Below are 57,671 nucleotides of genomic sequence, written 5' to 3'. Positions count from 1 at the left end.
GCGCCGTTAAAGAAGCCTGCGGCGGATAAATAAATAGCTCAGAGGTTTCCCCTCCCGACCACTTCGTCGTCTTTTGCCGGGCACGCGGAATCAACTGAATCAAAACGGCACCTCTTTTCTGAATGGATCAGATCGCGTTCATCAGGCGCAGGCTTTCTTCGCGGATCAGCTCGGAGGCACGCTCCTTATACTGCAAAAACTCCTGCGTCATGCGGGTGTGGTGATCGCGGGGGCGCTCAAGCCCCACGTCGATGATCTCTCTGACCCGGCCGGGCCTTGCGGACATGACCACCACGCGGTCTGCCAAAAGGATCGCCTCGTCGATATCGTGTGTGACCATAATGATCGTTTTAGGGGACTTCTGCCATACACTCAGCAGCAGCTCCTGCATCAGCTCGCGGGTCTGCATATCCAGCGCGCCGAACGGTTCGTCCAGCAGCAGAATGTCGGGGTCATTGGCCAGCGCTCTGGCAATGGCCACCCTCTGCTTCATACCGCCGGAAAGCGATTTGGGGTACAGCGATTCAAAGCCGCGCAGCGCGACCAGATCCACGTATTTTTCTGCGATTTCGCGGCGTTCCTTTGCGGGCACGTTTTTCTGCTTTAATCCGAACTCGATGTTTTCCAGAACGGTCAGCCAGGGAAAGAGGGTGTAGTTCTGGAACACCATGCCTCTGTCTGGGCCCGCGCCCCGAAGCTCCTGCTGTTTGTAGCTGATGGTGCCGCTGCTGGCGGTTTCCAGCCCGCCGATGATGCGCAGCAGTGTGGATTTTCCGCAGCCCGAGGTTCCCAGCAGGGTTAAAAATTCCTTGGAGCGCACGTGAAGGTGAATGCCGTCCAGGGCCTTTACCGGGCCGTTCACGCTCTGGAACAGCTTTGAGACGTTCTTGATTTCAAGCCCCTGATGCGGGCGTTTGGCGGTTACTTCCGTTACGGTTGCCGCTGTCTGCATAATAAATCCCTCTCTTTCTGTCATTCGTTCCACGGGTACAGCTTTTTGTTCAGGAACAGCAGCAGGTTATCGATGATCAGGCCGATCAGGCCCAGAATCAGAATCCCCACAAAGATTTTTCCCACGTCTACGGTGCGCTGCGCCTGCAGGATCTTAAAGCCGATGCCGGAGGACGCGCCCACCATTTCGGCCACGATCACATACGTCCAGGCCCAGCCGAGCACGATGCGCAGCGTATCGGTGATATCGGGCATCGCTTTGGGGAGGATGACCTTCCACAGCACGTTTTTGCGGTTGGTGCCGAGTGTGTACGAAACCTCGATCAGCGAGGAATGTACGTTGCGGATGTTGGTTGCGGTCATCAGAACCAGCTGCGGCAGACTGCCCAGAATGATGATGGCAACCTTCTCGCTTTCACCGATGCCGATCCAGAAGATGAACAGGGGGATGAAGGCCGAGGCCGGCATGTAGCGCACGAACGAGAATACCGGCTCAAAAAAGGCCGAGATCGGCGCGTAGGTTCCAATGAGCACCCCCAGCGGGATCGCCACAACTGCCGCGATGACAAATCCGGTCATCACGCGGAACACCGTCATGCCGATGTCCGTCCAGAAGCCGCTGCTGAACAGCTGCAAGCTTGCCTGAAGGGTGGCGGTAGGGGTGGGTAAGAAGAGCGGATCGACCATTTTTCCGTAGCTCAGGCCGCTCCATAAAATTAAAATGAGAAGAAAGGCCACGATGCCGAGAATCATGGCGGTATTTTGTTTGATTTTGCCTTTTGGCTGAAAGGCTGCGGTTATTTTATCTCCATACATCGATTTGTTCCCCGTTTCTCGTTTTGCGGATTTTGCGGCCAGGGCTGCGGAGGGAACCGCCGTCGTTTTTTCTGCCATAGCACGAGCTCCTTTCGTCAGGGCGCCGTCTGCCATTCTCTGCGGCACACGTCGCTCTAAATAACAAGATCTCTTGGAGAGAGCAAGAACGCTCTCCCCAGAGAAGAATGGGTTTTATTCAGATCGTCTTGCTGATTATTTGGCGGCGTTGACAAAAGTGGAATTCAGCACCTTGTCAATATCCGCTTTGTTGCTTACCATTTTGGTGTCGACCCAAAGCTGTGCGGCAAATTCAGAGATCTTGTAAATGTCGCCCTTGCTTTCCGCGGTTCCGAAATAGGTCTTGTTGCCGTCCTTGCCGTAGAACTGAACTTCGGTTTCACAGGCGGCTTTCAGAGCGTCCGGCTCCATGCCCGCGGGTACGCTCATGATTTTATACGCGTCGTCCGGGTTGCTCTTCATGTAATCGATGGCGTCGTTCCAGCCGTCGATAATGGCCTGCGTTGTCTCGGGGTATTTCTGGATAAAATCGGTACTCAGGCCGAGCGCATCCACAATAACGCCGGGGTATTCGCTGCTGGAGAGCAGTACCTGGCCGAAGGTGGTTTTCTTCGCGTTGTCGAGCCAGGGCTGCCAGGTCATGGCGGCGTCCACCTTGCCGGCGGCAAACGCGGCGCCCGCGTCGCCAGAGCCCATGGACTGCACGTCAAAGTCGCTCATGGACAGGTTCTTTTCCTTGAGCAGGTAGTTGAACCAGAAGAAGCTTGCGCCGCCGGTCGTGTCAAGCGCGATGGTTTTGCCCTTTAAATCCTCAAAGGATTTAAATTCGTTCTTCGCAACCAGACCATCGCCGCCGGAGGAGGTATCGAGCGCCAGAACCACCTGCAGGTCAATCCCGCTGGCGGCGCTCATGATGTTGGTGTCCAGCGAGGTGGCGATGCCCTGAATTTTCCCGGCGGCCAAGGCGCTTTTGCTGTCGGATTTGCTTTCGATGATTTCTACCTTCACGTCTGCGCCGTGATCCTTAAAGAAGCCCTTTTCCACAGCCAGATCAAGCGGGTAGAAGCCGATCCAGCTGGAATGCGCCAGCGTGACGGTACCGTCGTAAACGCCGCCGGATGTACTGCCGGATGCCGCGCTCTGCGAGGCGGCGCCGCTTTCCGCCGAGGCCTTGCTTTCGCTGCTGCCGGAACAGCCGGCCAGCAGCGAGGTGCTCATGGCGGCGGCCAGAGCCAGAGAAATGATTTTTGCAGATGTTTTTCTCATAGTAGATTCTCCTTCATCCTGTCTCAATTCATTTTCCGCATGTGTTGTGCATTCACTTGAAAGTGCCTGTTTGAAGGGCATCGGCTTCTTTTGCCGCAGACGGAGAGGAAGCCACAGGCCGTTTTCAGCGAAGCTGTATTTTATGAAAGAGCAAGCCCCTCATAAAGGCAAAGAATTCAGTTTACCAGGTCTGCCGGTTGTTCCCCGCGCAGCATTTTGATGGCGTTCCAGGCCGCGCGGCCGCGCAGTTCCTCAAAGGATTCCTGCGAAATGTACGAAACGTGTGGTGTGACAATGCAGTTCGGGGCGCTGAAAATTGGTTCGTGCTCCCGGGGCGGCTCGTGTGTGATAACGTCCAGCACTGCGCCGGCGATCACGCCGGTTTCCAGTGCGCGGATCAGCTCATCCTCTTTCAGAACAGCGCCGCGGGCTGTGTTGACGAAATACGCACCTTTTTTCATGAGGGAAAACTCCCGCTCTCCCAAAAGGCCGGTGGTGCTTTCGTCCAGCCGCACATTGACGCTGACGTAATCGGCCAAACGGAGCCCTTCTTCCAAAGAAACCTTTTCCACACCCTTCTCGTTCAAAAAGGCGGCGTCGCGGTCGGGGTCGTAGCCGATGATTTTCATTCCAAGGCTTTGACAGCGCTTTGCGACGGTGAGGCCGATCCGCCCGCACCCGACGATGAGCAGCGTAGATTGTGAAATCCGTTTCGGCAGGCGTTCCACCGCCTGCGCGCCCCATGCTCCGTTTTGCAGTCTGCTTTGGTATTTGGTCAGTCCCTTGTAAAAATGGAAGACAGCCGCCAGAACATAATCCGCCAGATCCTCCGCGCAGTAGCCCTGCACGTTGGCGACACCAATTCCTTTTTCACGGGCCGCTGCGGTATCGATACGGTCGTAGCCGCCGCCGAGTACGGCAATCCCTTTGCAGTTTTGCAGGCGCTGTATGGTGGAAGCGGGAATCTGCGCGTACACCTGCGCGATGATTGCGTCTGCGCGGTACCCGAATTCCTCCAGATCGCGTTCGTAATCGTAATTGGAAAATTTCAGCTCGCAGTCGGGGTACTGCTCCCGCAGAACGGCGGTTTCTATGTCGTAATCCTTCCATTCCTCATCGATAAACCAGAACAGAGGCTTCATTGATTTTCCTCCCTGGCGTGCAGCGTCAGTACCCCGTTTGTGGCGTCCAGCTCCGCCAGATCACCGTTTTGAACGGTTTGGTAAAACTCGGGCTCCAGCCGGTCCACCATTGGCATTTCCATTAAAATCGCACTTGCCACCAGGGTGGTGTCCGGATTCTGGATCACCAGTGCCTTGGGCTCGGTACCCTTCATCTTTAATTGGAACATGCCGTCCGTCTGTACCACGGAGCTGCCCTTTCCGTTGGGGAACAGCAGAATCTTCCCGGAAATGCTCTGCCCGTACAGGGAGTGATTCTTCTCGATCACCACGCCGGTTTGAGGGTCCACCAGATAAAAGCAAAAGTCGTCGGCAGAGATCAATACCTCGCCCTTGGCCTGACCCTCCGAAATCTTATGACAGTGAAATGTCTTGCTCATAGGGTAATCTCTCCTTCCAAAGCAGCCGTTACGGCATTTTCCAGTTCGGTCACCACGAACTGCATCTGGCGGCGGCGCGTGTAGTAAGCACATTTTGGGGAATCAGTAACCCCTTTTTTGCCATACAGGAACTTCCAGCAGGGCTGATCCATGCACGTGTCAGACACGATCCAGCCCCCGGCCTCCCGTATGATCCGCATGTAATCCATCTTTTCCGCCAGCACACAGGACAGGGAAGAGGTCATGATAAACAGCGGCACCGCCAGACGCTTCCCCTGTACCATCCCGGCGACTGTCGCGATCTGGTCGATCGTCAGGTGAGGACACCCGAAGAGCGCGAAATCAATTTTGCCGTAGGGATCCGTCAGCTCGCTGCGCATGATGTCCAGATCCTCCTGCGTGATTTTGACCACCGCTTCCGGCTCTCCGCCCTGAAAAGCCGCCTCCATGGTTTGGGCCTCCGGCGTAAAGCCGAGAATATGATACATCGCCACGTTCCCGCCGGTATTGAGCTGCGCCCCCAGGTTCATCAGCGCTTCTTTTCCGGGATTTTTCAGGCCGCTGAACACGGGAAGCTTGAAGCCGGTCTTTTTCGGGGTGCAGTACCCCAGCAGCTGGTAATCAAAATCGGATTTCATTTCCGCTTCCACTTCCACCAGAATCTGGCCCCTGCGGTTTTCGTCCAGCAGATAGCCGTAATACGGCACCACGCCGGTCACGGCGGCGCACAGGGCGCTGACGGCGGCCTCCCGGTTGCTTCGGGCGCCGTACACCGAATTCACAAACGGCGTGGCGCTGGATTCCGAAAACGCGGTGATCTCCCCGAAGCGGGGAACGTTCTTTTCCAGGTAGGGGGTACAGTTGTAGGTCATGATCGCGCCGATTTTTTTGTAGGCCTCGTGCGTGCGCCGGACGATTTCCTCATCCTCCGCCTCAAGCATGGTAAACTCTTTGAACTGCTCCCAGTTGAAGCTGGGGTTTACCGTGGGGCGCACCCGGCAGACGGCGCCGCCGTTGACGAGCTTTTCCACAAACCACAGGTCGGCCTCCTGATTGCTCAGTGCCACGTGGGCCCGGGTAATGGGTACCATGTAAGGTGCGTCGTAGCTTTCGCCCACCGCAACCTGCACCTTCATGGCCAGCTGAACTCCGGTTCCGTATTCTCCGTCGAGCATGGCTTGCTCTTGTGCTGTCAGTTTCATAGCTTCCTCCTTTGATACGGAGTGCCACCTGCTTTCTCTCCGCCGCGGGCGGGGGAGGAGCACTCCGTTTTGTATTTGTTAAAAATATGGATGATTGCTCCGGTCAGGCGCTTTGCAGGTGCTCCATCGTGTCCTTGATTTTCAGCAGAACCCGCGATTTTTTGATCGTGAGAAAATCGCCGCTGCTGTAAACCTGCCGCCCGTTAACCACGACATTTTGAATGGCGGAGGGCTGCATGGAATAAACGATATTCGGCAGAAGCTGCTCCATGGATGCGCTCAGGGGCTGCATGGACAGATCCCCCAGATCGACCCCGAAGAAATCCGCGTAACAGCCGGGCGCAATTTCTCCCACAGGCAAGCCCAGCGCGCGGCCGCCCGCCGATGTTCCCATTTCGAACGCCTGCTCGTAATTAACGCAGAGCGCATCGAGCGTATGGGCTTTTTGCAGCAGCGAGACCATGCGCATTTCCTCCAGCACGCTGATCCGGTTGTTGCCGCAGGCGCCGTCGCTGCCCAAAGCCACGGTTACTCCGCTTTTCACCATGCGGGGAATGTCGGTGATGCCGTCCGCCAAAAACATATTGCTCGAGGGGCAGTAGGCCAGCTTTGCGCCGCACGACCCGGCCAGATCGATTTCGCTGTCCTTGAGCCATACGCCGTGGATCATCATCATGCGTTCATCCAGAACGCCCAGCCGATCCAGATATTCGATCGGGTGCAGGCCGTTGTGCGCCGCTTTGACCTCTTCCACCTCGAAGCGTTCCTCCGCCACATGAATGTGGAATCCCGTTCCGAGCTCCTTTGCCAGCTCATAGCCGGCCTGAATCATTTCCGGCGAGGCGGCGTGCAGACTGTGGGGCGCGGGCAGCACGGTCACCATGGGATCGTCCCGGTGCATCCGCGCCAGTGCTTTCGTGCGCTCCACCGCCTGTGACACCGTTTCGCGGTAGCCCTCCGGCGCGCCGTCCCAGTCGTACATGGTTCTGGCCAGCACCAAACGAATCCCGACATCCTGCGCGGCGCGAATGATCGCCTCATCGCTTTCCGTGCCGTAGTTGTGCAGGTAAAAGAAATCCGATACGGTCGTCACGCCGCATTGCAGCATTTCGGAAAACGCGAACACCGCTCCGTTGTAAATGTCCTCCAGCCGCATTCTGGGGGAGTAGCGGTACAGGGATCTGTCGCGCCATTCCAGAAAAGGGCGGTCTGCCGCGATTCCCCGCAGCAGGCTTTGAAAGGAGTGGTTGTGCGCGTTGACCGTACCCGGCAGCAGCACCTGATTTTCCCACCGGTGTACATAGCTGTTTGGAAACTGCGCCCGCAGCTCGGCGAAAGGGCCCACCTTTTGAATGGCTCCCTTTTCCACCGCCAGAACATAGTCCTTTAAAAACTGTTTTTTGCTGTATAAGTAAGACGGATAATACAAATCCATTTAGTCCAGCTCCTCATCCAGGGTCAGCAACGCGGAAAGCATTGCATTTGCGGTATACTCTATGTCATCCATCGTGGCGGCTTCATCGGCGCAATGGCTTTTGCCGTTGACGCTCTGCGTGAAAATCATGCCGGAGCGTGTCACTCTGGCCATGTGTGCCGCATCGTGCCCCGCCATGCTCACCAATTGGACTACCGGTTGGTCGCCTTGCTCAATGCCCTGCTCCACGGCTTTGATCACGGTGGGATTCATCGGCATGGGCGGCTGATCCAGAATCGTTTTCCGCTGGATCGAAAGCTTTCTGCTTTCGGCAATCCGATTTACCCCCTGTGTGAACAGTTTCAAAAATTCTTCCTTTTTTGCGGGGTCAGATGTTCTCATTTCCAGTATCATTTCTGCCGACGCGGGGATGATGTTCGTCGAGTTGGGCCTGATTTGCAAAAAGCCCACGGTGGCAACGGCTTCGTCGCTGTGCAGTGCCGCCGCGGATGTTTCAGCCAGCAGAACCACCTCGGACGCGGCGCAGAGAGCATCCTGCCGGTCTCTCATCACCGTGGTGCCGGCGTGATTGGCAACACCAGTTACGGTGATGATTTCGCGGTAAATCCCGGTGATGCTGCAGACCGCAGCCGAGGGGAGCTTTTGGTCGGCCAGCCGCCGCCCTTGCTCGATGTGGCATTCCAGAAAGGCCGCAATCTGCCCCTGCCCAATTTGCAGAGAATCGATCTCCTCCAGATTTCCGCCGATCCGGCAGATGGCGTCCGCCAGGGTCTGGCCGGTCTGCATATGAGTGACGTCTTTCAGGTCCTTGTATTTCAGCACTCCGCCCAGTACCTTGCTGCCCAAAGTAGACACATTGAACGGATTGGGTTCTTCTGCGGTAAGGGATACGACCCAGAGGGGATGGCGCAGCTTTTTGCCGGATTCCTGAAGCGTCTGCAGAATTTCGGTAGCCATTAACACGCCCAGCGCTCCGTCGTACATTCCCCCGTTTGGAACGGTGTCGTGATGTGAACCGATTACCAGAGGGGCAAGGGGAAGCATCCCCGCACTTTTTGCCCACAGATTGGCGATCGCATCTGTATGAAATTCTGTGTCTGTGTGGTGTTCCCAGTAGTCCCGCAGCCACCTGCGGGCGGAAGAATCCGCCTCACTGCCCAGCCATCGGTCAATTCCGCCCTGCTGATTTTTCCCGATTGCAGAAAGCTCCAGCAGATTAGCTTGCAGCCGGCTCCTGTTAATCGTCAGGGCATCTGTTTTAGATTTCATGAGCTCCTCCTGTAAATGATTATTTCATTCTTTAATTTATAAAGATGATGAAATTATTTATGATCTGATAAAGAAAAGTGCGCCGGGAATGCTCTGCTTGCCTCCGAAGCATGAATTCCAAAAGGAAAACAAAAAAGGCGCTTTGAAAAGTAATTTTCAAAACGCCATTGTTTATGGAATATTCTCTTTATGCCGCTATCATATAGCTTTCCGTATTGACTTGTCAATAGCTTTTTCAAGATTTTAGATTACCCTCCAATTATCAAAAAGTCATTCCGGATGAAATGTGCAATTTTTATAAATAAATGATTGCGGTCTTCCTCTCTCATTTTTCAAAAGGGGATTTAGTCGCCGATCAGAGAAAAATTCCGGTTTTTAAAGAGATCGGCAATGAGACCCGGTTGTGGGATTACCCGGGCAGAGGAAGCCTTTAACGTTGTCCACGACGGCTTCTCATGCTATAATAACCTCACAGCATAAGCGAAAGTAAAGCCTTCGAAACCTGAAAGAGTATGGAATCATCGGTCTTTAGACAGGCTGCTATGAACGAGATAAAGAGTTCATAGATTGCCGCCGTTTTCGGCCGGAAAAGAATACTATTACCAATATCCAGGGACGGTATGTCAATCAAAACGAAGAAATCATTATTCTGACCAGAGCAGAGAGCTGTATGAAAGGAAACGGAATTGTTTCTTTTACAGCTGAGGACAGAAATACTTGGGGAAAGATGTTCAATGAAATTCATCAATATTTTTACACTGGATATTAGACGCAATGTAACTTCAGTGACGAAACAAAATATGAAAAGATATCATGACAGTTTGCTTGCAGCATACCTGCTTGCCGCGTTTTGGGCGATCGCAATCGTTTCTGTTGAATATAAACTTCATGATATGATTTTATCCATTTGGCATGATTCAGCCCTTGCGGTACCGGCGTCAAAAGTGATTCCGGTTGCAATGTGTGTTGCGATGGTATTTTCCAATATCAGGATGGTTCTGAGACCGGATGGAAAAGGAGCCGAATCGGCAAAGTCTTCTGCAAGATTTACAGTGTTCGTTCTGTTGCTGAATTTGATCGTCTTGATCGGTGGAAACTACTACATTGTTTTTCAAAGAGAGCTTCCAGATATGGCGGTGCTCGTATTGGGTACCGTGGCTTTGCTGTGTGCGATACTGTTTTTGATAGAGCTCATTGAGTATGTGGTATACCATCTTTATGATAAAATATTTTGAAGGCAGATAACGAAGCGGGGCTGGAATCCGGTATGTTCAAAAGCAAACCGCCCGGACTGGAGCGCATGTCAATTGGGCCAGAAGATAGCCGGCGGCTACACCTGTTGTGAAAGCGTGAACATTTCGTCTATCCGCCATGTTACGCAGGTTCTCAGGCGTTCCCGATAAAGGGAACATCACAGGCGGGCAGGCCATGCCGGCAATCGTGAAGGTTTATTTTCTGTCGTTTTAGAAATGGATTGTAATCAATGTTCTGACGATAAAAACCCATGGGCCAAAGTCAATTGGAACATGGGTTTTCTGTATATTTTCATGTGTATTATACATGTGGTATATTAAATCCGAATTTCGATGGTACATACGCGAAGAAAAAAACGTTATACAGGAAAATTTTTACTGTTTTCAGCAAATATTCTTCCCAAAATCCTGTCTATAAAATAGAGGATACTTCAGAACGAGAGGAAAGGAGGGTATGGATGGACGATCTTCAAATCATCGAGCTGTACTGGCTTCGGGACGAGGCCGCTATCAGTGAGAGCGGTACGAAATACGGCCATATGCTGAAACGGATCTCACTCAACATTTTATCCAATCATGAGGACAGCGAGGAATGTGTGAACGATACGTATGAAAAAGCCTGGAACACAATGCCGCCGCATCATCCGAACTGTCTTTCCGCTTTTTTGGGGCGGATCACACGCAATCTTTCCATCAACCGCTGGCATGAAAATCACACGAAAAAACGCGGCGGCGCGGCGGGTGCGGATGTACTGCTTTCAGAGCTTTCTGATTGTATTCCCGCATCACAGACAACAGAAGCGGAGATCGATCTGAGCATCGTAACGGACGTGATTACAAAATGGCTGTCATCCCTGTCTCAGGATGATCGTGTTTTGTTCTTACGGCGCTATTGGTTCGGCGACACCTTGAAGGCTCTTGCGGAAGAAAGTCTGACAACGCCGGTCAAACTGGCCGGGCGGATTTATCGCCTGCGCAAAAAACTCAAAGAAACCCTTGAAAAGGAGGAAATTTTGCTGTGAAAGAAAAGCAGATATTTGATGCGATCACGAATGTACCGGATGAGCTGGTGGAAGAGGCGAGAGAAATCAGTCTGAAACCAATCATAAAGCCCTGGAAAAAATGGACCGCGCTTGCGGCTTGTGCCATTTTGGTGTTTACGTTTGTTTTCACCCTTCCTCATGGCTCGAGCGGCCCCGGCGGCGAGCTGCTGAGCGTTGGGTTCCCGAAGGCTTATTCCTATAACGATTGGGACGCAAAACAAGCTGTGCTGAAGAACAATCCGGTGGAGGATACCTTTCTGAAAGCCGTGAACGGATTTTCCTATGAAACCGGATCGAAACTACTGGCAAGCAGCAGCGGGAACAGCAACTATTCTCCGTTATCCCTTTATTACGCGTTGGCGATCACTGCCTCCGGTGCGCGGGGAGAAACGGCGGATGAAATGCTTTCCCTGCTGAACATGCCCGACCAGGCGGCGCTTTCCGTGCAGTGCGGAAATCTGTACCGGCAGCTTTACACAGATAACGAGATCGGAAAGCTGAAGATCGCAAACTCCGTCTGGATGAATCAGAGCGTACCCTGGAAACAGGATTTCGTCAAAAATGCCGCCGAGAATTTTTATGCTTCTTCCTTCAGCGTGGATTTTTCCGATCCGAAAACGGCGCAGGCCATGGGCAAGTGGGTGTCTGAGCATACGAACGGTACCTTGGAGCCTCAGTTTGAAATCTCTAAGGATAAGATTCTTTCCATCCTGAATACGGTTTATTTTTATGACGAGTGGACGAACAAGTTCGATTCGGCGAAAACAGCCGCAGATACGTTTCATTCGGCAGACGGCACTACGATCAATACTGACTTTATGAATGGAACGAACTCATCCGGCAGCTTTTATAAAGGGGATGGTTTCATTCGCTCGAGCCTTTCCTTAAAAAACGGCGGGAAGATGATCTTCATTCTTCCAAACAAAGGGATTTCTCCCCGGGAACTGTTGTCTACCCCCGAGAAAATGCAGAGTGCTTTTGAGGGCGGGGAAGATCAGAACGGAGAGGTTGTCTGGAAAATGCCGAAATTCGACTTCGGAGCAAAGATTGAGCCGATCGATGCGTTAAAGGCCTTGGGAATTCATTCCGCTTTTGAACAGAGCGCAGACTTTTCCGGCATTACGGATCAGATGGCGTCTGTTTCAGATATCCGACAGGAAACTCACATCGCGGTTGATGAAAACGGAGTGGAAGCATCGGCCTTTACCGAGGTTGCGGTTTCGACCTCGGCACCAATAGCACTGGACAAAGCCGAAATGATTTTAGACCGTCCGTTCCTTTACGGGATCGCCGCACCCGACGGTACTCTTCTGTTTGTCGGCGTGTGTGAAAATCCGTCCGCAAAATAACCCCTGCCAAAGGGAAAACACAGGAAATTTTATAGGCAGAGGGAGCGGAGATTTCCGTTTTATCACCATTCTTTAAACAATCTTATCTATGTATATTGCACGAATGAAGTCGCGGACTGTAAACCGGTTTACAGTCCGCTTTTTTTGACGATGCCTGGGATGATGAACCACGGCTGACATCTGCCGCAAGGGGAGCGGGCATTCCTTGTCTTGTATCGAAACGATAGATGCAGCTGCGACCATGTTCGACAGATACTATTAAATTTCGACCGCACCAGAATAGTTTTTATAAAAATTAAACAAACGGCGCTTGCCTAATCCTTTCAACATTACCAGTTGACTTTGCAGTTTGATCCTATTATGATAAAGGAAAGATATGGAATCGGTTCCATAAACAAGAGGTTTTATTGAGCGTTTGAAGAGTCTGTTTGTTTATGTTTTAACCTTTTTATTGGCAAATTTGATTTGATCATTTCTAAAATATTGATATTTGTTAGACAAAATACATAGAGTTTTATAGTGGGAACGGTTTTATAAATACTGAAATGGAATAAGGTTTTCATTATGCTAACGATCAAAGAAGTGGCTGAATTGGCCGGAGTCTCCAAATCCACAGTGTCCAGAGTGCTCAATAACAATGGCTATGTCAGCAATGAGGCGAGGCAGAAAATTGAGAAGGTGATCAAAGAACACCAATATAAGCCCTCGGCGGCTGCAGTAAGCCTTTCCAAGCAGGAAAGCAGTATTATCGGTGTGGTGATCCCCGAAATCGACAACCCCTTTTTTGCTGAGGTGTTAAAGGGAATTACCGAAATGGCCGATGAAAACGGCTTTTCCCTGATTTTTTGCGACACGCAGAACAGCGGTGAAAAAGAACTGAAAGCACTGGGCATGCTGGAGCAGCAGCGGGTCAGGGGGGTCATCATCACGCCCGCCATGGGCTATGGGCTGGAATCCATTGATAAAATCAAAGCGGCGCTCTCCAAGCTGGCGGTTCCCATCGTCGTGGTCGACAGAGATTTTGATTATTCGGAGTGGGATACCGTTTATTTTCAAAACTATGAAAGCGGTTATCTTGCGGCAGAGAGCCTGATTAAGGCGGGGAACGAAAGAATCGGGATCATTCTGGGGGATATGCAGCTGAAAATCGCAAGAGAGCGTTACCGGGGCTTTAAGGACGCGATGGCGTCGTATCACAAGGTGATCTGCGATAAAGATGTATGGAAGGGCGATTTCACCACAGATACGGCTTATGATCTGATGAAGCAGATGATTGCTTCAGGGGACCTGCCGGATGCCATGGTGACCACAAACAACCGCACAAGCATGGGCTTTCTCAAGGCGATGGTAGAGGCCGGAATTACCGTCGGGAAAGACATTGCCGTCGTTGGAATCGATCTTATTCCTACGCTGGATGCGCTGGGGTTTCATTTCAGCTGTGTTTCCCGTGATACGGAGGAAATGGGAAAAATGGCGATGAGATTGCTGATGCGCCGCATGGCGGAACCGGACGGCAACAGAAACATATGGGTGGTACCCTGCAAATTGGAACTGAAGGGATCTGAAAGCAAGCGGAGATGACATATTTCCTGCAAATGATGTGGAACCGGTTCCACACCGTAGAAATCCTTTATCGTTAACAGAAATTTTTCTGTTATATATTTTTTATATCAAAGAAATGGAGGATGTTTGTATTATGAAAAAGAAGGTCTTGTCAGTGTTCCTGGCGGCTGCAATGGCCGTATCCCTTGGGGCCTGCGGGGGTACGACAACACCCGCGCCGGCGTCATCCGGCGGGTCCGGGGCTTCCAGCGCGGGGAAAGACACCTATAATGTTACCGTGATCATCAAAGCAACCGACTCCTCTTATTGGCAGACGCTTTTGCTGGGGGCGAAGGCCGCGGCAGAGGAAAGCAACGGGAAAATTAAGGTCACAACAGACGGACCTGCTTCGGAAACAGATATTGATAAGCAGGTGACCATTCTGGAAAATGCAATCGCTGCGAAGCCGGACGGCATCGTGCTCGCTTCCATCAGCTCCACCTCCACCGTGCCGGCTGTTGAGCAGGCAAACGCAGCGGGGATTCCCGTGGTAACGGTCGACAACAAGCTGGAAACAGACGCGTACACCCAGCATATCGCAACGGATCACGCGATTGCCGCAGCGACCGCGGCGGCGGATATGGTGGATCAGTGGAAGGCGAAGGGCATTGACCCCGCGGGCAAAAAAGTGGCTTTGATCAGCGCGGATTCCGGTTCGGCTGTCAATCAGGCGCGCTGCAAGGGGTTCACGGATGAAATCAAGCGCCTTGTTCCGAGCATCGTTGTTCTCGAAACCCAGTATTGCGACAACGACATTCAGAAAGCGCTCGACGCAGCCGATAACCTGGTTCTGGCCAATCAGGATCTGATCGGGATTTTCGGCGACAACAACCACATGGGCGACGGCATTGCAAAAGCGATGGAACAGAGCAAAAAGGGCGACAAGATCGTTACCTATGCCTTTGACTCGGACGATACCGAAATTGATGCGATTCAAAACGGCAATCTGACCGGTATCGTCGTTCAGGATCCTTTCGGAATGGGCTACAACGGCGTATTGGCCGCGGTATCGAAGCTCGAGGGCAAGGACCTGGAAAAAGATAAGGTTTCTGAGACCACACTGGTGACGAAAAAGAACATCCAGGAGGATGCGGTGCAGAAGCTGCTGTATCCCGGCAAATAAAGAATCGATACTTTCTAAACGTGTAAAATCAGACTTCCGAAGCCGATGGTTCCGAGCCTGAATGATTGGCGGAGGAAGTCTGATTTTCAGACATGGAGGTTCGTATGCAAACGCAAAAACAGCCAATCGTCGCCATAAAAGGACTGGTAAAGGATTTCCCGGGTGTACGCGCTTTGTCCGGAGTGGATTTAGAGGTCTACCCCGGGGAAGTTCACGCCCTGATTGGGGAAAACGGCGCAGGAAAGTCCACCGTCATCAAAATTCTGATGGGCATTTATTCCAAAACGGCGGGCGAAATCTATGTGGAGGGCGAATTAAAAGAAGCCCGGTCCCCCGTTCAGGCCCAATCCTTTGGATTCGGCGCGGTCTATCAGGATGTCAATCTCGCGCAGCACCTGTCTGTTGCCGAAAATTTTTTTATGGGGCAGCTGCCCAAAACGAAGCTCGGTACCGTTGATTTCAAAAAGATCAATCGGGCCACGCAAGAGATTTTGGAATCCATTCACGTGCATGTCGATCCCAAAGCGATTATCCGAACATTGTCGGTGGCGCAGCAGGAAATGGTCGCAATCGGCAAGACCATATTTCAAAAAGCCAAACTGGTCATTTTTGACGAGCCCACCGCATTGCTGACGAACGATGAAACCCAGCAGCTTTTTCAAATGATCAAGCAGCTAAAGAACAGCGGGGTGGGAATCCTGTACGTTTCACACCGGATGGAAGAGATTTTTTCCATCTGTGACCGGGCCAGCGTGCTGAAGGACGGCGCGTTGGTGGGTACTGTTCCGATCGACCAAACCACACAGGATCAGCTGATCTCCATGATGGTCGGCCGAAATGTGGAAAATATGTACCAAATTCAGCATCAGGCTCCAGGGGAAACGATACTGAAGGTTGACAATATATCCAGGGGAAAGGCATTTTCCGATATCAGCTTTGAGGTAAGAAAAGGGGAGATCTTCGGCATGTTCGGCCTGGTCGGCTCCGGGCGGACGGAAATTGTCAGAAGTATTTTCGGCGCCGATGTCAAAGACGGCGGTACCGTCACCCTTCACGGAAAACAAGCGGATTATGTCAAGCCGACGCAGGGCATCAAGGCAGGGATCGCTCTGCTTCCCGAAAACAGACGTGCGCAGGGGTTGGCGCTGGGGTTATCCGTTTCAGACAATATCAATATGGTGGCCCAGAATAAAATCAGTCGGTTTGGCGTGGTGAATAATCAGGAAAGCGTTAAAATCGCCAAAAGCTTCTGCGATAAGCTCAGAATCAAAACGCCGTCTGTTTACCAGCGGGTCAAGAATCTTTCGGGCGGGAACCAGCAAAAGGTCGTTATTTCCAAATGGCTGGAGCAGGACAGTGATCTGTTCATTTTTGACGAGCCGACCGTGGGTGTGGATGTCGGCGCCAAGCTGGAGATTTATAAAATCTTTGAAACCTTGATCAAAGAAGGAAAAACGATCATTATGATTTCCTCCTATCTTCCTGAGGTAATGGGGCTGGCCGATCGGATTTTGATCATGTATGAGGGGCAGCAGACCGGGATTTTATCCAGAGACGAATTTCAGGAAGAACGGATTCTTCGCCTGGCCTCCGGGATAAAGGGAAAGGAGTAAACGATGACAGCAGAAAATAAATCATTGAAACAAAGACAATATAACAGCTTTTTGGCACGCTATCAAACAGAGCTGCTTCTGGTTGGCATTCTTGCAGTGCTGTTCCTGTTTTTCGGGAATACATCCCCGGTGTTTTTCCAGTTAGAAACATTGATGAAGCTCCTGAAACAGGCTTCTATCTACGGCATCATTGCAATCGGAATGGTGTTTGTCATCACTTCCTCGGGAATCGATATCTCCGTCGGTTCCGTGGTCGGGCTTTCCGGCGTGATTGTCGCTATGGCTATGGTGAACGGCGTGCCCATCCCGATCGCCATCTTGCTGGCGATCGCGTCCAGCGCTTTGGTGGGTCTGTTCAACGGAATTCTGGTGTATGATGCAAACGTCCCGCCTTTCATTGCCACACTGGGCTCCCTGACCATCGTCAGAAATTTTATTTTACTGATTACAGGCGCAAAAACCATATCGGATCTTCCAAAGGTATTTACCAATTTCGCGGCAGACAGCATGCTCGGAATTCCCTATCTGTTTCTTTCGTGGGCCGTGTTCGTCTGCATCGGTTTATTCATCGCGAAAAAGACTACCTTCGGGCGCAACATGTACGCTTACGGCAGCAACAAAGAGGCCGCCAGGCTGAGCGGCATCCGCGTGCGCTCCGTGGTGTACGGCGTATACATATTCTGCTCCAGCGTGTGCGGTGTAGCAGGAATCCTCCTCGCTTCCAGACTCGGCAACGGAGTTCCGAATGCAGGCACGGGGTATGAGCTGGACGCCATCGCGGCCGCAGTGGTCGGCGGAGCCAGCCTGGACGGCGGCGAGGGCTCTGTAATCGGCGCGGTGCTGGGCGCCATGATCATGGCTACCCTGCGGCAGGGGGGAACCCTTTTGGGGATCAATTCTTTTATCATGGAAATCATCATCGGTTCCCTGATTGTAATAGCGGTTGTTCTGGATAAGGTGCGAAAAAAAAGAAACTGAACAATACAATTTTGAGAGCAATGGAGGTACACGGATATGCTTTACAAAAAGGTGAAAATGATAGAGGAAGAAATCTCCATCATTGGTGTGGGGTGTTGGAATTTCGGCGGTGACTGGGATTCGACGGATGATAAGAAATCCATTGATATCATCCACAAAGCGATTGATTTGGGAATCAACTTTTTTGACGTGGCCCCCGTATATGGGTGGGGACATTCGGAAAAGGTTCTGGGAATGGCCCTGAAGAAAGGGCATTTGAGAGATAAGGTTCTGATTGCATCAAAGGGCGGGCTTCTCTGGAACGATGCACACGAAACGACCAACAATCTTTCCAAAGAAAGCCTGATGAAGGAAATCGATCAAACCCTGACCAGGCTGCAGACAGACCATATTGATATCTACCAGATGCATTGGCCGGATCCCAACGTGCCGCTGGAGGAAACCGCCGAAGCATTGGAGGAGATCAAACGGGCCGGGAAAATCCGTTATGTCGGGCTGAGTAATTTTTCTCAGGCGGATGTGGAAAAAATGATGAAGCTGACACAGGTCCATTGTCAGCAGAGCCTGTATAATATGCTGGAACGCAACACCACCAGCTATCACGGTATTCCGCTGGATTACCGCACGGAAAAGGAAGTGCTGCCCGCCGTCAGAAAACACGGTCAGGCGTTTTTGCCTTACAGCCCACTGTTCCAGGGGCTGCTGGCGGGCAAATTCCATACTGGGATCACTTTTTCCAGGAATGATATCCGAAATGAAAATCCAAAGCTGGTGGGCCCCCAGTTCGAGCAGTATTTTGAGGCAGGGGAAAAGCTGAAGAACCTTGCGGATGAATACGGGAAGCCCATGAACGAGATCGCCTTAAACTGGCTGAGACAAAAGCCGGAGGTCACCTCCATCATCGGGGGTGCTTCCTCGATTCAGCAGCTGGAACAGAATATCCATTGCCTGACCTGGGACATTGACGATGAGATGATGGCGAAAATCAGTGAGATCATCGCTCCGTTTGAGAATCTTTAGTCTTGTAATAAAACAGGAAGGATACTGCCCGCAAAGGGTGGTATCCTTTCGTTTTTTCTATGATGTTGAAAAGAGAAGAACGGCGGGCAGTTTCTGTTGTTTTTAGTTCGGAGAAAAACACAATCCCATGATTTAGCTCTTATACAGATAACTCTGTTTTTAAATTATAAAAGTCACAGTATCAACCTGTGTTTTGTATTCTGCTATTTTATTGAACTCTGTCGGTACGAAAACCCTGGCGATAAATTGAAAAGGCGATACCGTGAATGCAGGCAACAATATTGCAATTTACAATAAAAGCCAGTATAGTTAGAAGAGACTAACTTAGAGCTTCGACACAGTTGCGGCCAACGAGTGTTGATCAGAGCTCATGACATCATCGTATTTTGAGAGGGGACGGGCATATGGTGATCATAGATGAAAGTAGTAAAATGCCGCTGTATACCCAATTGTATGAGGGGATTAAGGCGGATATCGTAAACGGGACACTCAAGCCCGGAACAAAACTTCAGTCGAGCCGGACAATGTCTACAGAACTGCATCTCAGCAGGAATACCGTTGAACTGGCTTACGGTCAGCTATTTGCGGAGGGCTTTATTACAAGCATCCAGCGAAAAGGGTATTATGTGGAAGCTCTGGATATGGAAACATTTCAGCAAGGCGACTCCCGCTCTTGCTGTGACTCCTGCATTTGTCATGATTTCTGCGATTGCCGTATCACCGGCAAATGTTGTGACGCCTGCACTTGCCACCATCAGGACGAATCCGATGAAACACCAAATCAGGATGTTCTCTATGATTTTAAGAGCGGGAAGCTTCTTCATTCCGATCTTCCCTGCAACCTGTGGCAAAGACTGATCGGCAGGTGCTTTCATGACTATAAAGAAGATTTGGCTCTGCAAAAATCGGTTTTCGGTGAAGCAGGGCTTCGTTCAGAGATACAAAAACACATCCTGAATTACCGGGACGTCAGCTGCACCGCGGAACAGATCATTGTGACAACGGGCACGCAGTTTTGCCTGGACCTTGCCTGCCAGCTTTTGAAATCGTTTAATAGAGGACTGGATATTGCCCTGGAAGAGCCGGGCTATGATCAGTCACGCACCACCTTCCGGAACAATGGCCTGAATATATGTCCGATGGGACTTGATAAGCATGGAGCGGATGTAAAGGTGCTCTCAGCGACCAATGCGATCGCGGCGTATATCACCCCTTCCCATCAATTCCCCACAGGGATTGTGATGCCCTTGTCCCGGCGAAATGATCTTGTGGAGTGGGCCAGGCAAAAGGACGCCTTTATCATCGAAGACGACTATAACTGCCACTTTCAGCATGGCGTCAGGATGCTTCCCTCCGTTCAATCCCTCTGTGCGGACAGGGTTTTCTACATTGGCAGCTTCTCGAATGTGCTATTTCCGTGCCTCAGCGTTTCCTATATGGTGGTTCCGGAAAAGCTGCTGGATCAGCTGCACAGGCGGTTCGACAACTATACTCCGTTTGTTTCGTTCCTGACGCAAAAACCACTGGAGATGTTTATGAAGGAAGGCCTTTGGGAAGGCCACCTGAGAAAAATGAAAAAGGCGCAGCGGATCAAATGCGAGGCGCTGGTCGATGCTCTGAACGATCGATTTGGAGACAGCATACATATTTCGGCATTTCATGCCGGGCTGCATCTGCTGGTTCGGGCCGAGTGGCCGATCACAGAGCAGGAATTGATCAGCCGGGCCCGCAGGGCAGGTGTAGGCGTGTATCCAACCTCTCACTATTGGAGCCGCCCTGAAAAAGGCCAAAGCGCGACGGTGCTTTTGAATTATGGGGGAATCCCGCTGAAAGATATCCCCGACGCGGTTGAGCGCCTTTCTGCGGCATGGCACGATCATGATTCTGGAGCCATGCAAGACGTTGAGTCTGGTTCTTTTGCTTTGCGTTAGACGATTCTAAAATATGTTTATGGGCAGGGTAGGTCTTTTTGATATGCTGCTGATTGTCCAAATACATATTCATAAAGGATTGGTCGTGATGCTTTTATCGTTGGCGTCGGTTGGTGAAATGCACCAGGTCAAGGCAATTTGGGTAGAGGACAGAACGAGAGATACTCTGAAAGAAGTTGGAATCACAGAGGATTGTGAAATATTGATTGTATTAAAACAATTTGACGATACCATTATTGTCGGCATTCAGGAGAAGCGCATTGCCATAGGCGGAGAATTGGCCCGCAAAATTATCGTATAAATCGTGGCTGCGGCTGTGAAAACAATGGTTTTTCACAGCCGCAGCCGTATTTTTTATCCCAAGACCTCTCAGAAACCAATCTGGAGCCATCCGGATTTTCAGAACTGGTTCTTGTACTTTTTGTTAGGGGGAGCTAACTTTATATATGGTGTGTTGTGGTACCGGCAGGGATGTCGGTCATATGCCGCCACTGTGTGTTTATCATTTATGGAAAGGAGGGTGAAAGGTGCGAAAGATATTTGCTGTAATTACACTGATGCTGGTTCTTGTCAGTTCGTTTTCCATAGCGGCGTCCGCTGCCACTGCCCATGAGACATGGAACGATGTTGTGGACGAAATGGAATCCGTTCTGGATGAGTCTTACGATCTGTATGTATCGGGAGAAGCGAAAGCCGCGAAAGAGAAAGTCGATGTTGCCTACTACTCGTACTATGAAAAGCTGGGCTTTGAAAAAACGGTGATGGCGCATATATCGGGGAACCGTGCGGCAACAGTGGAATATCAGTTCAGTTTTGCGAAAAAGGCCATAAACGCCGGCAGCACAAACGAGGAAGTGAAAGCCTCGCTCGACGAATTGACCAGGCTGCTGCGGGAAGACGCCGACCAGCTCGATGGCAAAAAAGAGAGCGCGCTGGGGGTTTTTCTTGCTTCGCTTCTGATTATAACAAGAGAAGGCTTTGAGGCCATCATCATCGTCGGTGCGATCATCGCCTATCTGGTCAAATCCGGGAACAAGGAAAAAACCGGCGCAGTTTATTGGGGATCGGTCATTGCCCTGGGCGCGAGCGTCATCATGGCGTTTATCCTGAATAGCCTGTCGGGTGCGAGCGGCGCAAATCAGGAAATTACCGAAGGGCTGACAATGCTTCTTGCCGTGGTGGTCCTGTTTTATGTCAGCAACTGGATGGTGTCCAAATCGGAATCCGCCGCTTGGACGAGCTACATAGAGGGCAAGGTTCAAAGCTCTATTACACGGGGGAGCGTATTTTCCCTCGCGTTCGCCGCGTTTCTCGCGGTTTTCAGGGAGGGCGCTGAAACGATCCTGTTCTATCAGGCGTTGCTGGCCGGTACCAAAACGTATCTCAACATGGTCTGGCTTGGCCTTGGCGTAGGCTGTGTGGCGCTTGTGATCATCTATCTTCTGATTCGTTTCATGAGCATCAAGCTGCCGTTGAAGCCGTTTTTCCTCGGCACCAGTATTCTGTTGTTCGTCATGTCCATCTCCTTTGTGGGTTCCGGTGTAAAGGAGCTGCAGGAAGGCAACCTTGTGGGAGTCACGCCGGTGTCCGGTATCACTTCGGTTGATATTCTGGGGATTTATCCCACGCTGGAAACATTGATTCCGCAGGCTGTTCTGCTCGCGCTGACGATCGTAACGTTTGTGGTTCAGATCAGGAAAACGAGAAAAATGAGAGCCATGAGAATGGCCGCCGGGGAGGGATCAGCCGCCCCGCAGTCGGATCATCCGTCCGAGTAATCAGATTTAGCGGTCATCCTTCTACCGGGAGGATGACGCAAAATGAAAAATAAATTTCAGGAGGTATCATCAATGATTCTTAAAAAAGTATCTGTTTTTTCCCTCGCCATGGCGATGGTGATGTCGCTTTCCCTCGCAGGCTGCGCATCGACCGACACAGCTTCTACCCCCGCGGCTTCTACCCCTGAGGCTTCCGCCTCGAGCGATGCCGGCGGCGACGTGGCCGCGCCCGGCGAAACAGCCGGCTTTGAGGAATTCCCGATCGGCGACGATCTGGAGCTTGGCCCGCTGAATGTGGCAGCCGTGTATTTCCAGCCGGTGGATATGGAGCCGGCGGACAGAGCCGGGCTTCCGGCTTCTGAAGCCGATATGCATATCGAGGCGGATATCTCTGCGCTGCAGAATGATCTCGGCTATGGCGTAGGTGATTTTGTTCCGAACCTAACGGTCAATTATGAAATCACCAGCGAGGACGGCAAAACAAAGGTGGAGGGAACCTTTATGCCGATGAACGCGAGCGACGGCCCCCATTACGGCGCGAACATCAAGCTTGGTGCGGCCGGTACTTACAAAGTGAAGTTCAGCATCGAAAACCCCGAAGCACAGGGCTTTTTGCTCCATGTTGACAAAGAGACAGGTGTCACCGGGCGCTATTGGACAGAACCGCTTGTAGCCGAATGGGATTTTGATTATGTTCCGCGGGTCTGGTAATTTTGTTATCTCATAACCACTCAGCATTCTAAAAATATGGATACGCGCCATGGTCAGTTCGCGTTTCGGCGCGGGGCTGCCATGGCGCGGTTCATTTACGTTGACAGGGAGGTGGTAACACCATGCTGAAATATCTCATCCAGGTTGTACAGAATTCGCTTACCACCGGAATTCTTCTGGTCATGTTGTTTGCCCTTTCACAGCTTGGCGGTAAACAAAAGCAAAAAAAATGGTTGCTTTGGGGACTGACAGCGGGAGTCGCGGCTGCGCTTCTGTTGGCGGTGCTCAAATCCACAACGGTTCTCATCAACAGAGAATACTTCAACATCGGTATTTTATCTGTTGCAATCCTTTCGGAAATTCTTTTCTGTATGCTTTTGTGGGGCATTCTTCAAAAAAGACTGCCCGAACTTCACGAGAGGATATGGAGTGTATTATATGCCGTTTTGGCGGCTTCGCTGCTGCTCTATGCTCTGCCCGATATCTTCCTGTATCCCACCGAATTCCTGATGGCGGGGCAAAGCGTATTCAGTACGGATTTTCTGTATAAATCGATTGGGTATCTGGGCGGCCTGCTGATTGTGGGGCTTTCGGGGCTTGCCCTGTATCAAGCCGGAACAGGCCTGTCCTTTCGGCTGGTGCGAATTTTGCTGACCGTTGGGCTTGCCGTCAATATGGTGAAGCAGATCGCAACCATTGCACAGTTCTTATTGGCAAGGCGAATGATCCCCATGTCCAAGGGACTGTTTGAATTTATTAAGATGTCTGTCAATTACAACGACTGGTTCCTTTACGGCATCATGGTCATCACGATTTTGATGCCCGTTCTGCTGTGGATCAAAAGCCTGCATCCGAAAGACTCCTTTTCCAACCCTGCGCAGCACCGAAGAATCCGCGCGGTATCGCGCAGGCAAAGGCGCTGGTGCACCGTTGTTCTGGCGGGGTATCTGCTCTCGATTCTATGCCTGACCGTGGTCAGGGCCTACGATGAGCGTGAGGCCGTCCTTTCGCCCGCCGAGCCGATGGATATCGTGGGCAGCGAAATCGTGATTCCGCTTGAAAACGTCGGCGACGGTCATCTCCACCGATTTATCTATACGGCCTCGAACGGCACTGAGGTACGGTTTATCGTCATCAGAAAGAGTGCAAACACCAACTCCTATGGGGTGGGGCTCGACGCCTGCGACATTTGCGGGCCCACGGGCTATTATGAGCGCGGCGACCATGAGGTTGTCTGCAAGCTGTGCGATGTCGTCATGAATATTTCCACAATCGGATTTAAGGGTGGATGCAACCCCGTGCCCCTTTCTTATACCATTCGCGCGGGCAATATGGTGATTCAGACAAATGATTTGGAAAGCGAAAAGAAAAGGTTTGAATAGGGGGTGATGATATGTTCTGGAGAATGGTAAAAGGCGCGCTGTTTCGGCAAAAAGGAAAAATGCTGATGATTGCCTTCACAATTGCTTTGGGGGCTTCCCTTGCCACGGCCATGCTCAACGTAATGCTGGACGTGGGGGATAAGGTGAATCAGGAGCTCAAGACATACGGCGCAAATATCAATGTCATGCCCAAGGGCGCTTCTCTGCTCGATGATCTGTATGGCGTTGCAGAGGGCTCCGGCGTTTCGGATCAATATCTGAAAGAATCGGAGCTTGGCAATATCAAGACGATTTTTTGGGCGTTCAATATTGTGGATTTCACGCCCTATCTCGATACAAAGGTGAAACTGAACTCTCAGGATGGAGAAGTAAAACTGATTGGGACATGGTTTCAGCATCACCTGGATCTTCCCACAGGGGAATCCCTCGACACCGGCATGAAAAACATGAAAAGCTGGTGGGATGTGTCCGGGCAGTGGCTGACCGATCAGGATGAAGCTTCCGCCATGGTAGGCAGCCTTATCGCGGGCAGGAACGATCTTCAGGTTGGAGACACCATTGAAATCGAGGTCGGGGGACAAACGAAGAAGCTGACCGTCAAGAGTATTTTCAATGCGGGAAGCGATGAGGACGAGCAAATCTATGTCCCTTTGCAAATCGCGCAGGAACTGACCGGCCGGGCGGGACAAATCAGCCGCGTGGAGGTCAGTGCTCTGACGACCCCCGACAACGAGCTGTCCCGCAGAGCCGCGCAGAACATCAAGAGTCTTTCCATCAAGGAATATGAAATCTGGTACTGCACGGCTTATGTCAGCTCGATCTGCTATCAGATTGAAGAGGTGATCACCGACTCTGTCGCCAAGCCCATCCGGCAGGTAGCGGAATCGGAAGGCGCTATCTTAGAGAAAACGCAGCTTTTGATGCTGCTGATCACCATTTTGAGCCTGGTCGGTTCGGCACTGGGTATCTCTAATCTGGTCACGGCCAGCGTGATGGAGCGCAGCCGCGAGATCGGGCTGTTAAAAGCGGTTGGGGCGCACAATTCCCCTATTTCATGGCTCGTATTGACCGAGATTCTTGTCACCGCGGTCGTCGGCGGCGTTGTAGGGTATTTTGCCGGGCTCGGCTTTGCCCAATTGATCGGGCATTCCGTTTTCGGCTCGGCCATCGAAATCAAACCGTTGGTGATTCCGCTTGTCGCCGTTCTGGTTGCTCTCGTCACTTTGGCAGGGAGCATTCCGTCGATCCGGCTTCTGCTGTCGCTTCGCCCTGCGGAAGTCTTACATGGGAGGTGATCTGATGAAAAAGCAGACGATGTATTTTAGAATGATCATCAGTTCGCTCATCCGCCGCCGCTCCAGAATGCTGGTGGCGCTTTTGGCGGTGGCCATCGGCGCTACGGTGCTTTCCGGCCTTGTCACCATTTACTACAATATCCCCCGGCAGATGCGACAGGAGTTCCGCTCGTACGGCGCAAACCTGATCTTTGTCCCCACGGGCGGCGATTCGGCGATAAACGAGGATGAGATGAAAAAAGCCACCGAATTGATTCCGGCAGAGGACATCGTGGGCATTGCCCCCTACCGCTATGAAACGATCAAGATCAACGAACAGCCGTTCATGGCGGCCGGTACGGATCTGGAGCAAGTGAAAAAGACCAGTCCGTATTGGTTTGTTTCGGGTACGTGGCCTGCCGGCAGCGGGTCGGTTCTGATCGGACAGGAGGTGGCGGATCTCATTGGCCTTCTCCCCGGCAGCAGCTTTACCATGACCGGCACGGACAGTACCGGCAAGGGCTTCGGCCGTGATTTTACGGTATCCGGCATTGTGCAGACGGGGGGGACGGAGGAAGCGTTTCTCTTCCTGTCTCTTTCGGATTTGGAGGGCCTGATGGGGAACAGCGGCGAGCTGGATGTGGTTGAGTGCAGCATTTCCGCTCCCCAGGCGACTTTGGAGGGGATCGTCAGGCAGGTCGGTGAAAACGTCGAGGGCGTTACGCCCCGGCTTGTCAAACGTGTCGCTGACTCGGAGGGAACTGTTTTGACCAAGCTTCAGGCTCTGGTGTATCTTGTCACGGTTGTTGTGTTGCTGCTCACCATGATCTGTGTTGCGACCACGATGATGGCGGTTGTCGCGGAACGGCGCCGGGAAATCGGACTGAAAAAAGCGCTGGGGGCTTCCAACCAAAGCATCGTGATGGAATTTTTGGGGGAAGGACTGTTTTTGGGGGCGCTCGGCGGGTTACTGGGCGTTGCGCTTGGGTTTGCGTTTGCCCAAACGGTCAGCATGAATGTCTTTACCCGCTCCATTTCCTTTCAGCCGCTGCTGATACCGGCAACACTGGCCGTTTCGATTGCGATCACCGGGCTGGCATGCCTGATCCCTGTCAGAAGCACGACAGATGTTGATCCGGCAATCGTCCTGCGCGGTGAATAAAGGAGGAATCACAGAATGAATTTATTGAAACTGAAAGATATTTCAAAAATTTACGGCAGCGTCAAAGCGCTGCAAAATATCGATCTGCAGGTATCGCAGGGCGAATGGCTGGCGATTATGGGGCCGTCCGGTTCCGGAAAAACCACGATGATGAATATTATTGGCTGCATGGATAAACCCTCCAACGGCTCTGTGGTCCTCGACGGCATGAATATCGCGAAAGAGAGCGCAAAAAGCCTGACCAACATCCGGCGCGACAAGATCGGGCTGATTTTTCAGCAGTTCCATTTGATCAACTACCTGACCGCCTTGGAAAACGTGATGGTGGCGCAATATTACCACAGCATGCCGGACGAAAAGGAAGCGCTGCAGGCTCTGGAGCGTGTCGGTCTGGGCGACCGGGCCAAGCACTTGCCCAGCCAGCTTTCGGGCGGCGAGCAGCAAAGGGTGTGCATCGCCCGCGCGCTGATCAACTACCCTATGCTGATTCTGGCGGATGAGCCCACCGGCAACCTGGATGAAACGAATGAGAAAATCGTTCTGGATATTTTCAAGCAGCTTCATCAGGACGGCAGCACAATCATCGTTGTCACGCATGACCCCGAGGTTGCCGAGGAGGCTCAGCGAACCGTTGTGCTGGAGCACGGGCGTATTTCGAGAATTGTCCGGAATGAAAAATAAACAGGGGGTGTTTTCCGTGAAAAATAAGGCTCTCTCTATTGTTTCTGCTTTGGCATTCACTGTGCTTCTGTTGGCCGGATGTAAAGACAGTTCTGCCCCTGTCACTTATAAGGACGGTACCTACACCGGCAAAAGCAGCGGGGACGACCGGGGCGCTTACGGTGAGGCGATAATCACCATCCAGAATACGAAGATCACGGATTGTCAGTATGTTACCTGGCAGAAGGAGGGAAGTATCAAGGATGAAAACTACGGGAAGGTAAACGGAGTCATTTCCAACCAGGACTATTATGACAAAGCGCAGCTTGCCGTAAAGGCCATGAAGGAGTATGCGGAGAAGCTCGTGGAGGTTCAGAAGCTGGAGGATGTGGACGCCATCTCCGGCGCTACGATTGCCTTCGACCAGTTTCAGGAAGCCGTTAACGATGCTTTGGATGAGGCAAAAAAATGAGCCATACCGATAACGGAGGTCACAGGAGGCAATCGTTATGAAAAATCAATGGCTATCTAATCGATTCACGCGCCCGTTCGCCCCGAAGAAAGAAATCTCTGCGATCGGTGACAACACAGAGAAGAAGATCGAAAAGACTTTCTTTGCAATGGGCACGATGATGAGCTTTACCGCCTATGGGGGCTGGGCTTCGGAAGCGCTGCAAGCCTCCGAAGCCGTCATCGCGAAGCTGGATTCTCTCCTTTCCCGGAAGAAGCCGGACAGCGAGATCACGCAGCTCAGCCTTTCGGCCGGCGGCTGGATCAAAGTGCAGCAGGACACGGACGCCGTACTGCGCGAGGCATTGCGGTACGCCCAAAAAACGAACGGAGCGTTCGACCCCGCGATCGGCGCGTTGGTGGATCTGTGGGCCATCAACAAGCGGGAGAAAAGCATCCCTGATTTAAACAAAATCAGGTGTGCCCTTGCCTCCTGCGATTACCGCAATATCGAGACGGACGGCGCAGGCAGATACCGAATCCATAACGGTGTGGGCATTGATCTGGGCGGGATCGGAAAAGGGTATGCGGCCGACAGGATCGACACTCTATGCCGGGAGCAGGGCGTTTCTTCCGCCCTGTTTTCCCTTGGAACGTCTTCCATAGCGGCATTGGGAGCAAAGCCGAACGGTTCCCCGTGGAAGGTGGGCTTAAAGGCGGCCGATTCAAAGCGGCCGCAATGCTTCGGCGTGATCCGGCTCAGGAATCAGTTTTTATCCACCTCCGGCGATGATCAGCAGTGTTTTGTAAAGGACGGACGACGGTATCACCATATTTTTGATAAGGGTACCGGTTATCCGTCCGATAAAGGGCTGCGCTCCGTGACGGTCATTGCAGACAGCGGAGCCATGAGCGAGGCATATTCTACGGCGCTGCATGTTATGGGGCTGAACGCGGCTCTCGAATTCCAAAAATGCGAGGGCGGTTTTGAGGCGGTCTTCGTGACTTCTGATCAACGGGTCGTTTGTACGCCCGGGGCGCAGGCGATTTTTGAATTCAGAGGAGAAGCATTGGGATATCAGTATAAAAAATGAGAGTTAAAGAGGGTGTAGTTATGAAAAACAGACTTTTATCCGGCATTACGGTCGCCGTTTTCGGGTTGCTGATCGCACTTGTTCCGGTTTGCATTTTTCCGGCCTGCTCAAAAGTAATTGAAACTGCGGCGGGCGGTGCAGTGCCGATGAAATGCTTCTGGGCCGGGCAGGCCGAAATCGGCGTCGGTCTTCTTATCCTGTGCGGCGGAATATTGCTTGTCGTTTTTAAATCGCCGCTGACAAGGATCGGCGTCAGCCTGATGACCGCTTTGGCCGGTGTGTTAAGCCTTTTGATCCCCACCCTGCTCATCGGCGGATGCGAAATGCCTACCATGCCCTGCAGGATGACGACTTTCCCCACTCTGTATGTGTTAGGCGCCTTAACGGTGATCGCTTGTGCTGCAAACGCCTTCTACCTCTGGCGGAAAAATCATCAATCACGGGTGAAGGCAGATGGACAATAAACCGTTAAACACAGTGAATATCGCGTTTCATACTCTCAAACGCAAACCGTTCCGGACGACGGGGTTGATCCTGCTTGTGGCGCTGTTTGCTTTCACGCTTTTTGGAGGGACAGTACTCTCCCAAAGCATGGAAAACGGCATGGATAATCTGTCGAAAAGAATGGGAGCGGACATTCTGGCGGTGCCGTATGGGTATGAGGCGGATATCCAGAGCGCTTTGCTTCGGGGAGAACCCAGCACGTTTTACTTTGATGCCGATACAACCGAGAAGGTGGAAAGTGTGGAAGGCGTAGAGGCGGTATCGCCTCAGCTTTACATTGCAACGCTCAGTGCGGGATGCTGCTCTTATCCGCTCCAGCTGATCGGATTTGATCCCAAAACCGATTTTATCATCCGGCCCTGGATGTCAGGCTCTCTGGAGCATTCTCTCGCGGACGGTGAAATCGTGATCGGCAGCAACATTAGTGCGAAAGTGGGCCAAAAGCTGAAATTCTTCGATCAAACCTATCTGGTTGCCGCCCGTCTGGATAAAACGGGCATGGGCTTCGACAACTCGGTTTTCATGAACCTTACCACGGCGAAACAGGTGGTGTGGAATTCGGAGAGAATTCAGGCGCATCCGGTAGCGGAAAATGATAACCTGATTTCGTCCGTAATCATAAAAATCAAAAGCGGTTATACCGGAAAGGATGTGGCGAACAACATCCTTCAGGCTTACGCCAAAGAGGGCGTGCATGTGGTGGTTGCCAAAAACATGATCAGCGATATCTCCGGCAGTCTGCGCGGGCTCACGACTTATATTTTGATACTGGCGGGAGTTTTGTTGGTTCTGGCTGTCGGCGTGCTCATTATCGTATTCTCTGTCACTTTAAACGGACGAAAAAGAGAATTCAGCATCTTCAGGGTTTTGGGCGCGACAAGAAGCAAATTGGTAAAACTGATCCTGTGTGAATCCTGCCTGATCAGTATTTTCGGCACCGCGGCCGGAATAACAGCGGCGGCCCTCGTCGTGTTTCCGTTCAGTACCTATATCAGCACGTTGCTGGGATTGCCTTATTTGCAGCCCTCCCCCGGAGTTTTATTCCTCATGGCTGCTCTGAGCTTTTTGATCTCTTTTGCTACCGGCCCGATTGCCTCGGCTTATGCCGCGGTTCAAATAGGAAGCTCCGAAATCTATACCACGATGAAGGAGGGGGAATAATGCTGCTGGAAATCAAAGGCTTAAGCAAGGAATACCAGCGCAGGGGAAAAGCGTTTTGGGCCGTAAACAGCGTGGATTTATCCATCGGCCAAGGTGATTTTGTCAACATTATCGGGTGCTTGGGGAGCGGAAAGAGCACCCTGCTCAATATGGCCGCCGGGCTGCTGATGCCCACTTCGGGCAGTATCAGGCTGAATGGCACGGAGCTTTATGCTTTGAAGGACAAAGATATCTCGGAGCTGCGAAACACACGATTGGGGTACATACCGCAAGGGCTCGGCACGCTTTCCACTCTGACCGTTTTTGATAACGTCCGGCTGCCATGTTTCCTTTCCAGGCGTCAGGGAGATGCGTCCGGACGGGCCTCGTTTTTACTGGATGAGGTCGGGATCTCATCCCTTGCGGATATGCTGCCCTCCCAGCTTTCGGGCGGCGAACTGCGCCGTGTGCTGATTGCTAGGGCGCTGATGAATGAGCCGGATATTCTGATCGCGGACGAACCCACATCGGATCTGGATATTGAAACGACCAGAGAGATCATGGAGCTTTTTGCCCGGATCAACCAAAATGGTACGACGATCTTGATCGTGACGCATGAGCTCGATACTTTGGAATTTGGGAACAGAGTGCTGACCATGGCGTCGGGTCAGCTGACAGAGGGATCGCATTTGGGTTCTCTCTAAAGTTCTTCCGATGAGCAACGTAAGCAAAGATAAAAAAAGCCGTCAACTCCAGTCAATTGACTGGAGTTGACGGCTTTTTTAGTTTTAAAATATAAATGATAAATGCGTATTAGAGTTGGGAAATAATTTTTGAAAAATGTAGTTTTAGTTTCTATGATAAAAAACAACTAGTTATTTTTAGCTCTAACCATGAAAGGTTTTAACTGCATCTCAACAGGTTCCTGTAGCGGTGAAAATGGAGTTTTTGTCTAATGTTTTATAGCTTCATTGTCCGATAAAACCGCATTAAGTTGTCTATCGTTAGGGACAAATCCTGCCGTGAGCGCAGTCTGGCCACCGGAAAATCCACAGCGACCCGGTTAATACTGAAAATAGCACTGACGCCTTCGTCGTAGGCGGCTTCCATGTCGTCGCCGATGTCACCGACCAAGGCGGTGACAGCTACACCAAGCGCTTTGGCCCTGCGGGCGACGCCAATAACGACCTTACCGCGCAGGCTTTGGCTGTCAAGCTTACCTTCGCCGGTGAAAATCATATCGGTTCCTGCGGCAAGTTCTTCAAATTGTACCGTATCGAGTATGGTCTGAATTCCCATTTGCAGTCGGGAATGAAAAAACGCTGCCATACCGGCACCCATGGCTCCGGCGGCTCCTGTTCCCGGAACGAAAGCCAAATCAAGTCCCATGGTTTGTTCGATGATTTGGCTTAAATGCTGTACGCCTGCGTCCAGCAGCTCAATCTCTTCGGGTGTTGCTCCCTTTTGGGGGCCGAATATAGCCGCCGCGCCGGTAGGGCCATACATCGGGTTGTCGATGTCGCACATCGTGACAAATTCAATGCTCTTTATCATCGGATCTATTTGGGAAAGATCCAGTTGCTGAATGCGGTGTAAGGTGCCTCCTGTTGGAATAAAGCTGTTTCCGGCTTCATCCAGAAAACGGATGCCCACAGCGCAGGCCGCACCGCAGCCGCCGTCGTTGGTACAGCTGCCCCCAAGACCCATAATAATTTTGGATACGCCCTTTCGTGCTGCGTGCAGGATTAATTCCCCCACCCCGAAGGTAGAGGCTTTCAGTGGGTCTTTGCGGTCTTCGATTAGGGGGAGCCCGGCGCTGGCCGCCATCTCGATGACAGCTGTGCGGCCGTTGTCAACCAGGCCGTAATAGCTGTCGATTGGCTCAAAAAAGGGATTGTTTGTTGTTACGATTACTTTTTCGCCGCCTAAGGCTTGTAAAAAACAATCCACACTTCCTTCGCCGCCGTCGGCGACCGGAATCGAATGAATTTCTGCAGCGGGGTAATATTCCTGAATTTTTTCTTCCAGCAGGGAACAGATTTCCATAGAGCTCATGGTACCCTTGAAAGAATCGGGAATCAATAGAAATTTATTCATGATCATCTATCCTTTTTAGAAGTACAGCGGCAGGGAATCCCTGCCGCTGTACTTCTATGAAATATGGGCAGAGGATTATGCGTTTACCACGTTCACCGGTTTTTGCTCCAAAAACGCCTTCAGGTTGTTCACCGCAATATCCATCAGGCGGGCGCGACTCTCTTTGGGCGCCCAGGCAATGTGGGGGGTGATGATGCAGTTTTTGGCGTTCAGCAATGGATTGTTTGCTCGAATCGGCTCTGTGGCTACTACATCCAACCCCGCAGCGTACACCTTGCCGGAATTCAAAGCCTGTGCCAAATCGGCCTCTACAACCAGCGGGCCGCGAGAAGTATTGATCAGGATGACCCCATCCTTCATTTTCGCGATGCTGTCTTTGTTGATGATCCCCTCGGTAGACGAAAACAGCGGGCAGTGCAGGGAAATAATATCCGATTGCGCCAGCAGTTCATCGAGTGTGACATAGTCGCCCAAAGCACGGGCAGCGTCGTTCGGGTACTCGTCATAGGCCAATACATGCAGGCCAAAGGCCCTGGCGATCTGTGCCGTGTTTTGCCCGATTCGTCCAAAGCCGATCACGCCTATGGTTTTGCCCGCCAGTTCGATCAACGGGGTATTCCAAAAGCAAAAATCGGGGCTGTTGGTCCATTCTCCGCGATGAACGGCTTCGGAATGTTCGCCGACGTGATGGCAGATTTCCAGCAGCAGGGCAAACACCATCTGTGCAACGGCAGTGGTGCCGTAAGTAGGAATGTTAGTGACCGGAATTCCCTTTTCCTTAGCGGCCTCAATATCCACTACGTTATAGCCGGTAGCCAGCACACCCACATAACGGATGCCGGGGCAGGCGGCAAATGTTTCGCGGGTAAGCGGGGTTTTATTCGTAATCACAATTTCCGCGTCGCCAATGCGCGAAAGAATTTGATCGGCAGGGGTGCGGTCGTATACTGTCAGTTCACCCAATGCCGCAAAGCCATCCCAGCTTAAATCGCCGGGATTTTCGGTGTAACCGTCTAAAATGACGATTTTCATGACAAGGCCTCCGTTCTGAATTTGATTGGCTGGAAAACGATATTTAATCCTCCAGCAATGCCCATGCGCGGTTGACGACCCGCTTGGTGTTGGCCAAAATGATGTGGGCATCCTCGTGGGGACGGGGGGAAACCTCTGAGGAAAGCACCAAAGGATTCTTCGCGTTGAAAAAGCCTTCTTCTTTTAGCACGGTAAAAAAGTCCAAAAGCTGTTCGGTGTCATTGGCGCTGTTTGGATACCCAAAGCGCGGGTGCAGGTCACCGTATGCATCAAAGCCTTCTTTTACCACGGCGTTGCCCATGTGCAGATGGGTGATGTAAGGCCGTAAGGTCTGAATGACAAATTTGCTGGTTTCATACGTTGTGGGGAAGTGCGAAAGGTCTACCATAAGGCCAAAATTGTTGCAGTAGGTGCGTACATCGGCAGCAAACTTTGCCGCATAAGGGGCCGGGCCGATGAGTGCGGCCTTATCCATATCAAAGTCAAAGACCTCGAGCTCTACGATCATGCCTTTTTCGGCTGCGTGTCTGCACACATTGCGGGTGGTTTTTATCAATTGGGAATACGCTTGATCCTTTGTTGTTTCTTCCCATTTTCCGGCCAAAAAGGCAATGCCTTTCGCACCCAAATATTCTGCTTCGTCCAAAGCTTCCAGCAACGTTTGCTCTGCCAGAACACGCTCTTCTTCGGCAATGGCATTGGGGTTCAGCTTTGGCCCCAACAGCCGGGGCTGCGCGCCATAGCATACTTTTAAATGGGATTGCTCTAAAATTTCTTTCGTTGCCTTTCGCAAGGCGTCGTCTTTGATTTGTGAAAGCTCGATTGCATCAAAAAAATCGTCCTGTGCAATCAACTGAAGCGACTCGAGTGAATCATACCGTGCAGGCGGAAAAGCCATCCAATGGATGGTACCGACCTGAAAATACTTGTGAATCGAATCTTTCATACATTTCCACTCCTTTTTATATATCACTTTGTGTTGTGAATGACAACAATTTACCCTGCGATTTGTGTGCGAAAAGCTAAAATCATTTCTTTTTGCGCTGGAATACCTGTTTGGCCTTGCGGTAAATAGCAGGGCCGTTCAGTCCATATTTCGCAAGCAGTTCTTCATAATCGCCGCTTTCAGTGTAAGTAGAGGTACCCACAAATTCCATTGGAGTGGGGCACTCGCGCGCCAGCACTTCTGCAACTGCTCCGCCCAGACCGCCATAGATGCTGTGCTCTTCGGCGGTGACGACTGCCCCGGTCTCCGCCGCGCAGCGGATTACCAGCTCTTCGTCCAACGGTTTGATCGTGTGCAGATTTACCACGTGGGCATGAATGCCGTCTTTTTCTAAAAGCTCGGCCGCTTCCAGCGCTTTGTGAACCGGGTATCCGGTTGCAAAAATGGTGACGTCGTTTCCGTCCCGCAAAACCACGCCCTTGCCAATTTCGAACGAATAACTTTCGTCAAAGATGGTGGGGGTAGCCGCACGGCTTAGCCGCAGATACACCGGGCCCGGATGGGCGGCGGCGGCAAATACGGCTTTTTCCGTTTCGACCGGGTCACACACAGAAAGAATGGTCAGGTTCGGTAAGGCACGCAATACCGATATGTCGCAGGTGGAATGGTGGCTGGCGCCATCGTAAGAATCGGAAAGACCGCTGTAGGCGCCCGCCAGCTTTACATTTAGCTTATCGTAGCAAATCAGGCTGTTGATTGGGTCACCGCCCCGCAAAGCCGTAAAAATGGCGAAGGTATTGGTAAAGGGAATCAACCCGGAGGAAGCAAATCCTGCCGCCATGGCGTTCATATCCAGCTCAGAGATGCCAATGTTAAAATACCGCTCCGGGTATTTGCTGCCGAACACGGCGCTTTTGGTGGAGGAGCCAACGTCGGTTTCCAGTACGACTACCTTCGGGTTTGACTCACCCAGGCGGGCCAGCGCATTTCCGTAAGCGTCCCGAATGGAGATCAGATTACCCATGGTTACCAGCTCCTTTCCATTCCTTCTGTATGCTTTCGTACTCTGCGTCCGAAATCGGTCTGCCGTGCCAGCTGTTTTTGCCCTCCATAAACGAAACACCCTTTCCCTTGACCGTCTTGGCAAGGATGACGACGGGGCCTTCGGTGTAGGCTTTGGCTTCCTCCAAAGCGTTGGAAAGCGATGCAATGTCGTGCCCGTCGGCGGAAAGGACATGCCAGCCGAAAGAAGCAAATTTGGCGCCAATGTCCCCCATAGGCATGATTTCTTCATTCGTGCCATCCAGCTGAACGCCGTTGTGATCCAGAATGGCGACGAGATTCGGGGTTTTCAGTTTGGCTGCGGTCATGGCGGCTTCCCAGATAACGCCCTCCTGGATTTCACCGTCACCTAAAAGCGTGTACACCTGGTAATCCAATTTGTTTAGACGGGCGGACTCCGCCATACCCACCGAAGCGGAAAGCCCCAGACCCAATGGGCCGGTAGAAAGCTCTACCCCCGGGGTTTTATGGGCGCAGGGGTGGCCTTGCAGGTGGCTGCCCATTTGGCGCAGGGTTTTGATATCCACCAAGGGAAAAAATCCCTTATGGGCAAGGCAAAGATACAGCATGGGGGCCGCATGCCCTTTGGACAGTACAAAGCGGTCCCTGTCTTCCATTTGCGGGTTTCGGGGATCGATCCGCAAATGGTGAAAGTACAAAGTGACTAAAATCTCGCAGCAAGAGAGGGACCCTCCCGGGTGACCGGTCTGCACGCTGTGCAGCGTGTCGATCAGCTCACTGCGCAGGCGGTGGCAGAAAGTGTTCAGCTCTGCCAGCCGCGTTTCACTGATGCTCATAAAATGAATCCTCCGTTCCGCAAAAGCCGGGGGTTTTTGCATTGGTTGGTGATTGGAAGTATGTTATTATGATAGATAAAGTGTATGAACAATCTGCTCGACACAAAGCGCGGGGCTGGACAGAACCGGAACTCCGCAAATAGCAGCGAGTTCCTTTTCCATATGTGCCATAGAAGCCTGTGCCAGTACAACGACATCCTGGCCGTGGATTCCCCCAGCCGCTTTGCGTAAAATCGCATCGTGAGCCGACTGATTCATCTGTTTGATGGCTTCGTATGCGTCGTGGCACACCATATGGGAAAGCTCCACCTTTCTGCCAATTTTGGCGGCCTCCTCCAAAAGCTTTTGACAAGTGGGTTCTACAGTGCTTTGTGCCGTTGCCATCACTGTGATTTTACTGCCCAGGGTAACGGCCTTTTTCGTCATGGCGTCGTCTATTGCAATCAAAGGCACCGAAAGAAAAGGCCGGATGCGCGCAACTTCAGGAGTGAGCGTCGAGCAGGTAACGGCAATCACGTCCGGTTCTTCCAGCTCGATCGCTTTCAGCAGATGAAACAACCGGTTGCGGTTGTTTCGGGTAAAGCCCCGTACATTCGCGTCCGAAGCCAAAAATTCATCCAATGTATTGTGGATGTTCAAATCCTCACCCGGCAAAGCAGTGCGGATGCGTTCTGCAAAAGAAAGAAAAACACTGGGGACGGTATGCAGCAAAGCGATTCGTTTCAAGAAATATCCACCTCCAAAGCAGAGGGGGAATAGGGGCGCCCGTATACCTTTTTCAAAATCGGCCCCAAATAGGCCATAGCGCCTTGCGCGGCTTTTTCCTGATCGGGAATTTGAAAAATTTCGGTGCTGAAAGCGCCATCATACCCTGCGTTGCAAAAACACTGTATGATTTTCAAAAAATCCAGCCCGCAATGCCCGGGGTAGCGCCGGTTGTTATCTGCCAAATGAACGTGCAGATTGTAGTTCCGGTATTTCCAAATGGCGTCGTATATGTTCTTTTCTTCCAGATTTAAGTGAAAGACATCCATCATCAGGCCAAAGTTTGGGCGGTTTACATCCTGAACCAGCCGCACCGCCTCTTCCAGTGTGTTGATAAAATTCGTCTGCATAATGGTAACGGTTTCGACTGCAATTTTCACATTCTCTTTTTCTGCACTGTTGCTGATTTTCTGCAGAGCGGCAACGGCCCATTGGTAGCTTTGCTCTTTTGGGATGTCGTCAGAATATTGGCCCCGTACCCGGCCGATATTTACGTTTGCTCCCAAAAAACCGGCAAATGCAATGATTTCTTTTACCCGGTCTACCGCAGCCCGTCGGATGCTTTCGTCCCGGTGGGCAAAAGACAGCCCCAGCTGGCCAAAAACTTCCCCGGTACAGACCAGAGGAATCGTAAGCCCGTAACGCTCTGCGGTATTTTTGACGGTATTCCAATCCAATTCGGCGGGATTTAGCGTCATAAGCTCTGCGCCATCGTACCCTATGGCTGCCAAACGGGAAAAGGTGTGCTCCAAATCCCCTTGGAATGCTGTAACAGACGGTGCGATCGCAACATCCGGTGTAGCGACCTGATAACATAGCTTCATCGTTTTGATCCTCCTTGCAGCAAGGAAAGACCTTAGGGCTCATTCCCCTGCCTCATTAATCACACAGGCTGCTCTCATTTTCTGGCGGCTCTTTGCTTCCCTAAGGTCTTTCTGTTTGATTGCTTCCGTCAGGAATTTGTCCCCTTATGTACCGCCATTTTGGCGGCCATTTTTACTGCATTTTCAAAAGCGGAGGTATGCACCACGCCTTTTCCGACAATGTCATAGGCGGTTCCATGAGCGCAGGTAACAATGGGGTAGGGCTGACCGCCCGCAATGGTGATGCCTTGATCAAAGCCTTTTAGTTTCAAAGCGATCTGTCCCTGATCGTGGTACATGGTAACAACGCTATGAAAATCCCCGCGGAATGCCTTAATGAATAGAATGTCGGCAGAGAAGGGGCCTTGTACATCCATCCCCATTTCGCGGGCTTTTTCTACTGTGGGGCCAATGATGTCAAGTTCTTCCCGGCCGCAGCGCCCATTTTCGCCGCAGTGGGGGTTCAGTGCGGCGATGCCCAAAACAGGGTGCTCTACGCCGGTGTCTTTTACCGTTTGGTAAGAAAGCAGAATAGCCCGAAGGATTCGTTCCATTGACAGGTTTTCGCTGACTGCGCTGATGGGGATATGACTTGTTGTACGGGTGGTCATCAAGTCGCCCAGAACGTTGATTTCGCCAAAGGGCCCGGTCACACCGAAAATATCGGCCATCAGGTGGTGCTCGCTTTCGAAGGTACAGCCCCCTTCTATCATGGCGGACTTATTAAAAGGTGCAAAGGAAAAGCCTTCAATTGCGCCATCCTGGCATAGCCGGCACGCCAGCCGAATCATTCGATTCACGGCTTTGCCGCAATCTGCATTGATTTTACCGATTTCAATCGCAGCAGGGTCCTGATCTTTTTGGTCCAGAACAGGAATTCCTTTGCTCCAGTCAGCCTCTGAAATTTCAGAGATGGTGTAATGGGGTGCTGCTGCATTTACCATACGAAGTGCATTTTCGAATATCCGGTTGTCGCCTATGATGATCGGTCGGCAATGCTCGCTTAGAAAGCCGCTGGCGGCGGTTTTGGCCACGATTTCCGGACCCACGCCGGTGGAATCCCCCAACAGGATTCCTAGAATTGGTTTCGTGTTCATATTGTCTGGCATCCTTTCTTCTGGTTACCGGACTGCCGCGGTTGCATATGATTTCCACACACTCTGGTATTACAGCAAGAAGCGTGCCAAACAGAACGAACCCGGTACAAAAAGAAAAAAAGAAAGCAGGACAGCGGGCAATTCCACCGTCCTGCAAAAGGGCGAAGAGCGAATCCTCTCTCCCGTTTCTATGTAACATGTAACGAAAAGAAACAAAATGTTTCATTGCTGCTGTTTCTTTGCCCAGCGCCATAAGGTAGTGCGGCTGACCCCCAGCATTCGCGCCAAATCCTCCTGCTTTAACTTTTGTCTGGAAAGAAGCTGCACCAGCTGCTCCCGGCTTACGTTATCGGGCTGCTCCAAAATCGGTTCGGCGGGCTGTGGGTGTGATTCCCTAAGCCCCATGTTTCGCAGCTGAACATCGTCCACCACGGGGCTTTCGTTCAGCACCATCAGTTTTTCACAGAAATTGCGAAGCTCGCGGGCATTGCCGGGCCAGGAATAGCTTTGCAGCAAAGCAATGGCCTTGGGGGAGAAGGCAGGAATACTCTTTTTGTATTCCTGCCCGAACAGCCGCAGGAAAAAATCCGCCATCGCCATAACATCTTCGCTGCGCTCACGCAGAGGGGGCGCCTGCAAATTCAGCAAATTCAGCCGGTAAAACAGGTCGGCACGAAATTCCCGGGCTGCAATTTGCTTTTCGATATCAATGTTGGTGGCAGAAATGACTCGTACATCCACCGGAATGACCCGGTCGTCGCCAATGCGGCGGATTTCTTTTTCCTGCAGTGCCCGCAGCAATTTTGCCTGCAGGGCAATGGGCAGCTCCCCGATTTCATCCAAAAAGATAGTGCCCTTATGTGCCAGCTCGAACAAGCCGATTTTACCGCCTTTCGAAGCACCGGAAAAGGCGCCCTCCACATAGCCAAACAGCTCGCTTTCCAGCAGGTTTTCCGGCAGAGCGGCGCAGTTGACAGCCACAAAGGGTTGGTGGCTTCGCTTGCTGGCCCGGTGAATGCTGTGGGCAAACAGTTCTTTTCCGGTGCCGGTTTCGCCCACCAAAAGCACGTTGGCATCTACCTGGCTGTATTTGTAAGCGATGGACAGCGCTGTTTTTAAAGCGGGGGAAACGCCGATGATGTTATCAAAGCTATATTTGGCAGTAAGGCCTTTTGTGGTCAGTTCTTTTCGGATTTTTGTTTCTGCCGCGCGGATCTTATCGGCTGCCATGACCGTGATCAGCGCGCCCGCGCAGTTCTCATCCATCAATATAGGGCGGCAGCGGACAAAATACAGCGAACCAAAAAAATTCTGCAATTTTTCCGACTCTGTACGAGAAAGAATGACTTGTTCCCATTCAATGTCCGGGCAGTAGTGATCCAGTTTTTTTCCATACATCTTTTCTTGTGCGGGAATATGACATAAATGGCAGGCCTGGTCATTCAGTGCGGTAATGCAGCCCTCGTTATCCACAGCGAAAATAGCATCCGGGGTGTTGTTCAGCACCGACTGAATCACCAGTGTTTTGGTACGTTCCTGATTGATGGTTTGTGCTGTGCTGATCGCTTCGGATACCGCCCGTTCCAAAGTCAGGTCGCTGGTTTTGATATGGGTACACGCCAAATTCTGTTTGCTGCACTGCTGGCACAGGGTAAGCCCCCCGACAAAGACCTCGGCCCCTGCAGCCTGCCCTTCGCGCAGCGCTTCTTCCAATTGTGATTCATTGGTGACATCGTAGGCAAGAATTTTAAGCCCTGACAGTTCCTCTAAGCTGGCAACGTCCATGATGGAGGCCGACTGCATGCACACTGCTACCTTTTGGGGGCGGTATCTTCGTTTGCTTTCGGCAATGGCGTCCAGCACATCGAAGCTGGTCATGTTGATTTCTATAATGTGCTTTTCGGGGTATTGGCGGCGTAGGGCGCTGCAGGTCATGCCCCGTGCAACAATAATATCTGCGTCACGGTATTGTTCAGGGGGATTGGAAGTACCGTAGACGTGCATCGTTTGTACAGAAATTGCCGGGTCCCTTATTTTTTCCGCCCAAAGCCGCATTTTGTCCTGTACCTGGCTGTAAGGGATAATAATCAGAATTTGAACCATTGATTCCACACTCCCTTTTGGGTTCTTGGTGGCTTATGTGCCCTGGATTTTTCTATTCTAGCATGATTTGGAACCAGCGTAAACTCATTTCATTTCATTTGGGGGAAGCATTTCAGATAAAATTTCTAAAAAAAATAAACAAAATAAAATAAAAATAAATATTTCGCTTGAAACAATGAAACAAAATGATCAACATGAAACCAAATGTTACGATGTTGCTTCATGCTAACATTCTGCAAAAAATAAATAAAGTTAGGATAAAAAAAGAATTGTTATGAAAAATTACTAGATAAATCGCGGAGTGTTTTGAATGTGTTGCTGAAATTGCCCTGAGGGCTTTTGGGTTGGCACGGGATTTGCTTTTCTAAAAAAGTAGCGAAGGGTAAACAAAAATCGATGGACAGAACCCTACCAAATGCGTTATGGTATTTTGCGGTAGAATATTTTATGAACAATCAAAAAAGGCAGCATTGTTCATAAACGAACAAATCTCTGCCGTAAGAATCCAAACTCAATCCACCATCCGGCTGTCAGCGGTTGCACATTTTCCACACATGATTTTGTTGTATTCCGGCGGACAGCGTTTTGCAGGAAAAAGTACCACAGTTGTTTCACCTGTACATTGGATGCTCCGTGCGGAGTCCGGTCGCCCCCAAACAGAGCGTTTGCGGATACCGGCATTATGAAGGAGAAAGGATCTCGTTATTATGAAAAAAAAGCTTTCTGTCATCTGTGCTTCTTTAATAGCGACCAGTATGTTGCTGACTGCCTGCAGCGGTTCCGCTGCGCCAAGCGAATCAAAGGGGACATCCGGCAGTTGGACGCCGAAATCCGAAATTGAGTTTGTTGTTCCGTCAGCTCCCGGCGGTGGCTCTGACACCAACGCCCGAATGATTGCCGATATTGCATTTACCAGCGGCTATACGCCAAAGAATTTTAAGGTGAATAATATGTCCGGCGGTTCCGGTGGGGTTGCTTTTTCCTATATGGCGACAAAAAAAGGCAATGATGAAATTCTGATGGTGCTGCACAACGGTCAGATTATGTCCACACTGGTGAACAAATCCCCTGTGGTGGCAGCCGATCTTACTTATTTGCCCGTAGTAGCGTTTGATAACCTGTTGCTGTGTATCAATAAAAACGGAAAATACAAGTCGGTAGAAGAAATGATCGAGGCAGCCAAAGCAAATCCCGGTACTGTAAAAATAGGGGGAAGCCAAAGAGGCAACACTGACCACCTGTGTTTTGAAATGATGCGCAAATATTTGGATGTAGACATTACATATGTGCAGTTTAATTCTTCAGGGGAAACCATGTCTGCCTTGCTGGGCGGGCACGTCGACTTTGGTATTTTCAATCCTTCGGAATGCGTTGGTCAGGTAGAGGCAGGCGAGGTTCTGCCGATGGCTACTTTTGCCGATGATCGCCTGAGCGGTCAGTTTGCCGAGGTACGCACGTTTGAAGAAATCGGTTATCCTGATATTCTGGTTACCGAGGTTCGTGCACTGTCCGGAACACCGGAAATGTCTGCAGAAGCCATTGCGTTCTATGACGAAATGATTCGCAAGGTTACGGAAACCGAGCGTTGGAAAACAGAGTACATTGAGAAAAATTATTTGACTCCAGTTTTTATGACGTCTGCCGAGGCCAAAGAGTTTTTCGATCAGGAAACCGAAAAATATAACAGCATCTTCAAAGAGGTTGGAATCATTCAGTGATAACCCTGACCAACGGTGCTTCTTTCAAATCTGTGGAGGTGTTTGATGTTGAAAGAAAAATTAAATGCACAAAAAATTGTTCTGACGCTGGTGTTTTTGGTTGGCGTGTATTGGATTATTGGTTCCCTGCAGTTAGACCTGTGGATTCGAAATGGCCCTGGCGGTGGCTTTTTGCCTTTGCTTGCGGGAATTATGTGTGTCGGTTTCAGTGGAGTGATCCTGCTCAGGGAATGGCAAAAGGAATCCGATACGGCTTTTAGTGTTCGGGCTTTGATTCCGTGGGGCGCGCTGATTGGTATGATACTTTGCGGAAAACTCATCGGGATTTTTCTTTCGCTCGTATTATTTGTATTCTTATGGCTGTACCTGTTTGAAAAATTCCCTTTGCGCAATTCCATTTTAACTGCGGTGATCTGGCCCGGTTTCCTGTATTTAATCTTCGTTGTGTGGCTGGGTTCCCCGCTGCCCAAGGGGCTTTTGGGACTGCTGTAATTCGGCGAAAGAAAGGTAGGAATTTCAATGGAAACGTTAGCCCTTCTGATGGAAGGCATCGCCATATCCTTAACGCCGGAAAATCTTCTGGCGTGTCTTGTAGGCGGCCTTTTGGGCATGTGTCTTGGCTCTATGCCAGGGGTAGGTTCTCTGGCCGGCGTGTCCCTTTTGCTGCCGCTCACCTTTAAAATGAATCCCACAGCAGCGATCATTATGCTGGCTGCACTGTATTATTCCACTATGTATGGCGGGTGTTTTTCCGCCATTCTGGTAAACATTCCCGGCGATTCGCCAGCCATTATGACAGCTTTGGACGGATACCCCTTGGCGCGGCAGGGGAAGGCCGGCAAAGCGCTGTTTTCCGCCAACCTGGCTTCGTGGGTCGGGGGCGCCATCGGTATTCTGGCTTTGACCCTGATCGGGCCGCTGGCCGCAAAATTTGGTCTGAAATTCGGTTCGCCGGATTTGGCATGGCTGATTATTTTGGCGCTTACTTCAATTGGCTGGATCATCGGCGACAGTCCTTCCCGCGGACTGCTCGCCACAGCATTGGGAATCATGGTGGCCTCGATTGGTTTGGATGCGGCTTTGGGGCTGCCGCGGTTCAGCTTTGATAATGTATACCTGTTCAGCGGAATCAATATGGTTCCCATGGTCATTGGTATGTTTGGCTTCGGGCAGGTCATTGACATGGTAGTCAATCGCGACAATTTCAAAAAGATGAAAACCGAGCGAATCACCATCAAAGAGAGCTTACTGAATAAGGAAGAGCTCAAGCGCATTTTGCCGGTATCCCTGCGGCAGAGCGGCGTCGGCACCTTTATTGGCGTGCTGCCCGGCGCGGGTGCCACAATGTCTGCATTCCTTTCCTATATTATTGAAAAACGCATTAATAAAAACCGCGATTTGATGGGCAGCGGTGCCATTGAGGGGGTTGCCGCCTCCGAGTCCTCCAACAATGCCGCGGCCATCGGAGCGTTTGCACCGTTGCTTTCCCTGGGGATCCCCGGCGGCGGAACGACAGCCGTTCTTCTGGGCGGACTGATGATGTGGGGCTTACAGCCCGGACCCATGCTGTTCCAAACAAACCCGGATTTTGTGTGGGGACTCATTGGCTCTATGTACATTGGTAACGTGGTGTGCCTGCTGATCTCAATTGCTTTCATTCCGTTTTTGGCGAACATCGTGCGTATTCCCACCGGTTACATGATTCCCTGTATTACAGCGGTGTGCGTTATGGGTACGTTCTCGACCAACAACAGCATGTTCGACGTGTATGTGATGATCGTATTTGCAGCCATTGCTTACATTTTAAAACAGGCAAAAATACCGTCGGCACCTTTGCTTTTGGCCTATGTACTTACCCCCATGCTGGAAATGTATCTGCGCCAGTCGTTTGATATGAGCGGCGGAAGCCTGGGGATTTTCGTCAGCAGTCCCATCTCCATCGTGCTGATTCTGCTGATTTTTGTTTTCTGCCTTGCTCCTGTTATGATTAACACCTTAAAGAAGAAAAACAATATTGAGGGCAATGTCATTGACGAAGGTTAATTGTGTTATTTTTTCTTTTCCCATTTCCTCCGAATCAATATTGACAGGATTACGCCAAGGCGTCATCCAAAAGTTTGGCGGGCAGCATAGCTGTTCGCCAAGCTTTTTTGATATCAGGATTGAAAGTACCCCAGTTAGGGCTCTATGGACTGATGTGAAGCAGTAATACGATATTAAGGATACTCAAAAGATAGAAAACCTCAAGGATGAAATTCAAAAATATGCGCATTCATAACAAGAGAAAGAAACGGTGATTGAGCGTATAGAGGTTGCATAGGAATCAGGCACGTATACCATAGATGAGCTGAAATCTCGTAAAAATCAAGATCAAGTCCGAAAAGAAAAGGTTACAGGAAGAAATAAAGCGTTTAGAATTTGAACCTAACTTTTTTAAAGCACAAGGTCAAACAGAAAAAGGGAATGTGTTGGAAGAATTTCAAGCGTTGATCGTGGATCCCCATCTTACAGGGGAGGAGCAAAATGAACTGTATAGAACACTGATAGACTGTATTGAGTATAGAAGGATAGGCAAGCAGGTGAAAATTCAAATAGGTATAAATGATTGTTGGGGAAAGTGCTTGAAAATAGTGGTATCCTTTCTTTTTTCAGGTATAATAAACACTATGATACCGAAAAGAGAAGGATGATGAAATGACTGGCTCACATAGAGTTCCCAATCACTTAGCCAAGGAAAAAAGCCCCTACCTTTTACAGCACGCTGAGAATCCCGTCGACTGGTTTCCGTGGGGAGAGCAGGCGTTTGAGAAAGCCAAACGCGAGGACAAGCCGATCTTTTTGAGCATCGGCTATTCCACGTGCCATTGGTGCCATGTGATGGCGCACGAATCCTTTGAGGACGACGAGGTCGCCGAGGCGCTGAATCAGGGGTTCGTCTGCATTAAGGTAGACCGCGAGGAGCGGCCGGATATCGATGCGGTGTATATGACGGTCTGTCAGGCCATGACCGGCTCGGGCGGCTGGCCGATGACGATCCTTATGACGCCGGAACAGCGCCCGTTCTGGGCGGGCACTTATCTGCCCAAAATGTCTACGTTCCGTTCCACCGGGCTTTTGGAGCTATTGGCGTTCATCCGCGAACAGTGGAGCACGAACCGTCAGCAGCTTCTGAATGCTGGGGAAGAAATCACAAATTATCTGCGCGAGCAATCCGGTCCCTCCCTCGGATCGGCCAAGCCGGAGCTGGATTTGCTCCGCGGCGCCGTCGCTCAGCTGAGCGCTTCCTATGATTCCCGCTGGGGCGGCTTTGGCGGCGCGCCGAAATTCCCGGCGCCGCATAATCTGCTGTTCCTTTTGCGCTATTCCGTGCTGGAGCGGGAAAAATCCGCGCAGAGCATGGCGGAGTATACGCTTTCTCAAATGTTCCGCGGCGGGCTGTTCGACCATATCGGCGGCGGGTTCTCGCGCTATTCCACCGATGTGAAATGGCTGGTTCCGCATTTTGAAAAGATGCTTTACGACAATGCCCTGCTGGCATATACGTATCTGGAGGCTTACGCCGTTACCGGCAGGCCGCTTTACCGCAGCGTGGCAAAACGCACGCTCGATTATGTTCTTCGCGAGCTTACGGATGAACAGGGCGGCTTTTACTGCGGGCAGGATGCGGACAGCGACGGAGTCGAGGGCAAATATTATGTCTTTACCCCGCAGGAAGTACAGGGAGTTCTGGGGAAAGAAGACGGCGAGCTGTTCTGCAGCCGCTTTGGCGTAACCGAAGCGGGAAATTTTGAAGGGAAGAGCATTCCGAATCTGCTGGACTTTTCTGCCTATGACGAAGAGGACCCGCATATTGCGCAGTTGTGCCAAAGGCTGTATGAGTACCGGCTGGAGCGTACCCGCCTGCACCGCGACGATAAGGTGCTGACCTCCTGGAACGCGCTGATGATCGCCGCGCTGGCCAAAGCGGGGTGGCTGCTCGACGAGCCGGAGTACCTGCAGGCGGCACAGAAAGCGCAGCGTTTTCTGGAAGAAAAGCTGGTGGATGAACGCGGGCGGCTGTTGCTGCGCTGGCGTGAGGGAGAAGCGGCGAATGACGGGCAACTGGACGACTATGCCTTCTACGCTTTTTCTCTGCTGGAGCTGTACCGCTCCAGCTTTGATTGCACGTATCTTCTCCGTGCCGCGCAAATCGCGGAGCAGATTTTAGAGCTGTTTTCCGACGCGGAGCAGGGCGGCCTGTATCTTACTGCCAAAGACAGCGAGCAGCTCATCAGCAGGCCCAAGGAGGTATACGACGGTGCGATTCCCTCGGGCAATTCCGTGGCGGGAGAGGTTTTTGTACGCCTTGCTGCGCTGACGGGCGAAGAGCGCTGGCGGCAGGCCGGCGAGCGGCAAATCCGTTTTCTCACCGGATGGATCAAGGAGTACCCGGCCGGGTATGGAATGTCGCTGATCGCGCTTTCTTCGGTGCTTTATCCCTCGCAGGAGCTGGTCTGCACCGCGCAGGGAGAGGAAGCGTTTCAGGAGGTGCGCGATTTCCTGCGCCGGCATTCGCTGCCGAGCCTGACGGTTCTGCTCAAATGCGCGAAAAACGAACAGGAGCTTGCCGCGGCAGCGCCCTTCACGGTAGAATATCCGCTGCCGCAGGACGGAGTGCGGTATTACCTTTGCCAAAATGGTACCTGCGCCGCCCCCGTGCAGGAGCTGGGTGCAGTCAAGCGGCAGCTTGCCCTTTCGCAGCAGAATGACTGATCAAAAGGGAATGATTTCGTCTGAGAACAAATGAAACAGGGCAATCAGAACAAAGGCTGGCCGATTCGGCCAGCCTTTGTATTTTGAGATGCTGTGTGCTATCATAAATTCAATTGGCTGTGTCTTGTGAGGGAAATGCGGACAAACGGAGGGAATGGGAATGGATTCACGAATTCAAAAAACGATACAGAGCCTGCAAAGAAACAATATGGCCGGCTATTACGTGGAAGATGAGACGGAACTGACTGCGTTGTTAAAAAAGCTGATCCCCGAAGGGAGCAGTGTGGGCTGCGGGGACTCCGTCACTCTGGAACAGACCGGCGTGTTTGATTTTCTGCGAACGGAAAACTATGTATTTTACGATAAGCACCGCCCGGGGCTTTCCTCAGAGGAGAAACGAAGCATCTATCTGCAGAATTTCGGTGCGGATACCTTTATTACCGGTACCAATGCCATCACTCAGGATGGGAAGCTGTTTAATATCGACGGCAACGGCAGCCGCGTTGCGCCCATGCTGTACGGGCCCGAGCAGGTCATCGTGGTCGTGGGCAAAAATAAAATCACCGAAACGGTGGAGGACGCGATCCAAAGAGCGCGTCAGATCGCGGCTCCTCTGGATGCCATCCGGCTGGGCAAGCACACTCCCTGCACTAAGCTTGGGCGTTGTGTGGACTGTAAGCACGAAGAGAGAATCTGCAACGATTTTGTTTTGATCGCCAGGCAGCGCATAGCCGGGCGAATTAAGGTGATTCTGGTAAACCGGGACTGCGGGTACTGATAAAATCGGCGCTTTTTACCTGCCTTCCATGTGTTTTCAAATGCCGTTTTTCATCGGCTTGTTTGTGCTTATCCCACTAACCAATTTTTAATTTTATCTTAATTTTGTGGACAATAAACAACGATTTTTACATTTAGTTCATAATTTATCTATTGATATTCTTTAAAAATACCGTATACTTAAGATGCATCCAAGAAAAGATGCAATGGAGAAAGGAGGTAAGGCAGTGAAAAAAAAGAAGGCGGCTGTTCTCGTGTGTGTTACCGGCCAGCGTGATTGCGATCGGTTGATCCGGGTGGGAAAAAAGCTTGCCGAAGAACAGGCGCTTCCAATGCAGGTGCTGTGCGTTCAGCCGCAGTCCGCCGGGTATGGCGCGTGCAGCGAAGAACTGGAGTACCTGTATCAAACGGCGCGGGAAGCGGGCGCCGAAATGACGATTATTTTTCAGGATGACAGTGCCCTGGTTGCAGCGGGATTTATTCGCCAGATCGGTGCGGTTCATGTGGTAACCGGCATGGCAGGGTTTGCATCTACCGGATTTATTGAAGTTTTGCATAGTATAGTGCCCAGGATTCCGATTTCCATGGTTTCAAAAGAGGAAGTCGTTTATAACATGTATCCTGTCGATTATAAAAGTCAAAATAGTCAGGCCATCTCTGCGGTCTGCACATAAAAGCTGAATCAAGAACATAAGCGGTCTGCCGGGTTTCCGGCAGGCCGCATTTTTCATTGCTGAAATAAAGGAAGCTTCTTCCGCTTTTTGCGGGGAGCCGAGGCAAAAATAAAGCCCGGGAGCACGGAAATTTCTCCGTGCTCCCGGGTTTATAAAAGGGAGGAAATCGATCAGTTTGCGACAGTAAGCCGGATTGCCGATTCGGCAGCCGTAGTGGTCGCTGTGTGTAAACCCGACGCAGCCGTGGCCGTGACGGAAGTGCCTTTTGTCCAGCCATATTTTTCGATCAGCGCCTTCGTGCGGGACGTGTCGCTGATGGCGATGCCAGCTGCGTCGATACGGATTTTTCCCGTATAGTTCCCGACCAGCTTTTGCAGCTCGCTGCCCGGTGCGGGAATGACCGCACGGGTTGTGAAATTGAGCTGGAGAGAATTGCGGTAGTCGTAGTTTCCGCTGAAGCTGCCGTTATCAGCCTCGATATCCAGCCGCAGCGCATCAATCAGCTCCTGAAGCTTTTCCTGATCCGGAATCAGGATGTGCTCCTTGCTGCCGTCGTACAAATGAATGGATTCGATAAGCTCCGGTGTCAGGTAGTATAATGCGTTGCCCGAAGTTTTGTATTCCTTTGTGGTGGTCACGGCCTTAACAGCCTCGTCATAGCGGCTGTTGTCGTGCGAAATCGGGTCGGAGGAAAAATACCGTTTTAGCACAGAACCGTCCTTCATGTGGTAGGTCAGCTGCACATCCGAGTAAAAAGAAGAACTCTGAATTTTGTACGGGTATCCTTTTGCGCGGATCTCGTCGACCAGCAGAGTGTGGAGCGCAGTTACCTTTTCCACATTTTCAGCTTCTCTCACGGTCTGTGGAACCCATGCAATCTGGCTGTTACCCTTTTCATTCATAATGCTGAAGCCATTCGATGGGTAGATGTTGCCTACGTTGTTCAGACGGGTTTCCACATAGCTGATCTCTTCCGCTTTCGGGATTTTGGTATCATACCCGAATGCGCCGGTAACACAAACACCGTAAAATGCTGCAAAGGCAACCAAAAATATGCCGTAGTAGGCAAAGCTCTTTTTCAGTCCCTTAAAGCCGCGCCCATAAATGGCCTCGGCAATGATATGGGCGATGATCGATCCGACGAACAGCCCGACAAAAAAGCTGGTGGTAGAGCCGAAGGTAGAATGGAAGATCAGCGCGCCGGCCAGGCCTGCGGCGGTTGTGGCCACAAACCGGATCAGGGTTTTCGGAATCGGGAAAGCGTAGTTGCTCTCTGCGCATTCACTCTTTCTGCTGCGGTACAGGTACAGCGCAGAAACGATCATCACGACGCTGAGAATCAGCCACCAGATGAGAAACGCCACGGAAGAGAACGTATCCGCTTCCAGACTGCCGTAAATCAGCGGCAGGTAGGAGGCTACAAAGGGAGAAAGCGCCGTGTAGGGGATTGACTGAAAATCAAGGTCCATACTCATGCCGGGGATGATCATTCCGGCGGTTGCGCGCCCGAGGAGGATCATCAGCGGGTAGGTAATGTTCACAACGACAATCGAAATCACCATATCAAAGGTGGTGCCGCTGCAAACCGCCATAAAGGAGCAGAAGAAAAACGAAGCGCATGCCATCAGGAAGACCCAGCCCAAAGAGGTGAGGAAGAATCCCATAAATTCAGAAACGGCAACCTGATAAACGGCCGCAACCACAAGTGTGAGTGCGAAATTCAGCACCAGCGGAATCAGCAGTGCCACAAAGCAGCTGAGTACCCGGCCGCCCAGCAGAGCGCTGCGGCTGACCGGCAGGGAATGGAACAGGTCCACACTGCGCTTTTGGTGCATGTATTGGAACGCCAGCACCGAAAGGATCAGCACCATCAGCAGTGACAAAGAAGCGGTGCACAGCGGGAGCACGACTTTCAGCGCGTTTAAAAACCGCTGAGACATGTCGATCACGTATCCGCTTTCCATATTGGTGCGCTGGGCGTTGTTCATGGCCAGAATTTCAACCAGCGGCAGAGTCACAAAGTGAAGGCCGCAGAACAAAGCAATCAGGCCAAAACGATGACGCAGCTCCCAGAGAAACGTTTGAATCAGTTCACCGCGCAGATTATTTGAGGATGTTTTCGATGTCATAACCGGCCACCTCCATTTCACTGATAAAGACTTCCTCCAGCGTAAGGGGAAGCAGTTCGATAAACACCGGGTTCAGCGCGTTGAGCTTTTCCAGTATTTCTTCTTTCTGCCCGCGGATGACAAGGTTCAAAAGAGAACCGCGGGAATCCTGTTTGATGATATCGAGCCCCTGGAACATATCCTGTGTGGGCATCGGCTTAAAGATGGCCTGCACGCGGTGAATGCCGAGCTTCAGAGCGTCAAGCTCCTGCTCGAATACAACGCCGCCCTTGTGCATCAGGCCGACGTGGTCGCACAGATCCTCCAGCTCGCGCAGGTTGTGGCTGGCGATGACGACGCTCATGCCGCGCTCTGAAACCTCGCTCGAAACGAGCTTTTTGAGCAGTTGGCGCATCACCGGGTCAAGACCGTCGAAAATTTCATCCAGCAGCAGATAATTTGGACGAACGGAAAGGGCGTTGATCAGCGCCACCTGGCGCTGCATGCCCTTACTCATGTTGATGATGCGGGCGTTTGTGTCAAGCGGAAACAGCGAGCACAGCTCCTGGTACCGATGCGCGTCCCACGACGCGTACGTTTTGGAATAAAAATCGGCCATTTCCTTCATGTTGGACTGCTGGAAAAAGTACGGATAATCCGGAATAAAAAACAGCTTGCCCTTAACGGCGCTGTTTTCAAACGGCGCCTGACCATCCACAAGAATTTCTCCATTTTCCGGCTGGTAAATGCCCGCCAGACTGCGCAGCAAAGTGGATTTGCCTGCGCCGTTGCTGCCGACAAGCCCGAAGATGGAGCCTCCGCCGATGGTAAAAGAAATTCCGTCTAAAGCGACTGTGCTGCCGAATTTTTTTACCAGTGATTTGACTTCAATCATTGCTCAGAACCCCTCCCGTTAAAATGGTTTTCCACCCGTTGAATCATTTCCGGCTGAGTAACCCCGCATTCTGCCGCATTGACGATCGCTTCACTGAGTTTTTCCAGCGCTCTCGACTTCTGCCGCGACAAGACGGAAAGATCTGGTGAGATATAGGAACCTTTCCCCGGAACGGAGTAAATAATTCCATTTTGCTCCAATAATTGATACGCTTTTTGCACGGTGTTTGGGTTGATCCCCAGATCCTGGGCCAACGTGCGAACGGACGGCAGCTGTTCATTCGGTTCCAGAGCGCCCAAAGCAGCCATTTTTGAAATGGATTTGTTCAGTTGCTCATAAATGGGCAGCCTGCTTTTATAATCCAGCGGAAACATCCGGTTCACCTCTCTGTGTATTAATGTGTATTAATTCGATTAGTACAGTCAGAATATAACATGCGCGCTTCCTGCTGTCAAGAAGCGCGCGGTATATTTTGGGTTACAGTTCTGTAAGCTTTTAGGAATCCGCAGGCGGCTCCGGCTGTGCGGTGTTGTCCTTCTGCGTAGGTGGAATGGGACGCTTGCCCTGCTTGTCCAAATCGGAATCCGACACAAAGAGCCGGGGCAGTACGCCGGTTTTGCACAGAACCTGATACAGCACGAAGAACAGTGTCATATAAATCAGGATGCTTACCCGGCCGGCCACCAGCGCAAAATAGATCGCGGCCAGCATTGAAAGCGGGTGAATATCTATAGAAGCGGAAACGATCTTTGGCTGGATCACCTGACGAATCGTGGAAATGAGCAGCCACGCAACGATCAGGGCCACCGCGGTAAAATAGTCGCCCTGTACCAGGCTGATCACGGCCAGCGGGACATAAACCGTTCCCGGGCCCAGAATCGGCAGAACGTCCGCAATACCGGCGATCAGGCTGAGCACCAGCGGGTATGGCACCCCCAGCAGGAAAAACACCAGCAGGGTTTGCAGAAAGGTGATGAGGTAAATCAGCAGGAAAGAGGCCAGCAGCTTCCCACTCATCGCCAGGCTGTGACGAGAGGCCGAGCGAATGTTGATCACCGTGGTCTGCGACAGGAAGGACGCCACATGGCGTTTGATCACAGGCATATCCTTCGCAAAAAAGTAGGTGGAAAAGATCATGACGATAAACATCGTCAGTATCGCGGGCAGAGAGGTCAGAATCCGCAGAACCGTGTTCAGAACAGAGGTGAGGATGCCGGCGCCCGTCTGCAGGAATTTGATCAGCTGTTCCTGATTCTGGCGGATAAATTCCGAATCGATCCTGTCCACATAAATCCCGAGATGCCCCATCAGCTCATTGAGCGGCCCGACGATTTTCGTTGTATCGATGGAGGAGAGCCTCACCACCAGCGTGGTGATTTCTGTTACAAGCCAGTAGCCCAGCAGAGCCATTAACCCAAACAGGATGAAGAAAGACAGCAGGGTGACGAGAATGGACGCAAACCCCGGCCTCAGGCGCAGCTTCTCTTTCAGAAAGCGCACCAGCGGCTGCAGCATCAGCGCCAGTAAGAACCCGGCTACAAATGGGAAGGTAAAGCCCAGCGTCAGAGCAAAGAGATAAAAACAGACCGTGTACCCGATGAAAAACACAAACAATGGCTTTAACCGGGTCAGTTGAAGCTTGTCAAACAGAGTGGTTCCCTCCTTTTTGGATCACCGGCTAAGGAAAAACGCAGTTTTTTCTGCAGATACTGCCGGTTCCATCTGCAGAGGAACAAATTGGCCGCGATCAGGTCAACATTCGTTTGCCTAATCATATGCGGAAAATGAAATAATGATATCATCCGTGCCGTAAGTGGCCTGAATATTTGTGTCATTTGATCGCCAGGCCGGATGATTCCATGCTCTCAGGCGCCCAAAGTCTGCTTCGGAATGCGCCGTGATTGATATCGTGAAATTATTATACTCTAAAAAGGATACCGCGTCAAAATACAATGTGCGGGAACTGGTAAATTTACCGTAAACTTTCTGTGACAATTTTCCTGCCTTTTACTATTCTTGATCTCTTTCTATGGAACTTATTCAAAAACGGGTTCTTTTCTATCAACCTCACGCTGCGGATGGTAATCAATTGCCATTGGCTGAGAGAGTCTTGGAACTTGAAGTGGGGAACAGTCTCGCCACTCTGAAATAAATAACTGAGTCCCTCCCATTTCTTTATCAAATGTAAAAAAGTGCCCGGTGGAGGGCAGACAAAAAATCTGCCTTTTAATTATGACAGAAGTGGAAACAATCACATCAAAATAAGTACAGAATGTAAATACTGAGGGATAGTTCTTGACAAAAAATTTTGTGCTCGATATTATTGTATCAGGGTAAAAAATAAACCTGCAATGTAGTAATAGAAAAGAGGTGATCGAGCGTGTTGGAGAGAATCAGGAGAGTCATGTATGGACGCTACGGCGGCGACCAGTTGATGGTTGGCAGCCTGGTAGTTTATATGGTGCTCGTAACGGCTTCACGGCTGACGAATTTCTATCCGCTGACGCTGGTGGCCTATGTGATTTTCGGGTGGAGCATGTTTCGCATTCTATCCCGCAACATTCCTCGCCGCTATGCGGAAAACCAGATGTTTTTAAAGTACTGGAATAAGGTACCCGCGTGGTTCCGTTCTCAGCAGAAATATTTGCAGGATCGTAAAATATACCGCTATTTCAAATGTCCGAAATGTACGACCCGTCTTCGCGTGCCGAAAGGCCGCGGCAAGATCGAAGTGACATGCCCGGTGTGCAAGGCTCAGTTTATCCGGAAATCCTAAGTGCTTCTTGGGGATTTCCGGCTTTTTTATCTCAAAAAAAGAGCGGCAGGGGAATTCCCCTGCCGCTCTGCCGTTAAAAGATTGTGCAGCCGCAGCTGTGTTTTGCAGCTTTATGGCCGCGCAAGTTTCGGTGGCATGTGTTTTTTTACGGAGTTCAGTCAATGACCCGGTGATAATACTCGTCCACCTTGGCCCAGTCGATCACGCGGAAGAGAGCCTCCACGTAATCCGCCCGCAGATTCTTATACAATAAATAATAGGCGTGCTCCCATACGTCGATGCCGAGAATCGGCCGCCATTCGCCCCGGGTCTCCATGATCGGGTTGTCCTGGTTCGGGCTTGCGGAGATCATCACGTCTCCGCTGGAATTTGCGGAAAGCCACGCCCAGCCGGAACCGAACTGTCCCACGGCTGCCGCCGCGAGCTTTTCCTTCATCACCTCAAAACTGCCGAAGGTGCGGTCAATCGCCGCGGCCAGCTTCCCGCCGGGGGTGCGCGGACCGTTCGGAGAAAGCGTATCGAAATACAGATTGTGGTTGTAATATCCGCCGCCGTTATTGCGCACCGCAGTCCGCAGGGCAGGGTCCTTCACAGTTTCAAGATGTGCCAGAATCTGCTCAATGGATTCCCCGGAAAGCTCCGGCAGACGTTCCATCGCAGCGTTCAGGTTCTTGGTGTACGTGGCGTGGTGCTTTGTGTAATGGGTCACCATGGTCAGCTCGTCGATCGTCGGTTCCAATGCGTTAAAATCATAAGAAAGCTTCACTTGCTCGAACATGAAAACACTTCCTTTCATTTGCTTTGTTAGTTTAGTATAACATACTTTTCGCTCCCGTACAAGCCCAAAAGCATTGTTCTAGCTTTTGCACCGCGCCGCCGGATATGCAGAGAAGATTGCTTTTGCGTATGATTTTTTGCCTTGCGAAAGAGGAGCGGTCATGCTACAATCGTCTCATCATGCAAGGAAAGGCAGGCCCGCAGATGGAAAAGAAAAACATGCTGGTCTTATTTGGCTCCCCGCGGCCCCACGGCGCAACCGCGCGGCTGCTGCAGACATTTTTGCAAAAGGTAGACCCCGAAGCCATTCGGGTGACGACGTTTGATGCGTACCGCGGGAACTATCATCCCTGTACCGCCTGTGGGTACTGTCAGACCCACGAGGCGTGTGTGTTCCATGATCTGGACGAGTTCGACCGGGAACTGCGCGCTGCGGATTATCTGGTGATCGCGGCGCCGGTGTACCATATGAGCTTTCCCGCGCCGTGTAAAGCTGTGATGGACCGCTGGCAGCGGTATTTTGAAGCGCGGTTCGCCATGGGGATCCGCCCGCCGATTGAAAAGCCGAAAACCGCCGCCTTTTTGACCGCGTACGGTTCCAGCAACCCTGAGGGAGCGCATATGATGACCCGCCAATTAGAGCTGGCCTTTACCGTCATGAACACAAAGCTGGAGCATGTGGTGGCGTGGCCGCATACGGATCGGACCGGCACGACCGAGATTCCGCCGGAGGTAATGGAGAAGGCGCATCAGGCGGCGCTTGCTATGACGGAAAAAACGTGATAAAATAGAATATCAAAGCTATTTTTACGGGAGGCTTATTAGTATGTCAGGCCATTCAAAATGGAGTACCATTAAACGAAAGAAAGAAAAAATAGATGGTGCCAAAGCCAAGATCTTTACTAAAATCGGACGAGAGCTTGCGGTGGCGGTAAAAGAAGGCGGGGGGCCGGATCCCAGATCCAATTCCAAGCTGAAGGACTGCATCGCGAAGGCCAAGGCCGCAAACGTGCCTAACGATAATATTGAGCGCATCATTAAAAAAGCGGCGGGCGACGGCGACGGTACCAAATATGAGAGCATCGTATACGAGGGCTACGGCCCCAACGGCGTGGCGGTAATTGTAGAGGCCCTGACGGACAACCGCAACCGCACCGCGGCGGATGTGCGCCACTACTTTGATAAATTCGGCGGCAACCTCGGCACCAGCGGCTGCGTTTCCTTCCTGTTTTCTCAGAAGGGCGTGCTGGTGATCGAGCGTGAAGGATTGTCGGAGGACACCGTGATGACAGATTGCCTGGAAGCCGGCGCTTCTGATTTTCAGGCGGATGACGATGTGTTTGAAATCTACACCGAGCCGGACGATTTCAGCGCTGTGCTTTCCGACCTGGAGGGCAAGGGATATGAATTCGTGTCTGCCGAGGTAGAGATGGTTCCCACCACCTACACCGCGCTGAACGACCCCGACTCCATCACTAAGATGCAGAAGCTGTTGGATAACCTGGAGGACAACGACGACGTGCAGAACGTGTGGCACAACTGGGAGAACGCGGACGACGCGGAATAATTTTGGAAGCGATCCAGTATCCATACGGGTTTTCAGGTGATTGAGTGTTAGCTTGAATGATGGAAAATGTTCTGAGTGATGATATATAAAACCGTATGATGACATATCATTGAATGGTTATATTTGAGTGATATGAAACAAAAGGTATGGCGTTATTAAGCTCTTCTAGTGTGTGTTTCACGCATACTAGGAGGGCTTTTTTATGTCTTTAGAAGATGCTTTAAAGGAATTTCTTTATGAATGTGAACTAAGAAAATTTACTTGGAAAACGGTAAAGAGC

Annotated in this window: 53 protein-coding genes (1 of these 53 running past the window's edge); 30 read left to right on the top strand and 23 right to left on the bottom strand. The window is 51.3% G+C overall.

Annotation, left to right across the window (positions count from 1 at the left end; genetic code table 11):
* The 9 genes from TY09_RS03255 to TY09_RS03215 form a co-directional block, all read right to left on the bottom strand.
* Positions 1 to 103, bottom strand: partial view of a HutD/Ves family protein gene (locus tag TY09_RS03255; RefSeq protein ID WP_042431179.1) — the 5' end (the start) only. 482 nt of this gene lie to the left of the window's left edge; the window shows 103 of its 585 coding nt (coding positions 1-103); its start codon is at positions 101 to 103; the stop codon falls past the left edge of the window.
* Between the two features lie 24 nt (positions 104 to 127).
* Complete coding sequence (locus TY09_RS03250; protein WP_042431177.1) at positions 128 to 952, bottom strand: ABC transporter ATP-binding protein; 825 nt, start codon at positions 950 to 952, stop codon at positions 128 to 130.
* Positions 953 to 972: 20 nt separating this feature from the next.
* Positions 973 to 1,845 (bottom strand): ABC transporter permease, encoded by an 873-nt coding sequence (locus tag TY09_RS03245; RefSeq protein ID WP_042431175.1) that lies wholly within the window; start codon positions 1,843 to 1,845, stop codon positions 973 to 975.
* 135 nt (positions 1,846 to 1,980) lie between these two features.
* The gene (locus tag TY09_RS03240) at positions 1,981 to 3,051 is read right to left on the bottom strand and encodes an ABC transporter substrate-binding protein (RefSeq protein WP_042431173.1); all 1,071 of its coding nucleotides are present in this window, start codon (positions 3,049 to 3,051) and stop codon (positions 1,981 to 1,983) included.
* A 176-nt stretch (positions 3,052 to 3,227) separates the two neighbouring features.
* A complete protein-coding gene (locus TY09_RS03235; RefSeq protein WP_042431171.1) occupies positions 3,228 to 4,193 on the bottom strand; it encodes a C-terminal binding protein in 966 nt (321 codons plus the stop codon).
* The gene (locus TY09_RS03230) at positions 4,190 to 4,612 is read right to left on the bottom strand and encodes an aconitase X swivel domain-containing protein (protein ID WP_042431169.1); all 423 of its coding nucleotides are present in this window, start codon (positions 4,610 to 4,612) and stop codon (positions 4,190 to 4,192) included. Before TY09_RS03230 ends, TY09_RS03235 begins: the two co-directional genes overlap by 4 nt.
* The gene (locus TY09_RS03225; protein WP_042431167.1) at positions 4,609 to 5,814 is read right to left on the bottom strand and encodes an aconitase X catalytic domain-containing protein; all 1,206 of its coding nucleotides are present in this window, start codon (positions 5,812 to 5,814) and stop codon (positions 4,609 to 4,611) included. Before TY09_RS03225 ends, TY09_RS03230 begins: the two co-directional genes overlap by 4 nt.
* Positions 5,815 to 5,917: 103 nt before the next feature.
* On the bottom strand, positions 5,918 to 7,249 hold the full coding sequence (locus TY09_RS03220) for an amidohydrolase family protein (RefSeq protein ID WP_042431165.1): 1,332 nt from the start codon (positions 7,247 to 7,249) through the stop codon (positions 5,918 to 5,920).
* Positions 7,250 to 8,518 (bottom strand): hydantoinase/carbamoylase family amidase, encoded by a 1,269-nt coding sequence (locus TY09_RS03215; protein ID WP_042431163.1) that lies wholly within the window; start codon positions 8,516 to 8,518, stop codon positions 7,250 to 7,252. It lies immediately after the preceding gene.
* A 734-nt stretch (positions 8,519 to 9,252) separates the two neighbouring features.
* Between TY09_RS03215 and TY09_RS03210 the strand changes: the two genes are divergently transcribed.
* The 21 genes from TY09_RS03210 (at position 9,253) to TY09_RS03110 (ending at position 31,289) form a co-directional block, all read left to right on the top strand.
* Positions 9,253 to 9,753 (top strand): hypothetical protein, encoded by a 501-nt coding sequence (locus TY09_RS03210; protein ID WP_042431162.1) that lies wholly within the window; start codon positions 9,253 to 9,255, stop codon positions 9,751 to 9,753.
* A gap of 476 nt (positions 9,754 to 10,229) precedes the next feature.
* Positions 10,230 to 10,793, top strand: a complete 564-nt coding sequence (locus TY09_RS03205) for an RNA polymerase sigma factor (protein ID WP_009064579.1) — start codon at positions 10,230 to 10,232, stop codon at positions 10,791 to 10,793.
* On the top strand, positions 10,790 to 12,163 hold the full coding sequence (locus TY09_RS03200; protein ID WP_042431160.1) for a serpin family protein: 1,374 nt from the start codon (positions 10,790 to 10,792) through the stop codon (positions 12,161 to 12,163). The genes TY09_RS03205 and TY09_RS03200 overlap by 4 nt, the downstream gene beginning before the upstream one ends.
* 564 nt (positions 12,164 to 12,727) lie before the next feature.
* Positions 12,728 to 13,744 carry a LacI family DNA-binding transcriptional regulator gene (locus TY09_RS03195; RefSeq protein ID WP_009064532.1) on the top strand — a complete coding sequence of 339 codons (1,017 nt, stop codon included), beginning with the start codon at positions 12,728 to 12,730 and terminating at the stop codon, positions 13,742 to 13,744.
* Positions 13,745 to 13,859: 115 nt separating this feature from the next.
* Positions 13,860 to 14,888 carry a substrate-binding domain-containing protein gene (locus TY09_RS03190; RefSeq protein ID WP_042431157.1) on the top strand — a complete coding sequence of 343 codons (1,029 nt, stop codon included), beginning with the start codon at positions 13,860 to 13,862 and terminating at the stop codon, positions 14,886 to 14,888.
* Positions 14,889 to 14,992: 104 nt separating this feature from the next.
* Positions 14,993 to 16,501, top strand: coding sequence for a sugar ABC transporter ATP-binding protein (locus TY09_RS03185; protein ID WP_042431155.1), 1,509 nt, complete (start codon positions 14,993 to 14,995; stop codon positions 16,499 to 16,501).
* A gap of 3 nt (positions 16,502 to 16,504) precedes the next feature.
* On the top strand, positions 16,505 to 17,479 hold the full coding sequence (locus tag TY09_RS03180) for an ABC transporter permease (RefSeq protein WP_042431153.1): 975 nt from the start codon (positions 16,505 to 16,507) through the stop codon (positions 17,477 to 17,479).
* Between the two features lie 36 nt (positions 17,480 to 17,515).
* Entirely contained in the window at positions 17,516 to 18,499 is a 984-nt protein-coding gene (locus tag TY09_RS03175; RefSeq protein WP_042431151.1) for an aldo/keto reductase, read from the top strand.
* A gap of 404 nt (positions 18,500 to 18,903) precedes the next feature.
* Entirely contained in the window at positions 18,904 to 20,430 is a 1,527-nt protein-coding gene (pdxR, locus tag TY09_RS03170; protein ID WP_052335544.1) for a MocR-like pyridoxine biosynthesis transcription factor PdxR, read from the top strand.
* An 88-nt stretch (positions 20,431 to 20,518) separates the two neighbouring features.
* Entirely contained in the window at positions 20,519 to 20,731 is a 213-nt protein-coding gene (locus TY09_RS03165; protein ID WP_187119572.1) for a FeoA family protein, read from the top strand.
* A gap of 226 nt (positions 20,732 to 20,957) precedes the next feature.
* Positions 20,958 to 22,208: an FTR1 family iron permease gene (locus TY09_RS03160; protein WP_042431146.1), complete on the top strand. Its 1,251-nt coding sequence runs from the start codon at positions 20,958 to 20,960 to the stop codon at positions 22,206 to 22,208.
* A gap of 72 nt (positions 22,209 to 22,280) precedes the next feature.
* Positions 22,281 to 22,919 carry an iron transporter gene (locus TY09_RS03155; RefSeq protein WP_042431144.1) on the top strand — a complete coding sequence of 213 codons (639 nt, stop codon included), beginning with the start codon at positions 22,281 to 22,283 and terminating at the stop codon, positions 22,917 to 22,919.
* A 122-nt stretch (positions 22,920 to 23,041) separates the two neighbouring features.
* The gene (locus tag TY09_RS03150; RefSeq protein WP_042431142.1) at positions 23,042 to 24,301 is read left to right on the top strand and encodes a Fe-S-containing protein; all 1,260 of its coding nucleotides are present in this window, start codon (positions 23,042 to 23,044) and stop codon (positions 24,299 to 24,301) included.
* A gap of 11 nt (positions 24,302 to 24,312) precedes the next feature.
* Positions 24,313 to 25,596: an ABC transporter permease gene (locus TY09_RS03145; RefSeq protein ID WP_042431140.1), complete on the top strand. Its 1,284-nt coding sequence runs from the start codon at positions 24,313 to 24,315 to the stop codon at positions 25,594 to 25,596.
* 4 nt (positions 25,597 to 25,600) lie between these two features.
* Positions 25,601 to 26,737: an ABC transporter permease gene (locus tag TY09_RS03140; RefSeq protein ID WP_042431138.1), complete on the top strand. Its 1,137-nt coding sequence runs from the start codon at positions 25,601 to 25,603 to the stop codon at positions 26,735 to 26,737.
* 15 nt (positions 26,738 to 26,752) lie between these two features.
* Entirely contained in the window at positions 26,753 to 27,418 is a 666-nt protein-coding gene (locus TY09_RS03135) for an ABC transporter ATP-binding protein (RefSeq protein WP_042431136.1), read from the top strand.
* Positions 27,419 to 27,434: 16 nt separating this feature from the next.
* Positions 27,435 to 27,869 (top strand): FMN-binding protein, encoded by a 435-nt coding sequence (locus TY09_RS03130; RefSeq protein WP_052335548.1) that lies wholly within the window; start codon positions 27,435 to 27,437, stop codon positions 27,867 to 27,869.
* A gap of 37 nt (positions 27,870 to 27,906) precedes the next feature.
* Entirely contained in the window at positions 27,907 to 28,941 is a 1,035-nt protein-coding gene (locus TY09_RS03125; RefSeq protein WP_052335543.1) for an FAD:protein FMN transferase, read from the top strand.
* Positions 28,942 to 28,961: 20 nt separating this feature from the next.
* The gene (locus tag TY09_RS03120) at positions 28,962 to 29,405 is read left to right on the top strand and encodes a DUF4418 family protein (RefSeq protein ID WP_042431132.1); all 444 of its coding nucleotides are present in this window, start codon (positions 28,962 to 28,964) and stop codon (positions 29,403 to 29,405) included.
* Positions 29,395 to 30,606 carry an ABC transporter permease gene (locus TY09_RS03115; protein WP_042431131.1) on the top strand — a complete coding sequence of 404 codons (1,212 nt, stop codon included), beginning with the start codon at positions 29,395 to 29,397 and terminating at the stop codon, positions 30,604 to 30,606. The genes TY09_RS03120 and TY09_RS03115 overlap by 11 nt, the downstream gene beginning before the upstream one ends.
* The gene (locus tag TY09_RS03110) at positions 30,606 to 31,289 is read left to right on the top strand and encodes an ABC transporter ATP-binding protein (protein ID WP_042431130.1); all 684 of its coding nucleotides are present in this window, start codon (positions 30,606 to 30,608) and stop codon (positions 31,287 to 31,289) included. Before TY09_RS03115 ends, TY09_RS03110 begins: the two co-directional genes overlap by 1 nt.
* A 256-nt stretch (positions 31,290 to 31,545) precedes the next feature.
* On the opposite strand, the gene TY09_RS03105 is transcribed toward TY09_RS03110, so the two are convergent.
* From TY09_RS03105 to TY09_RS03060, 9 genes are all read right to left on the bottom strand, one after another.
* A complete protein-coding gene (locus TY09_RS03105; RefSeq protein WP_042431129.1) occupies positions 31,546 to 32,682 on the bottom strand; it encodes a glycerate kinase family protein in 1,137 nt (378 codons plus the stop codon).
* 75 nt (positions 32,683 to 32,757) lie between these two features.
* Complete coding sequence (locus TY09_RS03100; RefSeq protein ID WP_042431127.1) at positions 32,758 to 33,714, bottom strand: D-2-hydroxyacid dehydrogenase; 957 nt, start codon at positions 33,712 to 33,714, stop codon at positions 32,758 to 32,760.
* 43 nt (positions 33,715 to 33,757) lie between these two features.
* Positions 33,758 to 34,660, bottom strand: coding sequence for a sugar phosphate isomerase/epimerase family protein (locus TY09_RS03095; protein WP_042431125.1), 903 nt, complete (start codon positions 34,658 to 34,660; stop codon positions 33,758 to 33,760).
* Between the two features lie 82 nt (positions 34,661 to 34,742).
* Entirely contained in the window at positions 34,743 to 35,684 is a 942-nt protein-coding gene (locus tag TY09_RS03090; RefSeq protein ID WP_042431123.1) for a transketolase family protein, read from the bottom strand.
* Entirely contained in the window at positions 35,677 to 36,519 is an 843-nt protein-coding gene (locus tag TY09_RS03085; RefSeq protein ID WP_042431121.1) for a transketolase, read from the bottom strand. The genes TY09_RS03090 and TY09_RS03085 overlap by 8 nt, the downstream gene beginning before the upstream one ends.
* Positions 36,520 to 36,585: 66 nt before the next feature.
* On the bottom strand, positions 36,586 to 37,245 hold the full coding sequence (locus TY09_RS03080; RefSeq protein WP_042431119.1) for an aspartate/glutamate racemase family protein: 660 nt from the start codon (positions 37,243 to 37,245) through the stop codon (positions 36,586 to 36,588).
* Positions 37,242 to 38,108, bottom strand: a complete 867-nt coding sequence (locus tag TY09_RS03075) for a sugar phosphate isomerase/epimerase family protein (RefSeq protein WP_042431117.1) — start codon at positions 38,106 to 38,108, stop codon at positions 37,242 to 37,244. Before TY09_RS03075 ends, TY09_RS03080 begins: the two co-directional genes overlap by 4 nt.
* Positions 38,109 to 38,236: 128 nt before the next feature.
* Entirely contained in the window at positions 38,237 to 39,244 is a 1,008-nt protein-coding gene (locus TY09_RS03070) for a PdxA family dehydrogenase (RefSeq protein WP_042431114.1), read from the bottom strand.
* A gap of 222 nt (positions 39,245 to 39,466) precedes the next feature.
* Positions 39,467 to 41,347: a sigma 54-interacting transcriptional regulator gene (locus TY09_RS03060; RefSeq protein WP_042431109.1), complete on the bottom strand. Its 1,881-nt coding sequence runs from the start codon at positions 41,345 to 41,347 to the stop codon at positions 39,467 to 39,469.
* A gap of 707 nt (positions 41,348 to 42,054) precedes the next feature.
* Between TY09_RS03060 and TY09_RS03055 the strand changes: the two genes are divergently transcribed.
* The 6 genes from TY09_RS03055 (at position 42,055) to TY09_RS03025 (ending at position 49,268) form a co-directional block, all read left to right on the top strand.
* Positions 42,055 to 43,065: a Bug family tripartite tricarboxylate transporter substrate binding protein gene (locus tag TY09_RS03055; protein WP_042431106.1), complete on the top strand. Its 1,011-nt coding sequence runs from the start codon at positions 42,055 to 42,057 to the stop codon at positions 43,063 to 43,065.
* A 45-nt stretch (positions 43,066 to 43,110) separates the two neighbouring features.
* Positions 43,111 to 43,557, top strand: coding sequence for a tripartite tricarboxylate transporter TctB family protein (locus tag TY09_RS03050; protein WP_009066099.1), 447 nt, complete (start codon positions 43,111 to 43,113; stop codon positions 43,555 to 43,557).
* A gap of 27 nt (positions 43,558 to 43,584) precedes the next feature.
* Entirely contained in the window at positions 43,585 to 45,108 is a 1,524-nt protein-coding gene (locus tag TY09_RS03045) for a tripartite tricarboxylate transporter permease (protein ID WP_242841426.1), read from the top strand.
* A gap of 651 nt (positions 45,109 to 45,759) precedes the next feature.
* The gene (locus tag TY09_RS03035) at positions 45,760 to 47,817 is read left to right on the top strand and encodes a thioredoxin domain-containing protein (protein ID WP_009066068.1); all 2,058 of its coding nucleotides are present in this window, start codon (positions 45,760 to 45,762) and stop codon (positions 47,815 to 47,817) included.
* 160 nt (positions 47,818 to 47,977) lie between these two features.
* Positions 47,978 to 48,595, top strand: coding sequence for a lactate utilization protein (locus TY09_RS03030; protein WP_009065959.1), 618 nt, complete (start codon positions 47,978 to 47,980; stop codon positions 48,593 to 48,595).
* A 226-nt stretch (positions 48,596 to 48,821) separates the two neighbouring features.
* Positions 48,822 to 49,268, top strand: a complete 447-nt coding sequence (locus TY09_RS03025) for an adenine nucleotide alpha hydrolase family protein (RefSeq protein ID WP_009066088.1) — start codon at positions 48,822 to 48,824, stop codon at positions 49,266 to 49,268.
* Between the two features lie 170 nt (positions 49,269 to 49,438).
* Here TY09_RS03025 and TY09_RS03020 read toward each other — a convergent pair whose 3' ends face one another.
* From TY09_RS03020 to ytvI, 4 genes are all read right to left on the bottom strand, one after another.
* Entirely contained in the window at positions 49,439 to 51,397 is a 1,959-nt protein-coding gene (locus TY09_RS03020; RefSeq protein ID WP_009066008.1) for an ABC transporter permease, read from the bottom strand.
* Positions 51,372 to 52,271, bottom strand: a complete 900-nt coding sequence (locus TY09_RS03015) for an ABC transporter ATP-binding protein (RefSeq protein WP_009065946.1) — start codon at positions 52,269 to 52,271, stop codon at positions 51,372 to 51,374. Before TY09_RS03015 ends, TY09_RS03020 begins: the two co-directional genes overlap by 26 nt.
* A complete protein-coding gene (locus tag TY09_RS03010) occupies positions 52,268 to 52,645 on the bottom strand; it encodes a GntR family transcriptional regulator (protein ID WP_009065913.1) in 378 nt (125 codons plus the stop codon). Before TY09_RS03010 ends, TY09_RS03015 begins: the two co-directional genes overlap by 4 nt.
* Positions 52,646 to 52,766: 121 nt before the next feature.
* Complete coding sequence (ytvI, locus tag TY09_RS03005) at positions 52,767 to 53,879, bottom strand: sporulation integral membrane protein YtvI (protein WP_242824618.1); 1,113 nt, start codon at positions 53,877 to 53,879, stop codon at positions 52,767 to 52,769.
* A gap of 772 nt (positions 53,880 to 54,651) precedes the next feature.
* Between ytvI and TY09_RS03000 the strand changes: the two genes are divergently transcribed.
* Positions 54,652 to 55,047 carry a hypothetical protein gene (locus TY09_RS03000; RefSeq protein ID WP_242824614.1) on the top strand — a complete coding sequence of 132 codons (396 nt, stop codon included), beginning with the start codon at positions 54,652 to 54,654 and terminating at the stop codon, positions 55,045 to 55,047.
* A 154-nt stretch (positions 55,048 to 55,201) separates the two neighbouring features.
* On the opposite strand, the gene TY09_RS02995 is transcribed toward TY09_RS03000, so the two are convergent.
* Entirely contained in the window at positions 55,202 to 55,825 is a 624-nt protein-coding gene (locus TY09_RS02995; protein WP_042431104.1) for a superoxide dismutase, read from the bottom strand.
* Between the two features lie 203 nt (positions 55,826 to 56,028).
* On the opposite strand from TY09_RS02995, the gene TY09_RS02990 reads away from it, so the two are divergent.
* Positions 56,029 to 56,607 (top strand): flavodoxin family protein, encoded by a 579-nt coding sequence (locus tag TY09_RS02990; RefSeq protein WP_242841425.1) that lies wholly within the window; start codon positions 56,029 to 56,031, stop codon positions 56,605 to 56,607.
* 43 nt (positions 56,608 to 56,650) lie between these two features.
* The gene (locus tag TY09_RS02985; RefSeq protein ID WP_042431100.1) at positions 56,651 to 57,391 is read left to right on the top strand and encodes a YebC/PmpR family DNA-binding transcriptional regulator; all 741 of its coding nucleotides are present in this window, start codon (positions 56,651 to 56,653) and stop codon (positions 57,389 to 57,391) included.
* The last annotated feature ends 280 nt before the right edge of the window (positions 57,392 to 57,671 follow it).

The sequence above is a fragment of the Faecalispora jeddahensis genome (assembly GCF_000577335.1).
GTDB lineage: Bacteria > Bacillota > Clostridia > Oscillospirales > Acutalibacteraceae > Faecalispora > Faecalispora jeddahensis.
Note: the sequence above shows the minus strand (reverse complement) of the source record. Positions and strands in the feature narration are given on the sequence as shown.

Coding starts and splice junctions, on each gene's coding strand:
- TY09_RS03250 (WP_042431177.1), bottom strand. CDS start 952: ATGCAGACAGCGGCAACCGTAACGGAAGTAACCGCCAAACGCCCGCAT.
- TY09_RS03245 (WP_042431175.1), bottom strand. CDS start 1,845: ATGGCAGAAAAAACGACGGCGGTTCCCTCCGCAGCCCTGGCCGCAAAA.
- TY09_RS03240 (WP_042431173.1), bottom strand. CDS start 3,051: ATGAGAAAAACATCTGCAAAAATCATTTCTCTGGCTCTGGCCGCCGCC.
- TY09_RS03235 (WP_042431171.1), bottom strand. CDS start 4,193: ATGAAGCCTCTGTTCTGGTTTATCGATGAGGAATGGAAGGATTACGAC.
- TY09_RS03230 (WP_042431169.1), bottom strand. CDS start 4,612: ATGAGCAAGACATTTCACTGTCATAAGATTTCGGAGGGTCAGGCCAAG.
- TY09_RS03225 (WP_042431167.1), bottom strand. CDS start 5,814: ATGAAACTGACAGCACAAGAGCAAGCCATGCTCGACGGAGAATACGGA.
- TY09_RS03220 (WP_042431165.1), bottom strand. CDS start 7,249: ATGGATTTGTATTATCCGTCTTACTTATACAGCAAAAAACAGTTTTTA.
- TY09_RS03215 (WP_042431163.1), bottom strand. CDS start 8,518: ATGAAATCTAAAACAGATGCCCTGACGATTAACAGGAGCCGGCTGCAA.
- TY09_RS03210 (WP_042431162.1), top strand. CDS start 9,253: ATGAAATTCATCAATATTTTTACACTGGATATTAGACGCAATGTAACT.
- TY09_RS03205 (WP_009064579.1), top strand. CDS start 10,230: ATGGACGATCTTCAAATCATCGAGCTGTACTGGCTTCGGGACGAGGCC.
- TY09_RS03195 (WP_009064532.1), top strand. CDS start 12,728: ATGCTAACGATCAAAGAAGTGGCTGAATTGGCCGGAGTCTCCAAATCC.
- TY09_RS03190 (WP_042431157.1), top strand. CDS start 13,860: ATGAAAAAGAAGGTCTTGTCAGTGTTCCTGGCGGCTGCAATGGCCGTA.
- TY09_RS03185 (WP_042431155.1), top strand. CDS start 14,993: ATGCAAACGCAAAAACAGCCAATCGTCGCCATAAAAGGACTGGTAAAG.
- TY09_RS03180 (WP_042431153.1), top strand. CDS start 16,505: ATGACAGCAGAAAATAAATCATTGAAACAAAGACAATATAACAGCTTT.
- TY09_RS03175 (WP_042431151.1), top strand. CDS start 17,516: ATGCTTTACAAAAAGGTGAAAATGATAGAGGAAGAAATCTCCATCATT.
- pdxR (WP_052335544.1), top strand. CDS start 18,904: ATGGTGATCATAGATGAAAGTAGTAAAATGCCGCTGTATACCCAATTG.
- TY09_RS03165 (WP_187119572.1), top strand. CDS start 20,519: ATGCTTTTATCGTTGGCGTCGGTTGGTGAAATGCACCAGGTCAAGGCA.
- TY09_RS03155 (WP_042431144.1), top strand. CDS start 22,281: ATGATTCTTAAAAAAGTATCTGTTTTTTCCCTCGCCATGGCGATGGTG.
- TY09_RS03150 (WP_042431142.1), top strand. CDS start 23,042: ATGCTGAAATATCTCATCCAGGTTGTACAGAATTCGCTTACCACCGGA.
- TY09_RS03145 (WP_042431140.1), top strand. CDS start 24,313: ATGTTCTGGAGAATGGTAAAAGGCGCGCTGTTTCGGCAAAAAGGAAAA.
- TY09_RS03140 (WP_042431138.1), top strand. CDS start 25,601: ATGAAAAAGCAGACGATGTATTTTAGAATGATCATCAGTTCGCTCATC.
- TY09_RS03135 (WP_042431136.1), top strand. CDS start 26,753: ATGAATTTATTGAAACTGAAAGATATTTCAAAAATTTACGGCAGCGTC.
- TY09_RS03125 (WP_052335543.1), top strand. CDS start 27,907: ATGAAAAATCAATGGCTATCTAATCGATTCACGCGCCCGTTCGCCCCG.
- TY09_RS03120 (WP_042431132.1), top strand. CDS start 28,962: ATGAAAAACAGACTTTTATCCGGCATTACGGTCGCCGTTTTCGGGTTG.
- TY09_RS03115 (WP_042431131.1), top strand. CDS start 29,395: ATGGACAATAAACCGTTAAACACAGTGAATATCGCGTTTCATACTCTC.
- TY09_RS03110 (WP_042431130.1), top strand. CDS start 30,606: ATGCTGCTGGAAATCAAAGGCTTAAGCAAGGAATACCAGCGCAGGGGA.
- TY09_RS03105 (WP_042431129.1), bottom strand. CDS start 32,682: ATGAATAAATTTCTATTGATTCCCGATTCTTTCAAGGGTACCATGAGC.
- TY09_RS03100 (WP_042431127.1), bottom strand. CDS start 33,714: ATGAAAATCGTCATTTTAGACGGTTACACCGAAAATCCCGGCGATTTA.
- TY09_RS03095 (WP_042431125.1), bottom strand. CDS start 34,660: ATGAAAGATTCGATTCACAAGTATTTTCAGGTCGGTACCATCCATTGG.
- TY09_RS03090 (WP_042431123.1), bottom strand. CDS start 35,684: ATGGGTAATCTGATCTCCATTCGGGACGCTTACGGAAATGCGCTGGCC.
- TY09_RS03085 (WP_042431121.1), bottom strand. CDS start 36,519: ATGAGCATCAGTGAAACGCGGCTGGCAGAGCTGAACACTTTCTGCCAC.
- TY09_RS03075 (WP_042431117.1), bottom strand. CDS start 38,108: ATGAAGCTATGTTATCAGGTCGCTACACCGGATGTTGCGATCGCACCG.
- TY09_RS03070 (WP_042431114.1), bottom strand. CDS start 39,244: ATGAACACGAAACCAATTCTAGGAATCCTGTTGGGGGATTCCACCGGC.
- TY09_RS03060 (WP_042431109.1), bottom strand. CDS start 41,347: ATGGTTCAAATTCTGATTATTATCCCTTACAGCCAGGTACAGGACAAA.
- TY09_RS03055 (WP_042431106.1), top strand. CDS start 42,055: ATGAAAAAAAAGCTTTCTGTCATCTGTGCTTCTTTAATAGCGACCAGT.
- TY09_RS03050 (WP_009066099.1), top strand. CDS start 43,111: ATGTTGAAAGAAAAATTAAATGCACAAAAAATTGTTCTGACGCTGGTG.
- TY09_RS03045 (WP_242841426.1), top strand. CDS start 43,585: ATGGAAACGTTAGCCCTTCTGATGGAAGGCATCGCCATATCCTTAACG.
- TY09_RS03035 (WP_009066068.1), top strand. CDS start 45,760: ATGACTGGCTCACATAGAGTTCCCAATCACTTAGCCAAGGAAAAAAGC.
- TY09_RS03030 (WP_009065959.1), top strand. CDS start 47,978: ATGGATTCACGAATTCAAAAAACGATACAGAGCCTGCAAAGAAACAAT.
- TY09_RS03020 (WP_009066008.1), bottom strand. CDS start 51,397: ATGACATCGAAAACATCCTCAAATAATCTGCGCGGTGAACTGATTCAA.
- TY09_RS03015 (WP_009065946.1), bottom strand. CDS start 52,271: ATGATTGAAGTCAAATCACTGGTAAAAAAATTCGGCAGCACAGTCGCT.
- TY09_RS03010 (WP_009065913.1), bottom strand. CDS start 52,645: ATGTTTCCGCTGGATTATAAAAGCAGGCTGCCCATTTATGAGCAACTG.
- TY09_RS02995 (WP_042431104.1), bottom strand. CDS start 55,825: ATGTTCGAGCAAGTGAAGCTTTCTTATGATTTTAACGCATTGGAACCG.
- TY09_RS02990 (WP_242841425.1), top strand. CDS start 56,029: ATGGAAAAGAAAAACATGCTGGTCTTATTTGGCTCCCCGCGGCCCCAC.
- TY09_RS02985 (WP_042431100.1), top strand. CDS start 56,651: ATGTCAGGCCATTCAAAATGGAGTACCATTAAACGAAAGAAAGAAAAA.